The sequence below is a fragment of the Streptomyces sp. NPDC046931 genome (assembly GCF_040644655.1).
Lineage (GTDB): Bacteria > Actinomycetota > Actinomycetes > Streptomycetales > Streptomycetaceae > Streptomyces.
Genome location: NZ_JBEYWX010000035.1, coordinates 1 through 54,594, shown reverse-complemented (window position 1 = coordinate 54,594; position 54,594 = coordinate 1). Strand labels below are relative to the sequence as shown.

58 protein-coding genes and 12 pseudogenes (1 of these 70 only partly in view) are annotated in these 54,594 nt (G+C 67.9%); 38 read left to right on the top strand and 32 right to left on the bottom strand.

The genetic code is table 11. The features are described 5' to 3' along the window. On the top strand, positions 1-88 hold the 3' end of the coding sequence (locus ABZ876_RS35955; RefSeq protein ID WP_361789699.1) for a sigma-70 family RNA polymerase sigma factor. Its footprint begins 494 nt before the window's first position; the window shows 88 of its 582 coding nt (coding positions 495-582); its start codon lies beyond the left edge, outside the window; the stop codon is at positions 86-88. A gap of 420 nt (positions 89-508) precedes the next feature. On the opposite strand, the pseudogene ABZ876_RS35950 reads toward ABZ876_RS35955, so the two are convergent. The 4 genes and pseudogenes from ABZ876_RS35950 to ABZ876_RS35935 all read right to left on the bottom strand — a co-directional run. After that, positions 509-834 (bottom strand): annotated as a pseudogene (locus ABZ876_RS35950) (transposase); the annotation flags it as partial. Between the two features lie 67 nt (positions 835-901). Then, positions 902-1,114, bottom strand: a complete 213-nt coding sequence (locus ABZ876_RS35945) for a WhiB family transcriptional regulator (RefSeq protein ID WP_361789697.1) — start codon at positions 1,112-1,114, stop codon at positions 902-904. Between the two features lie 79 nt (positions 1,115-1,193). Continuing rightward, entirely contained in the window at positions 1,194-2,324 is a 1,131-nt protein-coding gene (gene tal, locus ABZ876_RS35940) for a transaldolase (RefSeq protein ID WP_361789695.1), read from the bottom strand. Positions 2,325-2,481: 157 nt separating this feature from the next. Next, the gene (locus tag ABZ876_RS35935; RefSeq protein WP_361789693.1) at positions 2,482-2,613 is read right to left on the bottom strand and encodes a hypothetical protein; all 132 of its coding nucleotides are present in this window, start codon (positions 2,611-2,613) and stop codon (positions 2,482-2,484) included. A 1,623-nt stretch (positions 2,614-4,236) separates the two neighbouring features. Here ABZ876_RS35935 and ABZ876_RS35930 point away from each other — a divergent pair. The 3 genes from ABZ876_RS35930 (at position 4,237) to ABZ876_RS35920 (ending at position 6,580) form a co-directional block, all read left to right on the top strand. Then, positions 4,237-4,905, top strand: a complete 669-nt coding sequence (locus tag ABZ876_RS35930; RefSeq protein ID WP_361789691.1) for an RraA family protein — start codon at positions 4,237-4,239, stop codon at positions 4,903-4,905. Between the two features lie 582 nt (positions 4,906-5,487). Then, entirely contained in the window at positions 5,488-5,958 is a 471-nt protein-coding gene (msrB, locus tag ABZ876_RS35925) for a peptide-methionine (R)-S-oxide reductase MsrB (protein WP_361789689.1), read from the top strand. 292 nt (positions 5,959-6,250) lie between these two features. After that, positions 6,251-6,580: a hypothetical protein gene (locus tag ABZ876_RS35920; RefSeq protein WP_361789687.1), complete on the top strand. Its 330-nt coding sequence runs from the start codon at positions 6,251-6,253 to the stop codon at positions 6,578-6,580. Between the two features lie 155 nt (positions 6,581-6,735). Here the strand turns inward: ABZ876_RS35920 and ABZ876_RS35915 are convergent, their stop codons facing one another. From ABZ876_RS35915 to ABZ876_RS35900, 4 genes are all read right to left on the bottom strand, one after another. After that, complete coding sequence (locus tag ABZ876_RS35915; protein WP_361789685.1) at positions 6,736-7,047, bottom strand: DUF6510 family protein; 312 nt, start codon at positions 7,045-7,047, stop codon at positions 6,736-6,738. Position 7,048: 1 nt separating this feature from the next. Continuing rightward, positions 7,049-7,804, bottom strand: a complete 756-nt coding sequence (locus ABZ876_RS35910) for a ferredoxin reductase (RefSeq protein WP_361789683.1) — start codon at positions 7,802-7,804, stop codon at positions 7,049-7,051. Then, on the bottom strand, positions 7,774-8,373 hold the full coding sequence (locus tag ABZ876_RS35905; RefSeq protein WP_361789681.1) for a sulfite oxidase-like oxidoreductase: 600 nt from the start codon (positions 8,371-8,373) through the stop codon (positions 7,774-7,776). The genes ABZ876_RS35910 and ABZ876_RS35905 overlap by 31 nt, the downstream gene beginning before the upstream one ends. A 101-nt stretch (positions 8,374-8,474) precedes the next feature. Further along, positions 8,475-8,870, bottom strand: coding sequence for a hypothetical protein (locus tag ABZ876_RS35900; protein ID WP_361789723.1), 396 nt, complete (start codon positions 8,868-8,870; stop codon positions 8,475-8,477). A 63-nt stretch (positions 8,871-8,933) separates the two neighbouring features. Here ABZ876_RS35900 and ABZ876_RS35895 point away from each other — a divergent pair. Further along, a pseudogene (locus ABZ876_RS35895) lies at positions 8,934-9,056 on the top strand (transposase); the annotation flags it as partial. Positions 9,057-9,194: 138 nt separating this feature from the next. On the opposite strand, the gene ABZ876_RS35890 reads toward ABZ876_RS35895, so the two are convergent. From ABZ876_RS35890 to ABZ876_RS35875, 4 genes and pseudogenes are all read right to left on the bottom strand, one after another. Next, a complete protein-coding gene (locus tag ABZ876_RS35890; protein WP_361789679.1) occupies positions 9,195-9,872 on the bottom strand; it encodes a TetR family transcriptional regulator C-terminal domain-containing protein in 678 nt (225 codons plus the stop codon). A 48-nt stretch (positions 9,873-9,920) separates the two neighbouring features. Further along, positions 9,921-10,130: a hypothetical protein gene (locus tag ABZ876_RS35885; RefSeq protein WP_361789677.1), complete on the bottom strand. Its 210-nt coding sequence runs from the start codon at positions 10,128-10,130 to the stop codon at positions 9,921-9,923. 166 nt (positions 10,131-10,296) lie between these two features. After that, positions 10,297-10,757: pseudogene (locus tag ABZ876_RS35880) on the bottom strand (transposase). Between the two features lie 174 nt (positions 10,758-10,931). Then, complete coding sequence (locus ABZ876_RS35875; protein WP_361789675.1) at positions 10,932-12,140, bottom strand: MFS transporter; 1,209 nt, start codon at positions 12,138-12,140, stop codon at positions 10,932-10,934. 183 nt (positions 12,141-12,323) lie between these two features. Here ABZ876_RS35875 and ABZ876_RS35870 point away from each other — a divergent pair, with 183 nt between their 5' ends. After that, entirely contained in the window at positions 12,324-12,812 is a 489-nt protein-coding gene (locus ABZ876_RS35870; protein WP_361789673.1) for a hypothetical protein, read from the top strand. Between the two features lie 610 nt (positions 12,813-13,422). Here the strand turns inward: ABZ876_RS35870 and ABZ876_RS35865 are convergent. Beyond that, positions 13,423-13,704: pseudogene (locus ABZ876_RS35865) on the bottom strand (plasmid pRiA4b ORF-3 family protein); the annotation flags it as partial. A gap of 26 nt (positions 13,705-13,730) precedes the next feature. Further along, positions 13,731-14,033, bottom strand: a pseudogene (locus ABZ876_RS35860) (plasmid pRiA4b ORF-3 family protein); the annotation flags it as partial. 102 nt (positions 14,034-14,135) lie between these two features. On the opposite strand from ABZ876_RS35860, the gene ABZ876_RS35855 reads away from it, so the two are divergent. Continuing rightward, positions 14,136-14,486, top strand: a complete 351-nt coding sequence (locus ABZ876_RS35855; protein ID WP_361789671.1) for a helix-turn-helix domain-containing protein — start codon at positions 14,136-14,138, stop codon at positions 14,484-14,486. Beyond that, the gene (locus tag ABZ876_RS35850) at positions 14,462-15,235 is read left to right on the top strand and encodes an IS630 family transposase (protein WP_361789713.1); all 774 of its coding nucleotides are present in this window, start codon (positions 14,462-14,464) and stop codon (positions 15,233-15,235) included. Before ABZ876_RS35855 ends, ABZ876_RS35850 begins: the two co-directional genes overlap by 25 nt. 52 nt (positions 15,236-15,287) lie before the next feature. On the opposite strand, the gene ABZ876_RS35845 is transcribed toward ABZ876_RS35850, so the two are convergent. From ABZ876_RS35845 to ABZ876_RS35835, 3 genes are all read right to left on the bottom strand, one after another. After that, complete coding sequence (locus ABZ876_RS35845) at positions 15,288-15,683, bottom strand: MmcQ/YjbR family DNA-binding protein (protein ID WP_361789669.1); 396 nt, start codon at positions 15,681-15,683, stop codon at positions 15,288-15,290. A gap of 123 nt (positions 15,684-15,806) precedes the next feature. Then, positions 15,807-16,457 carry a nitroreductase family protein gene (locus ABZ876_RS35840; protein WP_361789667.1) on the bottom strand — a complete coding sequence of 217 codons (651 nt, stop codon included), beginning with the start codon at positions 16,455-16,457 and terminating at the stop codon, positions 15,807-15,809. 137 nt (positions 16,458-16,594) lie between these two features. After that, entirely contained in the window at positions 16,595-17,128 is a 534-nt protein-coding gene (locus ABZ876_RS35835) for a carboxymuconolactone decarboxylase family protein (protein WP_361789665.1), read from the bottom strand. A gap of 135 nt (positions 17,129-17,263) precedes the next feature. Here ABZ876_RS35835 and ABZ876_RS35830 point away from each other — a divergent pair, with 135 nt between their 5' ends. Beyond that, positions 17,264-17,494 carry a hypothetical protein gene (locus ABZ876_RS35830; protein ID WP_361789663.1) on the top strand — a complete coding sequence of 77 codons (231 nt, stop codon included), beginning with the start codon at positions 17,264-17,266 and terminating at the stop codon, positions 17,492-17,494. Between the two features lie 15 nt (positions 17,495-17,509). Beyond that, a complete protein-coding gene (locus ABZ876_RS35825; protein ID WP_361789661.1) occupies positions 17,510-17,695 on the top strand; it encodes a hypothetical protein in 186 nt (61 codons plus the stop codon). Between the two features lie 86 nt (positions 17,696-17,781). Here ABZ876_RS35825 and ABZ876_RS35820 read toward each other — a convergent pair. After that, positions 17,782-18,000: pseudogene (locus tag ABZ876_RS35820) on the bottom strand (transposase); the annotation flags it as partial. A 44-nt stretch (positions 18,001-18,044) separates the two neighbouring features. On the opposite strand from ABZ876_RS35820, the gene ABZ876_RS35815 reads away from it, so the two are divergent. The 5 genes from ABZ876_RS35815 (at position 18,045) to ABZ876_RS35795 (ending at position 22,585) form a co-directional block, all read left to right on the top strand. Next, entirely contained in the window at positions 18,045-18,353 is a 309-nt protein-coding gene (locus ABZ876_RS35815; RefSeq protein WP_361789659.1) for a hypothetical protein, read from the top strand. A gap of 1,083 nt (positions 18,354-19,436) precedes the next feature. After that, complete coding sequence (locus ABZ876_RS35810) at positions 19,437-20,354, top strand: NADP-dependent oxidoreductase (protein ID WP_361789657.1); 918 nt, start codon at positions 19,437-19,439, stop codon at positions 20,352-20,354. Between the two features lie 47 nt (positions 20,355-20,401). Beyond that, positions 20,402-20,872 carry a GNAT family N-acetyltransferase gene (locus tag ABZ876_RS35805; RefSeq protein ID WP_361789655.1) on the top strand — a complete coding sequence of 157 codons (471 nt, stop codon included), beginning with the start codon at positions 20,402-20,404 and terminating at the stop codon, positions 20,870-20,872. A 26-nt stretch (positions 20,873-20,898) separates the two neighbouring features. Continuing rightward, the gene (locus ABZ876_RS35800; protein ID WP_361789653.1) at positions 20,899-21,405 is read left to right on the top strand and encodes a GNAT family N-acetyltransferase; all 507 of its coding nucleotides are present in this window, start codon (positions 20,899-20,901) and stop codon (positions 21,403-21,405) included. Positions 21,406-21,640: 235 nt separating this feature from the next. Beyond that, complete coding sequence (locus ABZ876_RS35795) at positions 21,641-22,585, top strand: NADP-dependent oxidoreductase (RefSeq protein ID WP_361789651.1); 945 nt, start codon at positions 21,641-21,643, stop codon at positions 22,583-22,585. Between the two features lie 435 nt (positions 22,586-23,020). On the opposite strand, the gene ABZ876_RS35790 is transcribed toward ABZ876_RS35795, so the two are convergent. From ABZ876_RS35790 to ABZ876_RS35780, 3 genes are all read right to left on the bottom strand, one after another. Beyond that, a complete protein-coding gene (locus ABZ876_RS35790; RefSeq protein ID WP_361789649.1) occupies positions 23,021-25,474 on the bottom strand; it encodes a SpoIIE family protein phosphatase in 2,454 nt (817 codons plus the stop codon). A gap of 269 nt (positions 25,475-25,743) precedes the next feature. Then, a complete protein-coding gene (locus ABZ876_RS35785; RefSeq protein WP_361789647.1) occupies positions 25,744-26,031 on the bottom strand; it encodes a hypothetical protein in 288 nt (95 codons plus the stop codon). Between the two features lie 245 nt (positions 26,032-26,276). After that, positions 26,277-26,930 (bottom strand): TetR family transcriptional regulator C-terminal domain-containing protein, encoded by a 654-nt coding sequence (locus tag ABZ876_RS35780; RefSeq protein ID WP_361789645.1) that lies wholly within the window; start codon positions 26,928-26,930, stop codon positions 26,277-26,279. A gap of 142 nt (positions 26,931-27,072) precedes the next feature. On the opposite strand from ABZ876_RS35780, the gene ABZ876_RS35775 reads away from it, so the two are divergent. From ABZ876_RS35775 to ABZ876_RS35740, 8 genes and pseudogenes are all read left to right on the top strand, one after another. Next, on the top strand, positions 27,073-27,621 hold the full coding sequence (locus ABZ876_RS35775; protein ID WP_361789643.1) for a carboxymuconolactone decarboxylase family protein: 549 nt from the start codon (positions 27,073-27,075) through the stop codon (positions 27,619-27,621). Positions 27,622-27,696: 75 nt separating this feature from the next. Beyond that, positions 27,697-28,605: an NADP-dependent oxidoreductase gene (locus ABZ876_RS35770; RefSeq protein WP_361789641.1), complete on the top strand. Its 909-nt coding sequence runs from the start codon at positions 27,697-27,699 to the stop codon at positions 28,603-28,605. Positions 28,606-28,885: 280 nt separating this feature from the next. Further along, positions 28,886-29,350 (top strand): pyridoxamine 5'-phosphate oxidase family protein, encoded by a 465-nt coding sequence (locus ABZ876_RS35765; RefSeq protein ID WP_361789639.1) that lies wholly within the window; start codon positions 28,886-28,888, stop codon positions 29,348-29,350. An 88-nt stretch (positions 29,351-29,438) separates the two neighbouring features. Continuing rightward, a pseudogene (locus ABZ876_RS35760) lies at positions 29,439-29,609 on the top strand (IS21 family transposase); the annotation flags it as partial. A 159-nt stretch (positions 29,610-29,768) separates the two neighbouring features. After that, positions 29,769-30,008, top strand: a complete 240-nt coding sequence (locus ABZ876_RS35755) for a hypothetical protein (protein ID WP_361789637.1) — start codon at positions 29,769-29,771, stop codon at positions 30,006-30,008. Between the two features lie 118 nt (positions 30,009-30,126). Continuing rightward, positions 30,127-31,590 carry an NAD(P)/FAD-dependent oxidoreductase gene (locus tag ABZ876_RS35750; protein ID WP_361789635.1) on the top strand — a complete coding sequence of 488 codons (1,464 nt, stop codon included), beginning with the start codon at positions 30,127-30,129 and terminating at the stop codon, positions 31,588-31,590. Positions 31,591-32,003: 413 nt separating this feature from the next. Continuing rightward, positions 32,004-32,303, top strand: coding sequence for a transposase (locus ABZ876_RS35745; protein WP_361789633.1), 300 nt, complete (start codon positions 32,004-32,006; stop codon positions 32,301-32,303). Between the two features lie 736 nt (positions 32,304-33,039). Then, positions 33,040-33,432, top strand: a complete 393-nt coding sequence (locus ABZ876_RS35740; RefSeq protein WP_361789711.1) for a transposase — start codon at positions 33,040-33,042, stop codon at positions 33,430-33,432. Between the two features lie 48 nt (positions 33,433-33,480). On the opposite strand, the gene ABZ876_RS35735 is transcribed toward ABZ876_RS35740, so the two are convergent. Next, on the bottom strand, positions 33,481-34,059 hold the full coding sequence (locus ABZ876_RS35735; RefSeq protein ID WP_361789631.1) for a helix-turn-helix domain-containing protein: 579 nt from the start codon (positions 34,057-34,059) through the stop codon (positions 33,481-33,483). Between the two features lie 88 nt (positions 34,060-34,147). Between ABZ876_RS35735 and ABZ876_RS35730 the strand changes: the two genes are divergently transcribed. Then, entirely contained in the window at positions 34,148-35,029 is an 882-nt protein-coding gene (locus ABZ876_RS35730) for an SDR family oxidoreductase (RefSeq protein ID WP_361789629.1), read from the top strand. A 218-nt stretch (positions 35,030-35,247) separates the two neighbouring features. On the opposite strand, the gene ABZ876_RS35725 is transcribed toward ABZ876_RS35730, so the two are convergent. Continuing rightward, positions 35,248-36,462, bottom strand: coding sequence for a transposase (locus ABZ876_RS35725; protein WP_361789627.1), 1,215 nt, complete (start codon positions 36,460-36,462; stop codon positions 35,248-35,250). On the opposite strand from ABZ876_RS35725, the pseudogene tnpA reads away from it, so the two are divergent. The 3 genes and pseudogenes from tnpA to ABZ876_RS35710 all read left to right on the top strand — a co-directional run bounded on the left by tnpA (position 36,437) and on the right by ABZ876_RS35710 (position 37,706). Beyond that, a pseudogene (tnpA, locus tag ABZ876_RS35720) lies at positions 36,437-36,952 on the top strand (IS200/IS605 family transposase). The gene ABZ876_RS35725 and the pseudogene tnpA sit on opposite strands and share 26 nt — an antisense overlap. Before the next feature lie 29 nt (positions 36,953-36,981). Then, positions 36,982-37,482, top strand: a pseudogene (locus tag ABZ876_RS35715) (NAD(P)H-binding protein); the annotation flags it as partial. 32 nt (positions 37,483-37,514) lie between these two features. After that, positions 37,515-37,706 carry a hypothetical protein gene (locus tag ABZ876_RS35710; RefSeq protein ID WP_361789721.1) on the top strand — a complete coding sequence of 64 codons (192 nt, stop codon included), beginning with the start codon at positions 37,515-37,517 and terminating at the stop codon, positions 37,704-37,706. 214 nt (positions 37,707-37,920) lie between these two features. On the opposite strand, the gene ABZ876_RS35705 is transcribed toward ABZ876_RS35710, so the two are convergent. Continuing rightward, entirely contained in the window at positions 37,921-38,130 is a 210-nt protein-coding gene (locus ABZ876_RS35705) for a hypothetical protein (RefSeq protein ID WP_361789719.1), read from the bottom strand. A gap of 421 nt (positions 38,131-38,551) precedes the next feature. Between ABZ876_RS35705 and ABZ876_RS35700 the strand changes: the two genes are divergently transcribed. Further along, a complete protein-coding gene (locus ABZ876_RS35700) occupies positions 38,552-38,848 on the top strand; it encodes a hypothetical protein (protein ID WP_361789625.1) in 297 nt (98 codons plus the stop codon). 798 nt (positions 38,849-39,646) lie between these two features. Here the strand turns inward: ABZ876_RS35700 and ABZ876_RS35695 are convergent. Beyond that, the gene (locus ABZ876_RS35695; protein ID WP_361665998.1) at positions 39,647-39,880 is read right to left on the bottom strand and encodes a hypothetical protein; all 234 of its coding nucleotides are present in this window, start codon (positions 39,878-39,880) and stop codon (positions 39,647-39,649) included. Between the two features lie 303 nt (positions 39,881-40,183). Here ABZ876_RS35695 and ABZ876_RS35690 point away from each other — a divergent pair, with 303 nt between their 5' ends. The 7 genes and pseudogenes from ABZ876_RS35690 to ABZ876_RS35660 all read left to right on the top strand — a co-directional run bounded on the left by ABZ876_RS35690 (position 40,184) and on the right by ABZ876_RS35660 (position 44,439). Then, complete coding sequence (locus tag ABZ876_RS35690; protein ID WP_361789623.1) at positions 40,184-40,912, top strand: transposase; 729 nt, start codon at positions 40,184-40,186, stop codon at positions 40,910-40,912. Between the two features lie 73 nt (positions 40,913-40,985). Continuing rightward, positions 40,986-41,699 carry a VOC family protein gene (locus tag ABZ876_RS35685; protein ID WP_361789621.1) on the top strand — a complete coding sequence of 238 codons (714 nt, stop codon included), beginning with the start codon at positions 40,986-40,988 and terminating at the stop codon, positions 41,697-41,699. 155 nt (positions 41,700-41,854) lie between these two features. Beyond that, positions 41,855-42,046 (top strand): hypothetical protein, encoded by a 192-nt coding sequence (locus ABZ876_RS35680; RefSeq protein ID WP_361789619.1) that lies wholly within the window; start codon positions 41,855-41,857, stop codon positions 42,044-42,046. A gap of 81 nt (positions 42,047-42,127) precedes the next feature. Continuing rightward, positions 42,128-42,327 (top strand): annotated as a pseudogene (locus ABZ876_RS35675) (SDR family oxidoreductase); the annotation flags it as partial. 67 nt (positions 42,328-42,394) lie between these two features. Further along, entirely contained in the window at positions 42,395-43,312 is a 918-nt protein-coding gene (locus ABZ876_RS35670; protein WP_361789709.1) for a DUF2510 domain-containing protein, read from the top strand. Between the two features lie 137 nt (positions 43,313-43,449). Beyond that, a pseudogene (locus ABZ876_RS35665) lies at positions 43,450-43,821 on the top strand (IS701 family transposase); the annotation flags it as partial. Positions 43,822-44,235: 414 nt separating this feature from the next. Then, entirely contained in the window at positions 44,236-44,439 is a 204-nt protein-coding gene (locus ABZ876_RS35660; protein ID WP_037751662.1) for a cold-shock protein, read from the top strand. A 447-nt stretch (positions 44,440-44,886) separates the two neighbouring features. Here the strand turns inward: ABZ876_RS35660 and ABZ876_RS35655 are convergent, their stop codons facing one another. Next, positions 44,887-45,144 (bottom strand): transposase, encoded by a 258-nt coding sequence (locus ABZ876_RS35655; protein WP_361789617.1) that lies wholly within the window; start codon positions 45,142-45,144, stop codon positions 44,887-44,889. Positions 45,145-45,318: 174 nt separating this feature from the next. On the opposite strand from ABZ876_RS35655, the gene ABZ876_RS35650 reads away from it, so the two are divergent. Further along, positions 45,319-46,014: a glycerophosphodiester phosphodiesterase family protein gene (locus ABZ876_RS35650; RefSeq protein WP_361789615.1), complete on the top strand. Its 696-nt coding sequence runs from the start codon at positions 45,319-45,321 to the stop codon at positions 46,012-46,014. Between the two features lie 111 nt (positions 46,015-46,125). Here ABZ876_RS35650 and ABZ876_RS35645 read toward each other — a convergent pair whose 3' ends face one another. Further along, entirely contained in the window at positions 46,126-46,401 is a 276-nt protein-coding gene (locus ABZ876_RS35645) for a hypothetical protein (RefSeq protein WP_361789614.1), read from the bottom strand. 227 nt (positions 46,402-46,628) lie between these two features. Between ABZ876_RS35645 and ABZ876_RS35640 the strand changes: the two genes are divergently transcribed. Together ABZ876_RS35640 and ABZ876_RS35635 are read left to right on the top strand one after the other, a co-directional pair. Beyond that, positions 46,629-46,952: an ESX-1 secretion-associated protein gene (locus ABZ876_RS35640; RefSeq protein ID WP_361789612.1), complete on the top strand. Its 324-nt coding sequence runs from the start codon at positions 46,629-46,631 to the stop codon at positions 46,950-46,952. Positions 46,953-46,978: 26 nt separating this feature from the next. Further along, complete coding sequence (locus ABZ876_RS35635) at positions 46,979-48,127, top strand: IS630 family transposase (protein ID WP_361789610.1); 1,149 nt, start codon at positions 46,979-46,981, stop codon at positions 48,125-48,127. Here the strand turns inward: ABZ876_RS35635 and ABZ876_RS35630 are convergent. From ABZ876_RS35630 to ABZ876_RS35610, 5 genes and pseudogenes are all read right to left on the bottom strand, one after another. Further along, complete coding sequence (locus ABZ876_RS35630) at positions 48,108-48,611, bottom strand: ATP-binding protein (protein WP_361789609.1); 504 nt, start codon at positions 48,609-48,611, stop codon at positions 48,108-48,110. The two genes, ABZ876_RS35635 and ABZ876_RS35630, sit on opposite strands and share 20 nt — an antisense overlap. 568 nt (positions 48,612-49,179) lie before the next feature. Further along, a complete protein-coding gene (locus tag ABZ876_RS35625) occupies positions 49,180-49,656 on the bottom strand; it encodes a transposase domain-containing protein (RefSeq protein WP_361789607.1) in 477 nt (158 codons plus the stop codon). Positions 49,657-49,731: 75 nt separating this feature from the next. Continuing rightward, the gene (locus tag ABZ876_RS35620; protein ID WP_361789605.1) at positions 49,732-51,399 is read right to left on the bottom strand and encodes a hypothetical protein; all 1,668 of its coding nucleotides are present in this window, start codon (positions 51,397-51,399) and stop codon (positions 49,732-49,734) included. Positions 51,400-52,723: 1,324 nt separating this feature from the next. Further along, positions 52,724-53,638: a LysR family transcriptional regulator gene (locus tag ABZ876_RS35615; RefSeq protein ID WP_361789603.1), complete on the bottom strand. Its 915-nt coding sequence runs from the start codon at positions 53,636-53,638 to the stop codon at positions 52,724-52,726. Between the two features lie 64 nt (positions 53,639-53,702). Then, positions 53,703-54,594, bottom strand: a pseudogene (locus ABZ876_RS35610) (transposase); the annotation flags it as partial.

Genomic DNA, 54,594 nt, shown 5'->3' with positions numbered 1-54,594 from the left:
CAACGCGCTCTACAAGACGATGTTCGACGCTCGTAAGAAACTGCGAGCTCAGCTGATAGCCAGTGGACATCTCAGCGCCGCGGGCTGATGCTGCGGCGACTACGTCGGCTCGGGCAGCTCTGACCAGGCGGTTCGCACCGCGGCGCCACACGCCCCGGGGGCCTGGCAGTCGTCCTCCTGGACGGACGAGAAAGACTGCGCCCCCAGGTACTAACCTTCCCGAGGCGCCGGAGGTGTGAAATCGCTCCGCTCGGGCGCTCACCTTCAAAGGGGCCCGCAGGGGCCACCCCGGACTATAGCTTGATCTTTAACGTCTGGCGTCGAATGGTGTGTCGAACTTGATCACTCGGTTCGGTATCTGCCGGACATGAAGGCGGCCTTCGCCTGAACATGTGCTCCGACCAAGGAACACACATCCACCCGCCAGAAGTTCGACGAAGCGGTCGCCTTCGCCCCGTCACTGCCAACGCGCGCAACAGCTACTTGACCCCATAGCTGCATGGGGTGTCTTGTCGGCACGAACCTTGTCCGGGCGGGTGCGTGGCCGGCCGGGCCCGAGCCTGGGCACCCCGATACGTCCCAGGACCACCTGGAACTGCGGGGAGTCACCGCGCTGTCCGGCCGTGATCACCAGTGACGTCGGCTTCTGGGCCTGCTCGACTGCCAGGTGGAGCTTGGTGGTCAGCCCGCCCCGGGAGCGTCCGAGCCCGTGATCGTCGGGCTCGGCGAAGACGCCACCGGGCGGCTCGATCTGCAGATCCCCTTTTTGCGGGCACCCGCCGCATGCTGGTGGGCGCGGGCGATGGTGGAGTCCACCGAGATGTCCCAGGTGATCAGTCCTTCGGCGTCGGGAGGCGTTGTCTCCTGCGGTCAGGACCAATTCTTCCTCGTCCATTCCGCCTCAGATCCCGTACTGCTGTGCTGTGGTGACGGCCCAACTGGCGCACTGTCGGCGGACAGGGCACGGCTTGCACACGGCCTGCGCTTCGTCGCCCTGACGCCGGCCGGGGCCCTCCGGGCCTACGGGGAAGAACAGTTCGGTGTCGAGATCCCGGCAGGCCGCGCTTTCGAGCCATGTCGGAATGCTGCTGCCGTCTCCATGGACGCGGTTCACCCCGCTCTCCCGGGAGGAGGGAACAGCATGCGGGAGGTGGTCAGCGACCGGGGATCGGGGTGTTCCGGAGGGGCGTTTCTCATTGCCGCGTGTGCAGCCTGTGTGTGCCGGTTTGGAGCTGGGCCGAGGTTGCTGTGAGAAGGCTGTCCCAAGACTCCTGGAACTTTGCCACGCCCTCGTCCTCCAACTGCTGGACGACTTCGGTGTAGGGGATCCCCAGGCGCTCGATCGCTTCGAGGTCGGCCCGGGCCTCGTCGTATGTGCTGCGGACGTCGCTCCCTGCGGCCAGCCCCTGTGCCTCGACGGCGAGCAGCGTTGCCTCGGGCATGGTGTTCACCGTGCCGGGGGCGATCAGCCCGGCGACGTACTTGGTGGCCTCGTACGCGCTGTCCTTGACGCCTGTGGAGGCCCACAGCGGGCGCTGTTTGTTCGCCCGCGAACGGTGCAGGCGGTTCCAGCGCTCACCAGCGAAGGCCTCCTCGAAGGCTTCGTAGGCCAGGCGGGCGTTGGCGACGGCGGCCCTGCCCCGGAGGGCTCTGGCCTCCGGAGTGCCGAGGGCGTCGAGGCGCCTGTCGACCTCCGTGTCCATGCGGGAGACGAAGAACGATGCGACCGAGGAAATCTGCGACAGGTCGCGCCCAGCGGCGCGGGCTTTCTCGAGGCCCGTCAAATAGGCGTCAGCAACCTGCCGGTAGCGTGCCAGCGAGAAGATCAGGGTCACGTTGACACTGATGCCCTGGGCGATGGTCTCGGCGATGGCGGGCAGGCCCGCCTTGGTTGCAGGGATCTTGATGTATGTGTTCGGGCGGTCTACGAGCCAGGCCAAGTGACGTGCCTCGGCGATCGTCGCCGTGGTGTCGTGAGCCATGTGCGGGTCGACCTCGATGGAGACGCGGCCGTCCTGGCCGGCGTAGGACGCGAGGAAAGCGGGGCGAAGGATGTCGGTGGCATCGCGTACATCCGACGCGATGATGGTGCGGACCGCCTCCTCGGCTGACACTCCGCGAACCGCGAGCTCGGACATTTGGGCCCCGTATTCCGCTCCGTGCGATATTGCGTCCCTGAAGATCGTCGGGTTGGTCGTGACGCCCACCACGTGGCGGCTGCTGATCAGCTCCGCCAGGCTGCCCGAGATGATCCGCTCGCGCGACAGGGTGTCCAGCCACACGGACACACCAGCGTCGGAGAGGTCCTTCAACGCGCTTGTCATGTTTCCCGCACCTTCCAGGGGTGGTGAGGCGGGCCGTGCAGGCCGCCTGAGCGTGCCTACGTCTGGCTGGGAGCCTTGACAGGCTATGGTCGTCGGTTTCTGCTCAGCGACTCCGCGGCGGTGATCAGGGAAGCACCCGGCAGCACCACGTCCTTGATCAGAAATTGGCCGGGCGGCGAGAGCTTCGGCTCTCGGCCCCGCTGGTGCCGAGCGTGACGGTGAACATGCCGGCCGCGAGCAGGCTGTCGGCTGCCGAGACTCTGGGCGCCCACCGTCCGGTGGAGATCATCCCGGCGATCGTGATCTCAGTGATCCCGATGGCTCTGGCCAGTCTTGTCTCTCCGAGCTCTCTCAGCGGCCGTCGCAGCAGTGGACTCGAGACGGCCACAGGGCGAATGTTCTCCACCTCGTAATTCTCGAACTTGAGCCGTCCGATGCTGGCGGGGTTCAGTGCGAGTCCGAATCGGCTCGCCGTGATCCCTGCGGAGTGCAACCTGGCGATGGCGGTGTGCGCGGCCGTGGATTCTTCTGTCTTCGCACAGGGGCTGCCCTCGACGGCCGGTCCGTGGTGACGTCTGCGCTTCCCGGCGCAGCCGCAGGCCCGAGGCGGACTCTGCCCGAGTGTCGTGTGTGCACCGGCCTCAACCCGTGCCCCTCGACTCGGCCGAGCGGGAGGGACGCTTTCTTGGCACTTCTCCCATCATGTCAAGGCACTGCGCCGCCGGCATCCCAGGGTCGGCCGGCGCGGCTACAGCGCATCACGCTTACTCGTGGGCAGGACGTCAGCCCCAGCGTCCCAGCGCCAGCTTCGCCCGGGGCGCGGTCGCGCCGACGTGCCTGGGCTGTGGTCTCCAAACACAGAACACGGTGAGGCACCCGACTGCGTCAAAGGGCAGCTTCGTGGCACGGTGGCCGGCTTCGGCTCGTGTCCGCGCGGCAATGGTGTGGTGACCGAATGGAGTTGGCGGACGCGCTCCAAGCAAGCGCTCGCCCATTACCTTGCGCGCGTCAGGCGGAGGCACTGCGCCTGAGCGTCGACTTGTCGGTGTGCAGGCGGGGGTCTGAGAGGACCCGGAAGCGGGCTCCGCCGCTGGTTTCCGAGAGGCGGAGGCTGTGGACTTGCCGCTCCCGCACCATCCAAGGGGGGCGTAGGAGGCCCCGCGGTCGGAGGGCCTGGAGGAGCAGAAGCGGTCGTGGTTGTCGGCGTCGACCGACCGGGTGTCCCTTGTCTGGAGTCGCTCCCGGTGCTGAGGGTGCTTCTGTCGGCGCTGCAGCCCTGCGTGGCGCGGCCGCTGTGGAGGAGGCTTCCTGCGATGAGCGCGGCTGGTACCTGTTCGCCTTGCGCTGCCGGGGCGTTTGCAGCGGATAGGCGCGACGGCCCTGGGCCACATCGCCTCGCCCGCACCCGCATCGCGATCACTCAGGCCCACTCCCATCCCGATGCCCGCGCCTACCTTCAGCGACGCAAGGAAGCGGGCAACACCAGCACCGAAGCCATACGCGCACTGCGACGGCGACTCTCCGACGCGTCTACCGCGCCCTCCTCAACGACGCCCACATCGGCACTCACCAGGACTCCCTTCGGCAAGAAGCCTGATTGACATAGGAGCATGAGGACGCAACGCGGCCCCGACAGGACGCCGGGGCGAGAACGGTGGCCAAGATGCCCTGCAAGGCTGTGAACGCGACACTGAAAGGGTGAGTGACAGTAAGAACCCTCACACGCTAGGCGCAGTTCTCTGGCATACCTATTCGTCACTGGCCACCGCGGAGGAGTGCCGGCGGTTCGGGTCCCGGCCCGGCGGACGGAGGCTCTGGCACACAGCATGCAGAAAGCCGGGCACTCGCAGCCTTCATGCGGCTCTGACCCAGCCGAGGTACCTGACGGCGCCCCGGCGATACGCCGGAGCCCATGGCCATTGGAGAGAGGAAGCTGATGGAGGACGAGACACCGGCTCAGAAGGCAGCCCGCCTGGGGTGCGCCACGCTCGTCGACGCCATGAACCGGGTCCACGGCCACCGAGCGCACATACCCGCCATGTCGAGTCCCGACCCTCTCCGCTATCTCTTCGGGCCTGCAGCCACCATCTCCTATCTCCCCTACCGCGAGGACCTGGTAGCAGAGGGCCATGACTTCCGGTACTACTTCTACGGAGCACTTGGGAACCCGCTGGGGGCGGGCCAGGTGCTCGTGCTCTCCAGCGGAGGGCACGCCGACGTGTCCCACGGCGGGGGCACAAAGCTAGCCAGGGCAGACAGCACCGGGCTGGCCGGCGTCCTCGCCGACGGCCGGCTACGTGACTTCGGCCAGTTGCGTGGCTACAGCTTCGCTACCTGGTGCAGGGGGGAGGCGGTCCGATGGGGCGGCGACACGGTGATGCCCTACGCCTGCGCTGTGGCTGTTGAGATTTCCGGTGTCTGCGTGAGTCCCGGTGACTACATCTACATGGACAGCGCCGGTGGCGTCGTGATGCCCTCCGCCAGCCTGCGGCGGGTGCTTGCCATCGCCGAGGACATCTCAGCCGAGGAAGCGGAGGCCGCGAAGGGCATCAGAGGTGAACAGGTGCAGCCAGGTGAGTAACGATGCAGACCCGCGGTAAGTGGCGGCTGCTGTAGGCCCCCTTCCCGTCGTGCCCAACGCATATCAGCACCCTGCCGAGCTGGACGCCCTCTCCTGGACCCGGTGCGTCCCGTTGGCGCTGCACGAGGTCCCACGCGGTGTCGACGACGGTGATGTCACTCGCGAAAGCCCAGACCGCCAGGTGGTCGGGACCCAGCGTCACGGTGCACGCGACGACCAGTCGGCCGTCGCCGGACGTGACGGCGCCAGGACGATCCTTGCCGCCTGGAAGCACGCGTCCACATCCGTGCCCGGCCTGTCGCGGGCGACCTGCAACGCAGCGTCGCCGCTACGGGCCGGGCACGAGCGATGGGGCAGCTTGGGCAACCCTTCCTCGTCCTCCCGTCCCGGTCGTGAGGGGAGGCAGCCGGGCTCGCGACGGGCGGCCGCTTCTGACCACCACTTCAACGGTCCGCCCGCGGATCGCGCCCTGGGCAGGCCCTCACCCCCGGCCCCTGCACCCCTGCGACACGGTAAGAGTCGGGGCGATGCATGGCGCGAATAGGGCAGAAGAGACACTCCAGCACCGTCTGGGAGGTAGGCATGCCGGAGTACAGCAAGAGCCCACAGCGCATCTCACAGCTCACCGACCAGCAGTACCGTGTGACCCAGCGAGACGAGACGGAGCTCCCGTTCTCCAACGCCTACTGGGACAACAAGGCACCCGGTATCTATGTGGACATCGTGTCCGGGGAGCCCCTCTTCGCCTCGGTCGACAAGTACGACAGCAGGACCGGCTGGCCCAGCTTCACGAGGCCTCTGGAGTCCGGCCACGTCGTCGAGAGGCCCGATACCAGCCACGGCATGGTCCGCATCGAAGTACGGTCGGCTCAAGGGGACAGCCACCTCGGGCACCTGTTCCCGGACGGGCCCAGCGACCGCGGAGGACTGCGGTACTGCATCAACTCCGCCTCGCTGCGCTTCGTCTCCCTGGAGGATCTGGAGCAGGAGGGCTACGGCCAGTACCTGAGCGTCTTCGAGACGACGGAGGACGACGCCGCCGAGAGCCGATGACCGGCAATCAGGGCAGGGCCCCGGAGCTGGAACGGCATGGCGGCTCGACGCCCCGTCTTGCGGCTCCGGGCCCAGCAGGGCCCCAGCCGATACCCGTGTACAGCAGGACGGAAAGCGCTCATGTGCTGCGGCGCCCAAGGGGTCGAGTCCCCTCCACGGATCGGAGGCGCCCAAGATAATAGAGCAGACCCCCTCCAATGGGATCATCTTCGCCGCGCTGAGCCAGAAGACGCCCGCCGGACCTCACGAGCAACGGAACCGTGGGGGCCGGGAGAAGGGGAAGGATCGCACAGTGACCAGGAACATCGACAACCTGCACCCGGAAGACGGCGCCATCGTGCCGCCTGAGCAGATCCCCACAGCTGTCACCGCAGGCCGCCTGGCCTACGGCGATGGCACGACCCAGACCTTCCAACCCGACGGTAGCACCTCCTACTTCGAGGCAGGACGCCAGACGGAGGGCACCTGGTCCGTCGATGAGAATGGGCGCTTCTGCTCCTTCTGGCCGCCCTCCTACCAAGCGTCCTACGATCTGCGCTGGGTGGTGGAAGGGGGAGCAGTAGTCGGCCTTCGGTTCTCCGACCTGAGGAGCGGTACCTGCTTCGACGGCCGTTTCCAGTAGCCCCAAGTTCCGCTTGAGGGGCAAACCCGAGCGGTGGCCCACCAGCTTCCAGCGGCCCCGCCTTCCGGTCGTGGCGGGCACCACCGAGCGGAAGGGATGGCCGTTCTTGCCGCCCCGACGACGACGGCCCATCCGCAGGGGAGGCCGTGGGTGGCTCAGTCGGCGCCGACGTGGATCGACAGTACTGTGATGCCGCTCATGTCCAGCCAGACCGTCTCCGGTGCGCGCACCAGACGTAGCATGACTTGTCCACACTGCTGGCAGCGGGCTACCAGTCCCGGTGCCTGGCGGTATAGGTGCAGGAGCGCGACGGGCCCTGTGTTGCTGCAGTGCGCGCACTGGCTGGTCGCTGCTGTCAGGTCGACCGTGAAGAGTTCGGCCAGAGGGCCGGCCAGCGCGTTGCCGTCGATGTAGCCGCCCTCTGCGTCGCGTGGGATGCCGGTGTCTGCCGGTGTGCCTGCCGTCATCTCAGTCTTCTCCTCCGCCGAAGCGCTCTGTGCGGACTCGCTTGGGGTCGTGTCCGAGGAGCACCAGGTAGGCAGCTGCCTTCTCGACGAACGCCGTAGGTCCGCAGACGTAGCAGGTGGGCGCGAAGTCCGGTGGCCATCCGTGGCGTGCCAGGTCGTCGGGTGTGATGCGGCCCGGGGGGCGCGCGGACTGCTGTGGCGCTTCCCGGGTGTAGATGCGTGTGACGTCGACCCCTGGTGTTCCTTGGCGGATTTCTGGCCCGTACAGCAGCTCGGCCGGCGATCGCAGGGAGTACAGCGCCCGGAAGGGAACCCGGCTGCCGGCTGCCCGCCGCGAGCGGATCATGCACATCAGCGGCACCAGCCCGGAGCCTCCGGCCACGAGCAGGACCGGTTCTTGCTGCTCCGGCTGCCAGACGAACCAGCCGCCGACCGGTCCCCGCAGTTCCAGCTGGTCGCCGGGCCTGAGCTCGTCGACAAGGTACGGAGAGACCTCGCCCCCAACGACGCGCTGCACTGTCAGTTCCAGGCGCGTTCCGTCCGGGGCCGAGGCGATGGAGTAACTGCGTTGTGTGCTGTAGCCGTCTTCCGCGGTCAGCCGGATGTCCACATGCTGGCCTGCCAGATGGCCGGGCCATTCCGGCACCTCCAGCACCAGCGTGACGGCCGTCGCGGACTCAGCGCGACGTTCTGTCACCTCGGCGACCCTCCATCGGAGCCGGTCGCCTAGTCTCCGCGATACCGCTGTTCTTGCCACGGGTCTCCGTAATTGTGGTAGCCGGCGCTCTCCCAGAACCCCGGGATGTCGTTCTCCCGCAACTCCAGTCCGTGCACCCACTTCGCGGACTTCCAGAGGTAGAGGTGCGGGACGAGCAGTCGGGCCGGACCGCCATGCTCGGGGGCGAGCGGCCGGCCGTCGTAGCCGTACGCGATCCAGGCCTTGCCGTCCAGAAGATCCTCCAGCGGGAGGTTCGTGGTGTAGCCCCCGTAGGAGGAGACGAGGACGTACTCGGCAGCCGTCTCGACATCGGCGAGCAGGACGTCCAAAGACACCCCCTGCCACCGGGTGCCGAACTTCGACCACTTGGTCACGCAGTGGAGGTCTGCCGTCGGGGTTTCCGACGGCAGCTTCGTGAGGGCGGCCCAGTCCCAGTTGTGCCGCCTCCCGGTCTCCGTGGTGACGGACAGCTCCCACTTGTCTGTGCTAATCCACGGCGTGGGCCCGGCCGAGAGGACCGGAAAGCCCGTGGTCTCGTACTGTCCGGGTGGCAGCTTCCTGCCCGCGGGCGGCCGACGGCCGTGGAAACCGCGCGAGATGATCGCCATGCTGGCCGTCCAATCGGCTCGTCGTAAGCAGGGCTAGCGCCCCTAAAAAATATCAGCGACGGGGAACACACGCCTCTTATCTTCCTCCTCTCCCACAGCCCTCAGCCCACCTCCGGCCTTCGGCGCGACGTCGGTCCAGGCATTGCGCAGTCAGTCGAAGTGCTCGGCGGCCGCCAATTGAGCGCGCAGCTTCCTGCAGCGCCCGGATGTTCAAACTTGCCAAGGACTCCGCGGTCAAGGCTCGCACCCAGGCGATCAATCAGCTCAAAGCTGTCCTGGTCATCGCCGACCCGTCCCTGCGGGAGCGGCTGTCCAGTCTGGGCAACCGCGAGCTGTTCCGCACCTGCGTGCGCCTCCCGCGCGATGGCGAAGGCGACGAGGACGCCGTGGGCCAAGCCACCCGCGTCAACCTGAGCCTGCTGGCCCAGCGCATCGAGCAGCTCACCGGGGAGATCGAGGAGCTGAATCAGCGTCTGACCCGGCTCGTCGAACACCACGCCCCGCAGCTGCTCACGCCGGTGGGTATCGGCCCGGACAGCGCCGTCACTCTCCTGATCACCATGGGAGACAACCCCGAGCGGCTGAACACCGAGGCATCCGTTGCCGCTCTGTGCGGAGTCAGCCCCGTCGAGTGCTCCTCTGGCCGTCCGACCTCGCGCCGACTCAACCATGGCGGCGACCGGCAAGCCAACGCCGCCCTGCACCGCATCGTGTTCACCCGACTGCGCCACGACCCGCGCACCCATCCACGACCGTGCCGCCTGCCCCGACCGCCGCCGCACCACCGGCTACGACTACATCCACGCTTCAGATCAAGGCACCTAGCGGGCCGACTCCCCATCTTCCAGGCTTCGGCCGCTGCGGTCCTCGGGAACTGCCGCGAATGTCCTGACGTGGGCGATCGCCATGTCGAGTGCGACTCGCATCGGGTGTACGTCCCGAGCGGTCTGGGATAGGAGGTACCCGCCCTGCAGGGCGGCCATGAGGCCTGTGGCGAGCGCCTGAGTGTCAGCGTCCGGCCGTAGCACCCCGGAGTCTCTCATCCTGACCAGCCCCGCCTCGATGAGGCCCTGCCAGACGCTGAAGTGCCGGTCGATCGCCTTGCGGGCCTCCTCGTCCTGGTCGGCCAGCTCGCTCGCCAGGGATCCAAGCGGGCAGCCGTAGGCCCCGTTGTGCAGGGCGTTCCGTTCGACGACTGCGTCCCTCCAGCGCTCCAGCCCACGGATGGAGTTGAGGCGCTGCAGGTGTCGTTGATGCCGTTCCAGCACTTCGGCGGCCTGCAGCGCGACGACGTCACGCATCAACGCTTCCTTGTCGGGGTAGTGGCGGTACAGCTGCGACTTACTCGTTCCGCTGGCCGCCCTGACGTCGTCGAGGGTGGTCATGGCGACTCCCCTGACGTGCATCATTTCGGCAGCGGCCCTCAGGATGCGCTCGCGGGTTGCCCGCCCTCGCTCAGTCAGCCGGGAGCCACTCTTCTCGCGCGCCTGTTCCGCCACGTCGGCCAGGTTACCTGCCCGGACGGTAGCAGGACCAAAGAAAGGACCTCAAGGTCCTCTTTCCTGGCTCCCTCGGTCCGGTGCCCCCGCCGCCGCGGGGCCAGGGCTGTCGAGGGTCAGATAGGCGACGTCCAGGATGCCCGCGTCGTCCGCGTCCCGGGCCAGTCGCGCGTGCAGCCCCTTCATGAGCGGGCTGCTGGGCACGGCTGTCCTGTCGCAGAGGTTGCGGATGCCGTCCGCCGCCGCTCTGTGCGCCACTGCCCAGGGCGGACAGGAACGTCTCGGACCAGGCCTCCTATGCATCCCGCCGACTTGCCACAGCCAGGACCACCCGGTACACGGTGGGCCCCTGGTCCGCCACAACGTGTTCGAACGGCGGCTTGCTCACGACGGGTGGACGCTCCGGACGCCTGGAATACGGGGGTCACTGGGGCGCGCGGTCATGTCCCGCACCGCGGGCGGGCCCGCGCCGGTCAGCAGGCCTCGAAGGCGTCGGCGCCCTCTCCTGAGGCAGGAACAGCCGCCACTGCAGCAGGCATGAGGCGATGTCGGTCGCGGCGTGGACGCTGACCGCGACCTGGCAGTTGGCGCGTTTGCCCAGGGACCGCAGTACTGCGGGGCCACGACCGACATTCTTCCGTCCCTGGGCACCGACACATCGTCGATCACCCAGGCCGTCGGGGCGATAAGCGGCAGCATGCGTTCGCAGATCCGACGCTGTACCGGCACGGGATCCCAGGCGGACTGGTTTATGAACCGCTGGAGGTTCTGCTCGTTGCCGTCCGGCAGTCGAGCGGCCATGGCCTGGATCGGCTTGCGGCGGCCGTCCAGCATCAGTCCCCGCAGGTAGCAGTCGCTCTTGGCCCGGTGGTCCTTGCGTGGCACCGAGACGAACACATCGGCCACATATAACGCCAACCTGGCCCGTACACGCTTCACTTCGTGTGCATCCACACATCCAACGTGCCCAGGAACGGCCCGAACCGGAAGACCTAACGGAGTCCTACTTCGCACGGCACGTCGGCAATGCTCTGACGGTGAGGTTCGTCATGTGATTACTCACCGTTGACTGGTCGGGTCCGTATGCGGGTTGCGTGCGGCGAGGACCGTGAACAGGGTGGCGATAACGGCAAGGGCGCCGTATCCGAGCGCGATCTGCGGTAGTGAATAGGCGTTCGAGAGCTGGCCGAAGATGAGGCTGATCAAGGCGGCGCCGCTGTAGCAGAGGAGGTAGACCGCGCTGAAGATCGGCGCCCGGTCGGCCAGGGCGCTGCCGTGCAGCAGGCCGCGGGTGGCGGCGCTGACGGCGATGCCCTGACCGACGCCGGTGACGATGGTTGCAGCGATGAACAACGGCAGTGTGCCGATGGCGATGGCTGTAATGATGCCGATCCATCCGATCAGGACGATGATCATGCCGATGCGTTGGGCTGCCGCTGGTGTGAACCGGCCGCCGATGGGAGCGCCGAGAACGCTGGGGGCCATGTAGCAGGCAAACACCAGTCCGAGGATGAGCGGGCTGCGGGTATGGAGTTGATCTTCGACCAGTGCGGGCATGAAGGACTGGTAGAAAGCCCCGGTCGCATAGGCGGTCACGAACACCACGGCCGCGACAGGGAGCAGACGCCTGACCCGAGCCGGTACGCGGACCCGGGGCCGCAGTGATCGCCAAGCGCCCGGCGTCGGCTTCGCGGTCTCCGGGCTGACGACGATGAGTGCGGCAGACAGTACGAGGAGACCGGCGCAAACCAGGTAGATGAGCTCGCGTGGCCAGGGGGCGAACTGGACCAGGGCGCCGGCGGCGATGGCGCCGAGGGTGAGGCCGAGCATGGGTCCCTGGCTGGATGCGACGGAGGCCAACCATGCCGGCCTGGTGGGCGCGGCGTCGACGATGTAGGAGGTGAGGCTGCTGCTGGCCAACCCCGTACCGACGCCCATCAGGAGCCGACCGGCCAGCAGAGTGCCGATGTCGTGCACGTTCAGCAGCAGCAGACAGCCCAGCAGGAGCAGGCCGAGGCTGGCGATCGCGGTGCGCCGTCGGCCCAGATGATTGGACAGCCGTCCCAGCACCAACAGTGCGGCGATGATGCCGACGGAGTAGGTGACGAAGGCCAGCGAGATGCCGGCGTTGGTGAACCCGTCCTCGGCCCGGTAGGTGTTGAACAGGGGGATCGGTGCGGCCGACGCGGCAAACGAGGCCACCAGGGAGACGATCCCAGATGAGAATGCCAGCCGGAGCGTTGTGCCCTGGCGAGGCCGGTTGATCACTGGTGACACATCTGCGTCGTCGAGAGGGGGCGCATTCAGTCGCGACATAACGGATCAACCTCCGGTAGCTGTGTTGCCGAGCCCAGGCCAGGCCGAGCATTTTTGGGCTTGGCGACCCAGTTCTCAGAGGTAACACCATCCAAGACTGGGCTGTCAAGCCCAGTCTGCGCTGTCGTGTGACGTATGGAAGCCACGACGGGAACACGGGTTCCTCGCAAGCTCACGGACAAGGATCAGGCGACGCGCGTCCCGGTCCTGGAGCATGCCGCGGTACTCATCTACACGAAGGGTGTCCACGCGACGAACAACGAGCAGCCCCGTCGCGCGGCCGGCATCAGCGGGTCGCAGCTGAACCACTACTTCCCGACGAAGGAGAGTCCGGTCCTGGCCGTGATCGCCCGGCAGGTCGATCGCGTCCTCGCATTCCACCGCGGTGAGCGATTCGCCTCCTTCGACGAACTCGACGCGTTTCGGGAGTGGGCGGATTTCTACGTCGGCTACGAGCACGCCTACCAGGAAGGCTGCAGCCTCGGCTCCCTGGTCAGCGAGATCAACACGACCGACCTTGACGTTCACGATGAGCTCGTGAGTGCGTTCGATCGGTGGCGGGACGTCTTCCGTGACCAAAAGTCCCGTACCCTGTCTGACCAGGGCTTTCGCTGTCTGTCGTGATCTTATTCAGCTGGCGTTGCGGTACTCGTGGATGAGTCCGCCCAGGACGTCGTGGCGCTGGATCCGTTGGGGCGAAGGGGATGACGTCCGGGCCGTCGGCTGCTGTGCGAAGGTGCAGCGCGCGGTGGGGGCGTGCGGTGTTGTAGGGCTCGGCGTACTCGGTGAGGGCGTGCCGCAGGTGCTACTCGTTGTAGACGAGCATCCGGTCGGTGCACTCAGCCCTGTTGGTGCCGATAATGCTGTCACCTAGGCTGAGCTGCTGCGACTTGAGGGCCACGGTCTGATCACATCGAAAGCGCTCGTGAGCCCGTCGGCGCACGCTTGGGAATCGTGACGTTCCGGCCGGCCTACCGATTCGGCTGCCTCCTGCTCGGCTGGCTGCGCCTGCTGACGCGTCAGTGCTGAAGCTGCTGGGCACTCCGCATACCGTGCTGCGCTGGCATGCGAGGTAGCTCCGCTGAGGAACTGCGCGCGGCAGATGCCCACACCGTGATCCCCGACCTAACAGACGGAAGGCCTCTTGAAACCAGTGCAGCGCCGCATTGATCTTGCGGGGGTAGGTGCCCGCCGTCAGCGGTAACGCGGGCTGCTGACGTCGGGCGGTGATGCGTCAGTACTCGATGAGCACGGTCGCGAGAGGGGATAACGCGGAGTTGACCTGGGCTGCGTCGAAGGCTGCGGGGTCGAACTGGTCGACAGAGTCGAGGCCCAGCCATTCCAGGCGGTCTTTGTGTTCTTCGTGGCGGGAGTCGGCGAGGATCTCGATGAGGTAGTCGTATCCCCAGATGCCGCCGCAGTCCTCGGGCGGGCAGGAGCGGCGGCCGGCGAGGCATCGGGGGTAGGCGGTGCCAGCCTCCGGGGCGGTGACGTCCTCGATGAGGATGTCGTGTTCCCAGTCGTCGCCGAGTCGTAGGTATAGCGGAGTTGGTTGCCGGTGTGGGGTGCCACCTGGCCGAGCCGCTTGGAAGCGGCGCTGCCGATGCCCAGGTGGCGGTCAGCGACGCCGTATCGGTCCCGGCCGCTTTCGAAGGCCCACATGTGGTAGTCCTCCCAGCTGAAGGCGGCCTGGATGACGTCGTGCAGCTCTCGCAAGGTGATGCCTGACGGCACCTCCAGTCGGCGCCAGATCGGAGGCCGGGAGTCCCGCAAGGTGATCTTGATTTTGTGCACGGTCTTGCCCGGCGCCGTACGCGGGGCCTTTGCGCTCCTGCTGCTCGCCATGGCGGCCATCCTGCCACCCGTATTCGACCTGCCCCCGTGGAACGTCTCCCGCCGACCACAGCAATGATCAACGCGATACATGGATTCGAAGGGGTGGGGCGCGTGCCGGCGGCAAGTCCGTTCCAGGTGGCCTGGGACGGTGAACAGCGCAAAGTTCTGGAGGAGTTAGCGCGGTCACGGACCGCGCCGTTGCGCCGGGTGCAGCGGGCCCGGGCCGCACTGGCCTGTGCGGACGGTGGAGCGAACGCGGCCATCGCCAACGCCCTTGGCGTGCATGTGGACACCGTGCGGCGCTGGCGCAAGCGGTTCGCCGCCGACGGTCTGGCCGCGCTGGAGGACCGGCCTGGTCGCTCCCGCCGTTACGGCCCCGACGTGCACCTGGCCATCGTCGCCACCGTCACCTCCGCCCGGCCCGGCACCAACAGCCACTGGACTCGCCGCGCCATCGCCTGAACGCCATCGGGATCTCGGCGTCCCAGGTCGGACGGATCCTGGCCGGCCTCGACCTCAAACCGCACCTGGTACGTGGCTGGCTCACTTGCCCGGACGATCCGAACTTCTACACCAAGGCCGCCGAGGTCTGCGCCCTCTATCCGCACTGCCCGCCCCACTCCGTCGTGCTCAGCGTGGATGAGAAGCTCGCGATGCAGGCTTGCTCCCGCCGCCATCCGACCCGCCCGGTGAAGCGCGGCCAGATCGAGCGGCGCGAGTTCGAGTACCGACGCCACGGCACCGCCTCCATCATCGCGACCCTGGACGTGCACACCGGTCAGGTCCTGGTCGAAGACATCGTCCGCAACGACTCGGCCACCTTCATCAGCTTCCTGCGGATGCTCGACCAGTCCATCGACCCGAAGCTCACGATCCACCTGGTCCTCGACAACGGGTCGTCCCATGTCCCGAAGGCGACCCGGGCCTGGCTGGCAGCACACCCGAGGTTCGCCGTCCACCACACACCCGAACACGCCTCGTGGCTCAACCAAGTCGAGATCTTCTTCTCGATCCTGGCCCGCCGACTGCCGCGGCGCGGTGAGTTCACCTCGCGCCAGGACCTCATCGACCAGATCCGCGAGTTCACTCTCGCCTACGACGATGAGGCCCGACCGTTCCGCTGGACCTACGACGGAACCCCGCTCAGAGCCGCATGGCCCTCGCAAGATCAATGCGCTGCTGCACTAGCCGCCAGCGGCCTCACGCCATGATCCCCACCGGATCGGCGAAGAGCCGGTTTTGTTTTGCCTGGCGCCGCGTCGGTCAGTCGGCGGACGGCAGGAAGCTGAAAGTGTCGGGGTCGACCGGGCGGCTCTGTCTGGGAAGGCCCGCGACGACGAGCAGGTACGACTCGGTCACGAGGTCGTCCACCAACGCCTGCTCGATATCCGCACCAGGTCTGACGGTGATCCAGTGCTTCTTGTCCATGTGGTAGCCGCGAGAAATGCTCGTGTGCGACGCGCGGAGCGTCTCCGCATCCGAGGGATCGGCCTTGAGGATCACGACCGGCTCCCCAGGCATCGATGTCTGCAGCATGAACACCTTGCCACCGACTTTCCACACCTCCCAGTCGCCGGTGAACTGGTGCGTGTGCTCTGAACCCGGGAGCTCTGCGGCGCACGCGGCCGCGCGGTTCTGAACTGTCCTGTCTGCGTCCATCTTGGCCTCCTCGAGGTCGGTAGGGGTCGACTGCCCGGCGTCCGTCAAGGAGAGGTGCGGGCGCCGGACAGTCGAATTGCGCAGAACCGAGCAGACGCGCCGATCGCGCACCCGCTCAGTTCGTCACATGTGGGTGAAGATCTTCTCGGCGTCGAAGCGCGAGACGGGCTGGCGAGAGACGCGCGTCTCGTCCGGGTACCCGAGCACGACGAGCAGCGTCGTGGTGAAGTCGGTGTCGGTGAGGCCGAACGCTTCGTCGATCGTCGCGCGGTCGAACCCTTCCAGCGGGGTGGCGTCGACTCCGAGAGAAGCGGCGGCCATCATGGTCGCGCCGACCACGAGGTACGTGTTCTTCTCCAGCCAGTGGAGCACGTCGCCGCCATAGTTCTCCGACTGGATCTTCACGAAGCCGGACGCTCCAGCCTCCCATCCCGCCTGGGTCTCCGGGTCCGCGAAGCGACCGTCCGCGCGCTCCTTCGCGAAGATCTCCTGCAAGTGCTCGTCGGGAATCGTCTTGCGGGTCGTGAACACGATCGCGTGCGACGCGTTCCGCACCTTCTCCGCGTTGTCCTCGAAGCGGCCGACGAGAGCGTCCGCAAGCTTGTCCTTGCCGGCCTGCGACTCCAGCACATGGAAGTGGTTCGGCTGGATGTTGATCGTCGTCGGCGAGGTGCGTAGGTAGCGCAACAGGAGCTGGAAGGTCTCCTCCGGGATCTTCTTGTTCGGGTCGAAGTAGCGGGTGAGGTGCTTGGTGATCAGATTGTCGAGATCCATGGTTGGCTTTCGTTTCGTTGTCGGAGAGATCGGGTCAGGAGGTGGTTTCCGGGCGTCGGAGTCACGTCAGTACGTGGTGAACGTCGCTCTCATCGGGGCGACCTCCGTGCCGGTCGACGCGGGTTCGACGTCGCTGGTTACGCGCCCGCACCGGGGATGTCGACGACGGTGTCGTTGACGTTGTTGAGGTAGTTCGTGAGCAGCGTGACGACCACGACGGTGACGATCGCCTGGATCTCGGGGTCCGTGTACCCGGCCTCGCGGACCGCGGCGATGTCCTCGTCGCCCACCTGACCGCGGGTCTCGATCACCTGCTGGGAGAAGCGAGCGACGGCGGCACGCTTGGGATCGGTGGAGCCGCCGGTGCGGGCCAGCTCGATCTCCTCGGTGGACATGCCTCCGAGGTTCGCGGAGATGTATCCGTGCAGCGCCGAGCAGTAGTCGCAGTTGTTGGAGTGGGACGTGGCCAGCGCGATCGTGTGGCGGGTCCTCGCGTCGAGGAGCTTGGCGATGCCGCCCTGCAGGCCCATCACGATCTCGAGGACGGTCGGGTTGGCGGCGAGCGTGGTGAACATGCCCGGAGCGAAGCCGAACTGCTTGGCGATGGCGTCGAGCGTGCCCTGCGTCTTGGCGTCGATGTCGGTGAGCTCGGGCGTGCTGAGACGAGACATGGTGGCGGTCCTCGGGTCGGTATCAGTCTGGGCTGTCTGGCCCACTTGCAGTGAACACGGCACAGATTGGGCTGTCAAGCCCAATCCGCATCCGCGTTGGGCTGCTGGGCCCAATCTGTGGGGTAGGGTGGTGACATGCAGATGAACGATGGATCGCGTGATCTTCGCGGGCGCACGGGCAAGGGGCTGGCGACGCGAGGCACGATCGAGGCGTACCAGGAGGGGGCGGACTTCTTCGTCGTCTCCGGTCGCCCGTTCGAGAACGGCTGCAGCCTCGGATCCCTCGCGAGCGAGATCGTCAAGACCGATCTGGATGTCCGAGACGACCTCACCCGCGTCTTCGCCGAATGGCGGGACATCTTCTGAGCGGGACTCGAGCGGATGCAATATGACGGACGAATCGACGCGTCGGCGGATCCGGCGCAACTCGCACACATGCTGATCGCCGCCTACCAGGGAGGCAGCCTGCTCGCGCAGATCGCCCGCGACCTAGCGCCATTGCGTGACGCGCTGCATGCCACGGTCGAGCATCTTCGCGCGTACACAACGTCAGACGACGTCGTGTGAACCTGATACGAGCCCGGGCCTCTTGTTCCAGGGGTCTATCAGGAATCTGGCTTTGGCTCGTAGTCGGTGGTGACCCTGGGTGTCAGTCAGGGCAGGAGGATGCGGTGGCGGAGGAGGTCGAATTCGGCGCGTCCGCGCATCTGTCTCATGATTCTCTTGGTACGGGTGTTGGCGCCTTCGGTGCGGCCGTTGTGGTAGGGCAATGTGAGGCCGGCATCTACGGCGGGCCGGTCGATTTTGAGGCCGTTGGTAAGGCTGCGCAGGTGGGGCAGGTCCACGGCGCGGGCGGTGCTGATCCACTCGGTAAACCACGGCCCGGGCCGGCGAACTACGCGACCAGATTGACCACTTGACCGCCGCCCTGGCCGAGACCGAAGCGCGACTTGCAGACCTGGCCACCACCCGAAAGGTCATCGCCGAACGCGTCCCGCCCGGGACCAAGCCCGATCCGCCCGAGACGAACACCGCTTACCAGGCCATCGTGAACGCCTTCAACCAGCACCCCGGCCGGGCATTCCGAGCCCGCGAGCTGCACGCACTCCTCGGCATGCCCACCGACGAGGCGACCGTCAACGTCACCCGCAGCCGCCTCGGACGCCTCGCCCGACAAGGCTTTCTCACCCAACCCGGACGAGTCCGCTACCAGAAACGGACTTAACGTCCACTAAAGCACGGCCTACTGTATCCGTAGATCCGTAGCAGGGCCCCCGTACCGGGCTCGGGCGGGTGTCCACCAGGGCGGGCGCATGTCGGGCACACAGTATGGGCCGTCTCCCACGGGTCGCGACGTGGACCCGAGGCCTGACGAGGTCAGACAACGACCCGGGCTTCTGGGACCGGAGCGCCTATTCTGGGAATACAACGGGGTACAGCCTCTACGGAGATCTCTCGCAAGAAGAGCGCGAGGGTAGGCCTCGTCCCGGGAATCAGGCTAACTCGGAGGTACCGTCCCTCGAACGTCCCTCCGCGATTCACCGCTGGCGACATCGCCATCGGCACCTGTGATCCACGAGACGTCGTAGGTGGCACGGTAGGTGGGTGGCCAGAAAGACCAAAACCGCCCTTGATCGTCTACTCCCCCCTCTCCGGACGATTGGCTCCCTTTCTCGACGTAGGTGGTGCGCCCGTCGTGAATGAACACCTGTGTTGCCCCGTCGGTGTAGGTGAATGGTGCCCTCGTCGCCGCTTCCGCGATGTCGGCTGCATCGATGCGGTCGCCGTGGCCTACCGCAGGCCTCTCGGTCCTAGACATGACACGCTCCGATCGGGAGGTGTGTCGCCCAGGCGCGGGCCCGTTGACCACGTCAGACCCAGGGCTTCGCGCTGCTCGCACTGTCGAACCCTGCCGACCAGCGCCGCAGCACGGGATCACTGCTGATGCTTTTCGAACGGTGCTCCGCCCTCCTGATGTGGACGTAACCGTCCTGTTCAGTCGCCCCAAGTAGTGGCGCACCCATCGGGGCCACCGGGTGGAGCGCGCGGCGGCGAGCAGCGGTTGCAGGACACGAATGAGAAGCAAGAAGTCCAAGCCTGTACAGGACTTCCCCGTCATGGACAGGGTTGGGCCGGTGTCGCGCGCCGATGTATCGGGGCTGGGGCCGGGCAAGTCTCTAACGGCGATCAAGCCCGCCGCCCCGACCTGCCGGGCGATGTCGCTCCGTACTATTGTGGACTTGAAGGTCCAGTTACGACCGGACCGTGCATGCCGCGCAGGCAAAGACTGGATGCAGGGAGGTGCCGAATGAAGGCGATTGTGGTGACGGACCAGGCCGCGGGAACGGCCGGGATGATGCTGGAAGAGCGCCCGGAGCCGGAGGCTGGCGGGAACGACGTTCTCGTTGAAGTTCACGCGTCGGGATTCACCCCCGGTGAGCTGACGTGGCCCGGGACCTGGACCGATCGGCTCGGCCGTGACCGGACGCCGTCGATCCCTGGGCACGAGGCTGCAGGGGTGGTCAGCGCTCTTGGCTATGGCACGAGGGGCCTGTCGGTGGGACAGCGGGTGTTCGGGCTCGCGGACTGGACTCGCGACGGCACCCTGGCGGAGTACGTGGCCGTCGAGGCGCGTAACCTCGCGCCGCTGCCGGGGGATGTCGACTTCACCGTGGGCGCGAGCCTGCCGATCTCGGGTCTGACCGCGTGGCAGGGGCTGTTCGTACACGGCCGCTTCGAGGCGGGGCAGAGCGTCCTCGTGCACGGCGCGGCCGGTGGCGTCGGCTCGATGGTGACGCAGCTCGCCCGTGAGGCCGGTGCCTACGTCATCGGCGCCGGACGTGCTGCCGACCGGGAGACCACACTCGACTTCGGCGCGAAGGAATTCGTCGATCTCGACAGCGAGGCACTGGAAGACATCGGCGAAGTCGATCTGGTCTTCGACGTGATCGGCGGCGACATCGGCAAGCGGTCAGCCGGCCTGGTCCGAGCCGGAGGGATGCTGGTGACGATCGCCGGCCCACCCGAGGTCCAGCCGAAGGAAGGCCTGGCGGTCGATTTCGTCGTCGAGGCCGATCGAACACAGTTGGATGAGGTCGTCCAGCGCGTCCGGGACGGTCGGTTGCAGACGAACATCGCCCAGGTCGCGGACCTCGAGGAGGCCGTTGCCGCTTTCAACCCCACCGAGCGGGTCAAGGGGAAGACGATCATCCGTGTTCGCCCGTAAGCATGACGGCGTACCCCCGAACCGGCAAGCAACGAAGGACCACGCCCATGACCGAGCCAACCGAACGGACCCGCTACGCCATCGAGTACCCCGACGAGGCCGGACACCCCGACGGGAAAGGGACCCTCGGTCAGGACGGGGTCGTCCTCCTCGAGGAGGTGATCGATCATCCCCACGTCCCCGCGTTCGACTTCTACGTCGTCAACGACGAGAAAACCGGCATCTACGAGGCCATCGTGGGCGACACCGAGATCGCCGGCCTGCCCTACAACGTCGCCGGCGACGACCGACTGGTGCTCATGGCCACCTCAGTGCTCCCCGAGTACCGCAGACAGGGCGTCGCCACCGAGCTGATCCGACGGGTCCTCGACGACGTGCGCTCGCGAGGAATGACGATCACCATCACGTGTCCGATCGTGCGCACCTTCATCGAACACAACCCCGAGTATGCGGACCTCATCGACCCGAGCACCCAGGGGCGACCACAAGGTCGCACCAGTTCTGAACCAACATGCTGAGCTCCGCCGACAGAAGGTGTTCGACAGTGACGACCAACATCGAGGCCGAGGCGGCCTTTCGTGAACAGAACAACGCGGCCCTCATCGCTGCTCTGGACGAGACCGGTCTCCGTGAGGCCGAGTCCGCCTGGGAGCTCGATATCGCCAACGACGCGGAGCGCGGTCGCTGGACCGCGTCCCTCGGTCCCGAAGCGATCGCAGAAATCCAATATCGGTTCGTCGGCGGCCGCGTCGTACTGTTGACGACCTGGGTTGACCCCGCCTACCGCCACAAGCGGGTAGCCGCGGAGCTCATCGCTCGCGTGCTGAACGAGATTCGCGAGAGCGGAAAGAAGATCACCATCATCTGCCCGGTTGTGGGCGAGTTTATTGCCCGCCACCCGCAATACCTCGATCTCATCGACAAGGTTCATCCGGGCTCCGGCGCCCACCCAGGGCACGAACCCGCAGACGGGCCAGACCACCAGCACGGTCCCGCGGGCGGGCCGGACGACGAGAGGCAGATCGCCGCGCTCGAGCACGACTGGATGTAGCCGTCCATCTTTCAAACGTGCTTCGAGTCGTCCAGCGAGTCCGGAGATGGCGGGCGCGGACGAGCATCGTCAGCGCCCCGAGCCCGCCGATGCCGTCGGCGCCTTCAACGCGACCGAACGGGATGAGGGAAAAGACAAGCATCCGGGTTCGTCCGCCTGGACGCGGAGAGAACAGAGATCCCCCGTTATCTCGTGCAGGAGGTAAACGAGGGCTGTTACGGAGAGAGGTATTGAGATGAAAGCGATCGTGGTGACCGACCGTGCCGCGGGAACGGCAGGGATGAAGCTAGTGGAGCGACCCGATCCGGACACGGCGTGGCTCGCTAGTCTTGAAGGCGCGAACTACGGCGATGTCGTCGTTGAAGTTCATGCATCAGGATTCACTGGGGATGAGCTGGAGTGGCCCTCGACCTGGATCGATCGCCTCGGCCGTGACCGCACGCCGTCAATACCGGGCCACGAGGTGGCCGGTGTAGTCACCGCCCTCAGCTATGGAACGGCGGGGCTGTCGGTCGGACAGCGGGTTTTCGGCCTCACCGACTGGACCCGCGACGGGACCCTGGCAGAGTTTGTCGTCGTCGAGGCGCGCAACCTTGCGCCGTTGCCTGGCGACGTTGACTTCACGGTAGGGGCGGGCGTCGCGATGACTGGCCTGACCGCGTGGCAGGGGCTGTTCGAGCACGGCCACCTCGGGGTGGGGCAGAGCGTCCTTGTGCACGGTGCGGCCGGCGCGGTCGGCTCGATGGCGACGCAGCTCGCACGTGAGGCCGGCGCCTACGTCATCGGTACCGGACGCGCTGCCCATCGTCAGCTGGCGCTCGACTTCGGCGCACAGGAGTTCGTCGACCTTGAGAACGACGCGCTGGAAGATGTCGGCGGCGTCGATCTGGTATTCGATGTCTTCGGCGGTGCCATCGGGAAGCGGTCCGCAGGTCTGGTTCGAGCCGAGGGAATGCTGGTGACCGTCGCCGGGCCGCCCGAGGCGCGGCCGGCCAACGGTCGGGCGATCGACTTCGTTGTCGTGTCCGATCGCGCGCAACTGAGTGAGATCGCGCGGCGCGTGAGGAACGGACAGCTACGGACGAACATCGGCCAAGTCGCAACCCTCGACGATGCTGTGGCCGCCTTCAACCCTACCGAGCGGATCAACGGGAAGACGATCATCCGCGTTCGTCGGTAAGGAGGGCCCAGAGGCAGCGACCGTCCTTCCTCAGGTATGGCGCTTCGGCGATCTCCCCTACGTGCCCGCTCGTAGGGGAGATCGCGTACGTACTCGCTGCGGGGCGTGGCGCAGGACGGGAGCGCGCGGCAGCGCCGCAGGGCCGACCACCTCGGCTACGAGGCTGGCGACAGGTGTGGTTCCCGGCCCTGGTGTCGAAGATCACCGATGCGGCGGCCGATGAGATAGCTGGCTGGCAGAACCGGCCCGTTGACGGGGTACTCCAACCGGAACCGACATGACGATCGGTTCGTGTGCTCGGTACGCAGCACCAAGGCCGGGATCAGCTTGCGCCCCTTGACGAGTTTCACGGCACCAGCCCAGGGGTGGGATCTCCGCGGCGGCATTGGTGTGCCAGCGTGGGGACCGGGAGGGAAGCCCTCATCGATCCCCTCTTTACAGCGTGGACGGGAGCTCTTGGTCGGCCCAGACGAGCTTGCCGCCCGTTGCGGAGCGGAAGCCCCACCTGCTGGACAACTGGGCAACCAGGAACAGTCCCCGGCCGTTTTCGTCGACGATGCGGGCATGGCGCAGGCGCGGGTAACACTTTCCGCTGTCAAAGACTTCGCAGGTCAGGGCTTGGTGCTGGATGAGCCGTAGCCGGATCGGGCCGGCGCCGTGGTGGATAGCGTTGGTGACCAGTTCGCTGATGATCAGCTCCGTGGTGGGCACGAGCTGCTCCAGTCCCCATTCGCTGAGTTGATGGGCGGCCAGGTGCCGGGCGGCGCTGACGACGGCCGGCTCGGTTGGCAGGTCCCAGGAGGCAATGTGGGCCGACTTGAGTGTGTGGATCCGGGCAAGGAGCAAGGCGACGTCGTCAGATGTTGCCTGAGTCGGCACGGTTTCCATCACTGAGGAGCACAAGTCTTCCAAGGACTGTTCGGGTTGTGCCAGGGCGGTGCCGAGGCGGTGCATGCCGACCTCGATGTCGTCGTCACGGGATTCGACCAGGCCGTCGGTGTAGAACGCGAGCAGGCTTCCTTCGGGCAGTTCCACTTCCACGGCGTCGAAGGGGACCAGCCCGAGGCCGAGGCCGAGTGGGGCTCCGGTGGGCAGGTCGGGGAAGGTGACCTGGCCTTGTGCGTCGACTATCGCGGGCGGGGGGTGCCCGGCCCGTGCCATCGTGCACTGCCGGGTGGCCGGGTCGTAGACGGCGTACACACAGGTCGCGCCCATAATCGCGGGGATCTGATCAGGGGCGTCGTCATCTTCCCCGGTCAGCCGCCGGACGCTGTCATCGAGGTGGCTCAGCAGTTCGTCGGGGGGCAGGTCCAGGTCCGCGAGCGTGCGGACGGCGGTGCGGAGCCTGCCCATGGTCACCGCGGCGTTGATGCCGTGTCCGACCACATCACCGACGACGAGGGCCACCCGGGCGCAAGGCAGCGGGATCACATCAAACCAGTCGCCTCCGACACCGGCGTCCGTGTCGGCCGGCAAGTAGCGCCCGGCCGCCTCGACGGCGACGCCGCCCCTCAGGCGGTGCGGGAGCAGGTTGCGCTGGAGGGCGAGGGCCGTGCTGCGTTCGCGAGTGTACTGGCGGGCGTTGTCCAAGGACAGCGCGGCCCGGGTGACCAGTTCCTCAGCCAGGAGTAGGTCATCCTGCTGGAATGGCATCGGGTCCTCGGTGCGCGCGAACAAGGCGACGCCCAACACGGAGTGCCGGGCACGGATGGGCACGATCATCAGGGAGTGCACCCCGTTGTCACGGATCTTTTGCGCCCGTGCCGGGTCGTGGTCGATCCATGTGCCAGGGGTGGTGTCCAGTACCGGTTCCAGGTGGGACCTTCCCGTGCGTAGTGCGCTGGCGAGCGGCGAGTTCGGGGGGACGGAAATTGCCTCCCCTCGCGCAAACGTCGACTCTGGTATCCCTGGGTGGATCGAGGCCAAACCGGCACGTCGGAACACGCGGGGGCGACCGCACGTGGTGTCGTTCTGGGCAGGAGGCTCTTTGCCGAATGGAACCGACTCTGCCAGGTCGACGGTGACGTAGTCGGCCAACAGGGGCACGGCCAGGCTGGCCAGTTCCTGTCCGGTTTGCATGACGTCCAGGGTGCTCCCGATGCGGGTGCTGGCCTGGCTGAGGACGGCAAGGCGCTCGCGCACCCGCTGGTTGCTGGTGACATCCACGGTCAAGGAGCAGACCCCCAGTGCCTGGCCGTCCGCGTCCTGGAGGCAGAAGAACGCGGCTGCGAATGCGTGCTCTCGGCGCGGATCTTCCGGCGGCCATGCCCGGTACTCGTGGACCGCGGAATTGCCGCTCGCCAGCACCTGTCGCATCACCGCTTCAAGAGCCTCGGCCTCGAAGCCGGGCAGTGAATCCTTCAGGCGGCGTCCGAACCTTCGGTCACGGGAAATGCCGTCATGCTCCATCGTGTCGTTCATCCAGGTACAACGTAGCTGTGGGTCACGAATGGCGATGCCGACCGGCGCGCGGGCAAGCAGCGACTCCCGGACCGATCCGTTGATCATCCCCGAGGAGAACGAGCCTGTGTCGGTCAGGGATACCACCCACCGGTGGGCTGCGTCCTGTCCCCACAGCAGCCAGAGGCGCAGGCTCAGCTTGAGCGTGCGGCCGTCGCGGTGGCGGACCGCCGCGGTGCCGGACCAGCCGCCTTGGGCATGGCACTGCTCGGCGAACGCTGATACCCCCAGCGCCTCCTCGGATGACGGCAGCAGGAGTGTGGCGGATCGGCCGACCACGTCCTCAGCGCAGTACCCAACAAGGTGCTGAGCGGCTTGCGTCCACGCGACAACCGTCCCTTGCTCGTCGATCACCGCTATCGCTGCGCCGGATATCTCGCGGAGCCCCAGCGGCTCCAGAAGTGCGGTCTGGTCAGTGCTCATCATCATGGTTCCCATCAGATGCGTCGCGACCCGACCGTATGCGCGCGTCTGCCCACACGTGCGGACCATTCTCTGAGCAAAAGACCGGACCACTTCGCGCCGAACGGCCAGGCGGGCCCCTGGGCGCCGCCTGGCGGACCGGTTGCACTGCGAAGCGCCACGTCGCATGTTCGGGGCGCCACGCTCGGGAGCGGGTCAGCCTCGATTCTCGGTGCGGAAATTTGATTGAGGTCTGCTCTGCTCGGTTCAGCGTGGAGGGAAGCGGAAGCGCAGGGTTAGGTCGTTCGGCCAGGGGACGGGGATCTCCAGGTCGGGGAGGTCACGGTGTGCGCGCCGACGTGCAGGATTCCGGTGGCGTCGAGGAAGTGTCGCCAGATGTTGTCGGGTGTGGCGGTCTCGTAGCGGGGCAGTTTACGGGCGAGCATCCGGTAGAGGATCCCGGCGACGACGGTCAGTGTGGTGTCCAGGTCGACGTTGAGTGGGACTCCGGGGGACAGGCTGATTCGATCATGGTCGGCGTTCAGAAAGACCCCTTGAACTTCGGCGGAGCGCAGCCGTGACATGCCTGTTTACCGACATCGAACCGCATCAAAGGAACGGGAGACGCGCCGTACCCGCATCGCGGGACGTCGCCACGGATGGGGCCGCGACCTTGCTGAACGACAAGCCACACAACCGCGGAGATCTGCACGCGCCACGACGGTCTCGCGCGTCCGCCTCATGAGTCGGATGCTCGACTGCCGCATGGGCCCGCCGTGGAGGATACGACCCTTCTCACGTTCGATGGCCCGTCTCAGACCGTCGCCGGCTAGCGAACCTGCAGTACGTCGACTTCGGGAGACCTCACGAAGGTCTGCACGTAGTCGATGGCTGCCTGCAACGCGTCCTTCAGCGGGGTGATGTCCCGAGCGACCTGAGCGAGGAGGCTGCCGCCTTGGAATGCGGAGAGAAGTAGATTGGCCAGCTGCGTCGGATCCGCGTCAGTGCTGATGCGGCCGAGTTGCTGCATGTGCTGGAGCCCGTCGCGGAAGATGTCCCGCCACTGATCGAACGCACTCGCGAGCTCATCGTGAACGTCAAGGTCAGTCTTGATGATCTCGCTCGCGAGGGAGCCGAGGCTGCAGCCTTCCTGGTAGGCGCGCTCGTAGCCGACGTAGAAATCCGCCCACTCCCGAAAAGCGTCGAGATCGTTGAAGGAGGCGAATCGCTCACTGCGATGGAATGCGAGGACGCGATCGGCCTGCCAGGCGATGACTGCCAGGACGAGACTCTCCTTGGTCGGGAAGTAGTGGTTGAGCTGTGACCCGCTGACGCCGGCTGCGCGACGGAGCTGCTCGTTGTTCGTCGCGTGGACACCCTTCGTGTAGATGAGTTCCGCGGCATGCTCCAGGATCCGGGTGCGCGTCGCCTCGCCCTTGTCCGTGAGCTTGCGAGGCACCCGAGCTCGTGTCGTGGCTTCCATACGGCGCACGATACCGCAAGGTGGGCTTGACAGCCCAGTCTGGGGCAGTGTTAGCTCTGAGAAATGGGCTGCCAAGCCCAAAAATGCCCGGCCTGACCTGAGCTCGGCGACTACTCGCATGCCTACCGGAGGTTGATTCGCTATGGCACGACTGAACGTTCCCTCTTCCGACGATGTCCCCGCGGGAGCGCAAGGCATCCTCGACAACATCGGCGCACAGCTCGGCTTCGTCCCGAACATGTTCAAGACCATCGCGTCGAACCCGACCGTTCTTGACGCCGTCGTGACGCTGCAGAGCACCATGAGCCGCGTTCTGGACGCGAAGACGCGGCACACCATCGCGCTCGCGGTCTCGGAGGCCAACGGTTGCGCTTACTGCCTGGCGATTCACACGTACGTGTCGTCCGAACTCAGCGGAATGTCGAGCGACGACATCGACCTGGCTCGCGCCGGGAGCTCGGTGGACCCCAAGCGCGCCGCAGCCGCTCGCTTCGCTCAACGGGTGGTCGAGAGCCGCGGCCGAGTCAGCGACGCAGACCTCGCGGCTGTGCGCGGCGCCGGCTACACCGACCCGCAGATCTTGGCGCTCGTCACGTTCGCAGTGCAGGCCCTGCTGACCAATTTTCTCAACAACGTCAACCAGACCGACATCGACGTCCCCTCCGTCGGCTCGGTCGGGACGCCCGGTTGAGCGCCGAACCCCAGGCTGAAGATATGGCGGCCGGCCTGTACCTACCGTCGGCCGGACCGAGTGAAGGGATCAATCATGAAGGCAAGTGGAGTGTCCGGACCCGATGCGGACGTCGTCCTCCTGGAGGTGCCTGAGCCGCCGGCTCCTGGTGCTGGTCAGCTTCTGCTGGAGGTGGAGGCGGCCGGTGTCGGTCCGTGGGATCGGTTGCTGAACGGTGCGGGCTGGGATGTGGGGCTGCGTCCGCCGGCGGCGCTGGGTGTGGAGGGCGTGGGCCGGGTTGTGGCTGTGGGTCCTGATGTCGAGGGCTTCGCTGTCGGTGACCGGGTGCTTGCGCATGAGGCCCCGTTGCCCGGTGGCAGCGGCTTCTGGGCTGAGCGGGTGCTGATCACTGCGGCCAGTGCTGCGATCTGCCCGGCGGGGCTGGATCCGGTGCAGGCGGGAGCGTTGCCGGTTGCCGGGCTCACGGCGTACCAGTCGCTGGAGGCACTGGGGCTGAGCCGGGGGGAGCGGCTTCTGATCACCAATGGTGGTGGGGCGACCGGTGTGCTGGCGTTGCAGATTGCTGCTGATCGGGGGATCGAGGTGACGGTGACGGCGTCCGCTTCGGCTGCTGAGCGCCTGCGTGGTCTGGGTGCGTTGGCGGTCGTCGACTACCACGACCCGGATTGGGCGGGTCGGGTTAGTGGTGGGTTCGATGGTGTGTTGATTGCTGCTGGTGGTACAGCGCGGGAAGCGGTGTCGCTGGTGCGGGACGGTGGGCGTCTGGTGTCGCTGACCTCGGACGCGCCGGCGGGGGAGCGTGGTATCACCAGTACGGATCTCTACGTCCGGCCTGATGCCGCTCAGCTTGCCCATCTGGCGGAGGCGGTCGTGGAGGGAAAGCTGAGGCAGAACGTGGAAGCGCTCCCTTTGAATGAGGGGCCGGCCGCTTTCGCCCGGGTGTCCGCCGGGCAGGCCGGTGGCAAGAAGATCGTGCTGACCTGAGCACGTCCATGGCGGGGTGCCGCCCGGTCCTGACAGCGACTCATGGCACCCGCCGGACACGGTACGGCCGCGTGCGCGGCCGTACCCACCAGGCGCGGCGCACATCAGGCGGTCGGGCCGGGGGCGTCCAACGCGATCGGGAAGCCCGCGCAACAGCGCAGAGCGAGCGCCGGGGCATCGGCGGACCAGGCCATCGGCATGTTGTGGCACTCGAAAAGGGCTGCGTCGTGGCCGCCAGGAGGGCGGAGCACACAGACGTGGCAGGAAAGGCTGACGAGCGATGGGAATAATCACTGAGGACATGCGGCAGATCGTCACCAGCGCCAAGCTGGCGTTCGTTGCGACGGTCTGCGAGGACGGCTCTCCCAACCTCTCCCCGAAGGGGTCCGTGCGCGTCTACGGCGACGATCACCTGGTATTCATGAACATGGCCTCGCCCAATACGGTGGAGAACCTGCGGCACAATCCGCGGGTTGAGGTCAACGTGATCGACTTCCTGCTCCGGCGGGGGTACCGCTTCAAGGGAACAGCCGAGATCCGCGGGAAAGGTGACCCGGTGTACGACTGGTCCCGCCAGTGGGTACTGAACACCCACGGCGATCCCATCTACCCGTGCCACGAGGCCGTACTGATCAGGGTGGACCGGGTGCTGCGGGTGGACTCTCCCGCGTACACATTCGGGCACGCGAACGAGGATGACCTGAAGCATGAGTGGGCCGCCAACTACGGTGTGGCATACCTTTGATGTGACATCGGACCACCTGTCCCGCAGGGCCGGCCGCAGACCGTGGTCTGCGGCCGGCCGGCCGCCGAAGTGCGAGCGCCCGCTGAAGGGCTCGGCTGTGGACGCGGTCAGGGTGCAGATCCGCAAGCTTTTGCGGGAGACGCCGACGATGCCGGCGACGGTGATTGTGGAGCGGATCGGCTGGCAGCGGGGGAGGACGATCCTCAAGGAACGTGTTGTGCGTGAGCTCGGACCGGCGTGTTTGCCGGTGGACCCCGCGAGGACGCTGCCCGCGGCGGACCGAGAACCCTGATCCCGGCCCCGGTCGGGGAACGGCTGGAGATCGCCACCGCGGAGTACAACAATTGCACCTACTGCCCCTCCGCCCACACCTACATAGGGGCGCGCGTCGCCAAGGTCGGCGCCGGGGGACCGGAGCGTGCCCGCCACGCGGAGTCCGCCGCCGCACGCCGCCGCAGTGCCGGACCTGTCCCACGCCATTGCCCGCGGCCACATCCGTGAGACGCAGCTCAGGGCTGCCCGGGCCGTGGGCGTCACCGACGCCGAGATGGCCGAGGTCGCGGGCAATCCGGCGTTGAACATCCTCACGAACTACTTCAACGTACTCGCCGATACCGACATCGAATGGCCGGTCGTCACCCCGCACACCGACGCCTGACCGAGGCGCCCTGGCCTGGTCGGGGAGCCCCCGCCCAGGCCCGACCCACCAGGCTCGACGGGCAGCGTCACCACCGCCTCGACCGTCGTCAGGCACTGCCAGGAATGCGAGGAAGAACATGAGCGAATCGCACGAAACCCAGACAGGAGTGCCTTACGACGTGGTCGTACTGGGCGCAGGCCCGGCCGGTGCGAACGTCGCCGATCGCGCCCGTGCCGCCGCCCTCTCCGTAGCGGTCGTGGAACGGGAACTGGTCGGCGGTGACTGCGCGTACTGGGCGTGCGTGCCCAGTAAGGCGCTGCTGCGGCCGGTCATCGCGCTCGCCGACGCGCGGCGCGTGGACGGTGCCCGGCAGGCTGTCACCGGTCGGGTCGACGCCGATGGCGTCTTCACCCGTCGCAACCGCTCTGTCTCCGACTGGGATGACACCAGACAGGCTCTGTTCCTCAAGTCCATCGGAGCCGACCTCTTCCGTGGCCACGGCCGTCTCGACGGGCCCCGACGCGTCAGCGTCACCCGTGACGACGGCGCCCGGCAGACCCTCACTGCCCGGCACGCAGTGGCCATCGCAACCGGCAGCCGACCGGCGCTGCCCGACATCCCGGGCATCAAGGAGGCCCGTCCCTGGACGAGCCGGCAGGGCACCGAATCCAGCACCGTGCCCACTCGCCTCGCCATCATCGGCGGCGGCGGAGTCGGCATCGAGATGGCCACCCTCTGGCAGGGCCTCGGCTCCCAGGTCACCCTGCTCGCCCGGCGCCGCCTGATCCCCCGCATGGAACCCTTCGCCGGCGAACTGGTCGCCCAGGGATTGAGAGAGTCGGGCGCGGATGTGCGGATCGGCGTCCAGGTGACCGCCCTGCGCCGCCCGGACCCGCAGGGGCCGGTCACCCTCACCCTCGACGACGGCGGCGAGCTGGAGGCCGACGAGGTCCTGTGCGCCACCGGCCGCACCCCCGCCACCGACGACATCGGCCTGGACACCGTCGGCCTCACCCCCGGCTCCTGGCTCGATGTGGACACCACCTGCCTGGTACAGGGAGCCGACGGCGACTGGCTGTACGCCCTCGGCGACGTCAACCACCGTGCCCTGCTCACCCACCAGGGCAAATACCAAGCCCGGACCGCAGGCGACGCCATCGGCGCCCGCGCCGCCGGCCGCCCGCTCGACGACACGCCCTGGGGCGACCACGCCACCACCGCCGACCAGCACGCCGTACCCCAGGTGTTCTTCAGCGACCCCGAGGCGGCCGCGGTGGGCCTGAGCGCCGAACAGGCGGAACGCTCCGGGTACCGCATCAAGACCGTCGACCTCGACTTCAACGCCGCCCAGGGCGCCAACCTCTACGCCGACGGCTACCAGGGCCACGCCCGGCTGGTCGTCGACCTCGACCGGGAAATCCTCCTCGGAGTGACCTTCGTCGGCCCAGGCGTCAGCGAGCTCCTGCACTCGGCAACCATCGCGGTCGCCGGTGAGATCCCGCTCAAACGGCTTAGGCACGCGATCGCCCCCTTCCCCACCGTCAGCGAGATCTGGCTCTTCCTCCTCGCCGCGTACCAGCACGATCAGGAGACGCCGTAGACCACCGCCACCCGGCACCGAAGGGTGAGGAATCGGGCGCGCCGGCCCTGTCACCGCAGGGCCCGAGGGGCCGACGTGCGCCGCCGTGCTTCCGCCGGCGCACGCTGGACTAGGATGCCGGCCACGACGCGGACGCGGTGATGGCCGAGACTGTCCCGAGCGACAGCAGGCGAGCACGTGGCCGCGCCGAGGGCAGCCTGTCCGTGCCAGGCGATCGGGACAGCGGCTCCCATCGATGCGTCGAAGCTGGCAGTGGCGCAGAAGCAGGCGCCGGGACTGTGATCAGGTCGTGACTGATGCCTGCCGGTCCAGGAGGTGGTGCATCACGTGCTCCGGGATGGCCGGGTTAGCGGCTGCGGATATGGCGGTGATGGCGTTGTGGAGCAGGCTGGTCAGCGCGCGCGTGGTCAGGCGTGGGTCGGACGCTGCCGGTTTGCGCCTTCGCCGAGTTGACGAACAACCGGCAGGGCCAGCACCTCGGCCAGTGGATCGATCGCGTCCAGGCCGACGACCTGCCCGCCGTGCACACCTTCGCCGCCGGCCTCGGGCAAGACCTCGACGCCGTCATCGCCAGCCTGAGCATGCGCTATAGCTCTGGCGCGGTCGAAGGCCACAACAACAAGATCAAGATGTTGAAGCGGCAGATGTTCGGCCGAGCCCACTTCGACCTGCTCCGCAAGAGGGTCCTCCTCACGGTGCGAGGCCGTTCATGATCGCGGTCGTGGTGACCCGGCTTGGCTCCGGGAACTGGCCGGGAAGCCGGACCCCGTTGCACGGCTGGCGCAGGAGACGATGGGGTCGGCCACTTCCTACGCGCCCATGTCCCATCAGGCCTCTGGCCATGCCCCCACGCAGGAGGAGACGCGCGAGGGATCACCGGCCGAGCGGGCGCGACAGCACCGGAACCGCGCGGAAGATGACGTACGACTGGTGCAAGAAGGGCCTGGGCAGCGACAAGAAGTTCTACGTGAAGTCGCGGTTCGCCGTGTGCGACGAGGCCTCGTTCGTGCAGGAGTGGCTGCAAACGGCCGCCTAACCGGTGCGAGCATGTTCAACGTGCGTGTGGTCGGCACCATCGCACGGGTCAGCCGCACGATCGACTTCCAGTACTACTTCACCGACTTCCAAGCGACCTGCGAAACCAGCGCCCTGTCCATGTCGATCAAACGGCCGAAGTCGTATGTCGTATCCGGAGCCGGTGCGTTACGCCTGACCTGCGGTCGGCGGCCGTCACGCGGCAGGCCCCGAACACGGTCAGCCGGGCGCTGGGGAGTCGGGGCCGGGGGCGGGCTGGACGGCGGTGCGGGCGGATGGCTGCACGGTCCCGCACAGGGGCGTCCTGGCCGTGGGGGTCCGTGACCAGGGCGACGGCAGGCCCCCCGGCCACGCCGACCAGCTGCCTGCGTTCTTGTGCGCTCAAGCCACTTCAGATGACATCCCCGGCTATCTATCCTCTTCCCGCGCAAGGCATGCCGGGAATGCGGCGACCGACTGAAGTGCACCGGCAACGTCGACGGCAAAGGACGTCACATCTTCCTGCTGCCGGAAGCCCAGCAGAAGATCCAGACGCAGGTCAGGAAAGACCAGAAGACCAGCAACTGGCAGCGGCGTTATGCCATCTGCGCAGGCTGCGAAGCAACGGTGTCTGAAACGGTCCACGCTCACGGACTGCGTCATTGCCGCTACCGCGGTCTGGCAAAGACGCACGTCCAACATGTGCTCACAGCCGCCGGAACCAACATCATCCGCCTCGGCGAATGCTTCCCTCCAGGCACTGCACCGGGTCCTCCACCACGACCACCGACCCACTTCCAGCGGCTCTGCCAAGGACTGACGGCCTAGAGATCACCAACGGCATCAGTTCCGTGAACGGCCGGCGAGGTTTCCCGGTCAGCCCAGCGAGGCGCTCGCTGCACGTAGTTCGGCCAGGGCCGCCAGGGTGTACCCGGCGAGCTCGTCCTTGCCGTCACGGTCGCCCTCGGACCATTGGGCGAACCCCCGTTTGAAGGCGAGGACGCCCAGCTCGCCCGCCAGAGCCGCGGTCGGATCGGGTATGCCGCGGGCGACCAGAGCGGTCGTCATCGCGGCCGCGAGGCTGACGCTCTTGAGGGCGTCACGCTCCTGAAGTTCGGCGCTGGCGGCGACGGCCGCCTTCAAGCGAGGGGCGAGCTCGCGATTCATGGGGCCCATCGCGCTCGAGGCGCGCTCGAGACCGGCGGCGACCGCCTCGAGGGGGCTGGCGTCACCGGGCGCGTCGGCGATCCCCTCGGTCAGCAGTCGGCTCAGCGTCTCCTGTCCGGCCACCAGCAACTCGCGCTTGTCGGGGAAGTGCCGGAAGAAGGTGCTCTTGGTGACTCCGGCGCGCTCGGCGATCTGCGCGACTGTCGTGGCGTCGTACCCCTGCTCGGCGAACAGGTCGACGGCAGCCACGACGAGGCGTTCGCGTGCGCCTGGTTCCCATCTGCCCATGATCTCCATCATAGGTGATGGGACTCTTGTCCCATGACTGCGGTAGGGTGATGGGACAAGAGTCCCATCACCTGTGGGGGAGTTTTCCATGCGCGTCTTTGTCACAGGCGGCACCGGTCTCATCGGTTCCGCCGTCGTCGCCGAACTGCTTGGCAACGGCCACACCGTCCTCGCGCTCGCCCGCTCCGAAGCGTCCGCGCTGGCCGTAGAGGCGGCCGGCGCCGAGCCGATCCGAGGGGCTCTCGCCGACCTGGACGCCCTTCGCGCCGGCGTCGCCCGGACCGACGGGGTGATCCATCTCGCGTTCGACCACGACTTCAGCAGCCCCGACACCCTCGTGAAGGCGGTCGCCGAGGAGGGTGCCGCCCTCGCGACCCTCGGCGAGCAACTCGTCGGCAGCGACCGCCCCTTCGTCACCGCCTCGGGTACGCCCCATGTACCCGGCCGCGCCTCCACCGAGGCCGACCCGCTGACGACCCAGGGGCCGGTCGGCAGTCGCGGTCGCGCGGTCACGGCGGCCCTGGGCCTGGCCTCGCACGGGGTCCGGAGTACGGCCGTACGCCTGCCGCGCACGGTTCACAACCAGGGCACGGGCGGGTTCGCCGGCCTGCTGACCGACATCGCACGCCGGACCGGAGTGTCCGGTTACCCGGGCGACGGCGCACAGCGCTGGCCGGCCGTGCACGCGCTCGACGCGGCAGTCCTCTTCCGGCTCGCCCTGGAGCAGGCGGAAGCAGGTACCTCCTGGCACGCCGTGGCCGACGAGGGGGACAAGGTTCGCGACATCGCCGCGGTCATCGGCCGACGGCTGGGCCTGCCGGTCGAGTCGGTGCCGGCGGAGACCTACGGCCCCCTCGGTCAGATCTTCGCGAGCGACCAGCCCTCGTCCAGCACCCGCACCCGGCAGTCGCTCGGCTGGCAGCCCAAGCACCCCGGCCTTCTGGAGGACCTGGAGAACGTCCAGCCCTGACCGGGGACCGGGACGATCGGGCAGGCCCACTTCCTACGCTCGCGCCGGCAGCGAAAGATCCTCATCCACGTCCCCCCAGTCTCAATACAGCCTTTTCAGGCAAATCGTCACCAGTCAGGCCACCGGCGGTGTCCAGGATAGGGAAGGGGGGCTCCTTTCACGGCCTGGAGAGCCCGGGGTACGTGACTCCTCCCCCGGCTGAAGCCGGGGGCTTTTCGTTACGCCGGGTTGGCGTTGCGACGGACCAGCCCGGCCCGTAGAACGTTGAGGGCGCCCACGGTGTCAGCGTGCGCGTGGTGGCCGCACGAGACGCAGTGGAACTTTTCCTGTGTGGGCCGGTTCTCCTTCGCGGTGTGCCCGCATTCGGGGCAGGTGCGGGAGGTGTTGCGGGGGTTGACGGCGATCACTTCCCGTCCGGCGCTTTCAGCCTTGGCGTGCAGGATCGTCAGGAACACCCCCCATCCGGCATCGCTGATCGACCTGTTGAGCCCGGCTTTGGCCAAGGCCCCGTTGGGCAGGAAGGTGCCCGGCCGACCGGGATCGGATCTCGGTGCGGGAGCCTTGCCCATAGTGCGGATCTTTAAATCCTCGTGCGCGATGAAGTCGTGCGCGCGGACCAGGCCGAGCGCGGTCTTGTGCGCGTGGTCGAGCCGCTGGCGACGCACCTTCCTGTGAAGCTGGGCGACCTTCTCCACCGCCCGCTGGTGGCCGGCGCTGCGGTCCTTCGCCTTGCGGCGCGGGAACCGGGACAGGGCCTGCTGCGCCGCTTGGAGCTTGCCGGCTGCACGGCGGCCGTGGCGCGGATTGGGCACGAAAGCGCCGTTGGAGTCGGCGAGGAAGTTCGCGATACCCAGGTCGATACCGACCGCGGAGCCGGTCGCGGGCAGCGGTTCGGGCCGGTCCTGCTCGGCGGCCAGCACGACGAACCACTTGCGGCCCTCGCGCTTGACCGACACGGTCTTGATCCTGCCGACCACGGCCCGGTGCCGGTGGACCTTGACGTGCCCCACCCCCTGGAAGCGGACGCGGGTGACCGGGTCGTGCGGGGTGGAGTTCCACCGGCAGCCGTCCCCGTCCCTGCGGAAGTCCACCGTGTCGAACCAGTTCACCGAGCGAAAGCGCGGGTAGCCCGGGGCATCACCGGACCTGACCCGGCGGAAGAACGCGGCGAACGCCTTGTCCAGACGGCGCAAGGTGGCCTGCTGCGAACTGAACGACCAACGGCCCTGCCGCTGCGCATCGAACGCCCGGATCTCCTTGAGCTGCGCGGACTGCATCCCGTACGTGACGGTGCTCTTCGAGACGTGCCGGTAGGCGTCGCGGCGTTCCTGCAACGCCGCGTTGTAGAGCAAGCAGTGGTCGTGCAGCATCCCGGCGAGCGCCTGGCCCTGCCGGACGGTGGGCCGCATGAGGAACTTGTACGCACGGATCATCCCGAAGCCCACCCCCTCCGGTCGAATCGTTCGATCCTACCTCCACGCGCACTTGGGGTTTGTCACGAAGTACCGACGTGAAGTCTTCAACGGCGAGATGCTGACACGCCGCGAGGAGATCATGCGCGACGTGTGCGAGAGCTTCGGCGCAGCTGCGGGAGTTCGACGACGAAGTTGATCACGTCCACCTTCTCGTGCACTACCCGCCAAAGGTCGCCCTGTCCAAACTCGTCAACAGCCTCAAAGGCGTCAGCTCCCGGTACCTGCCCGCGCAGTACACCGGCCGGAACAACCGGATCAACCGGATCGGGACGGGCTCGTGTTCTGGTCCCCGTCCTACTTCGCAGCATGCTGCGGCGGCGCACCGCTGAGCATCGTCAAGGACTACATCGAGAACCAAAAAGCGCCCAGCTGGCCGTCACCACACCAGCGCAGAGACCTCCGGCGCTGCGCGCCTCCGAGTCGAGGATCGCATTCCCGCCCGGCCTGAAGGCCGGGATTCCCTGCGAAGAACAAGGGATGGAGCGGCGTAGAGACCCCGACGGCTCCCGGATCTTCTTCTCCCGGGCCTCCAGCAGGCCAAGCACCGACGGCACCAGCCACCTCCACAAGCGACGCGAGCAGACGAACTGCCCCCTCCCTCCCGTGGCCAGAGGACGTCCATACCCACCCGGCCCGAACCAAGAACCACGTTCGGAAGCGGAGGGCGTCTTAACCGTCGCGCACCACCAAATCAGCGACAGTTCCGGCCAGATGTCCCGCTCGGTCACCGGCTACGTGACATCGTCCGTCGCGGTGGGCAGACTGAATCTTCTGCCGTCGCGCAAACGGCACCAGGTACGTCGGCTCACCGTCGTCAGCTCGAGCGGGGTCGACCCGCACCCGTACTCCGATGGCGGCTTCCTGTTCAACGGAGTGCTTCTGCCCTACGTGACGCAGGTGCTGGGCAAAACGCTGTACGACGACATGCGGCGGATGGAAGCGCTGGTCCGGGCCAGCGATCTGGACTGGACGATCATCCGCCCGGGCGGGCACTACCACCTGCCGTCGGCGTGGCCACCGACTACACCCTCGTCGAGGGCCACGCCGACGGCAGATTCACCGCCCGCGTGGACCTGGCCGGGAGCATGCTGGTCCTGCTCAACGACGACCGCCACCACCGCACCACCGTCAGCGTCATCACCACCGTCGACAACCCCACTCTGCTCCAGTGCATCCGCCGCGAAGCACTGGCCCACAGATGAGCCGATCCGTCCGCACCCGGCCGAGGCAGCAACGCAGCAAGTACGCAAGGCGGCGCCTCCGCGCGTGGAAAGGCATGCCGAGCACCGCACGGTCGGCCCGACCATGGGCCCGGCCAACGTCAGCCCTGCGGGCGGGTTGCCCGATCGGGACCGTTGGCCGGGGCTGCCGGCTGGCGTGCAGTGGGAGTTTCCGGCGCTGCTGGGGGAGTGCTGGTTACTGTGCTTGGGCGAGCTGGATGGCGTCGGGGCCGGCGGGGAAGTGTTGGTGGCCGGTGGTGTCGTGGACGGCTCCCCATACGGTTTCGGCGACGTCGCTTTCCGTGATGAACAGTTCCTGGCCTGTGATGTGGGCCATGGCCTTGTTCGCCCAGAAGGCGTAGGGCGCTGGGACCAGCTCGTCCAGCGAGGTGCCGTCCAAGCTCACCGGCAACAGCAGAGCGCCGGCCCTCCGGCGATCGCGTACGCGGCCGGCGCCAGGCCCGGCGTGTACCCGGGCAGTGTCCGGCTGGCCGGCCCGTATGCGAAGCACAGCATGATCAACGGCATACTCCAATGAGCCCACACCGTCGCCCCGCGCACCCTCCCGATCCGGATCGAACCCTGCATCGCTCTCTCCACCGGCCGACACACGGGCGCAGCCGCAAACGAGCTCCGGCCCGCTTCCATGGTCCGTCCGGCGCCTCGCGATCGAAAGCAGCCCCACGACACCAGGCCGGCGCGGTCCGCAACCGCGCACAGATCCCCCCGCCGCGCCGCGATCGCCGCCGAGGCAGAAGCAGTGCTGTGGACCTACGGTGGTCTGACAGGGACCGACAGGCCGAACCGGCGTTGCGCAGGAGGCTGCGATGGAGGAGCACTTCGTCTGGGTGACGACACGCCGGCTTCAGCCGGGCACCTTGGAGGAGTTCGAGAGGGCGTGGCGTCCCGCCCCCTACCCGCAGGGTCTGCGCCGCGCCTTTGCGTACTGGTCCGAGGACGGACAGGAGATCACCGGGGTGTCGTTCTGGGACTCCCAGGAGACATGCGACTCCTGGCGGAATTCCGAGGCGGAGGCCCGCCGGCGTACGGCCATGGCCCCGTACGTCGTCGAGGAGCGGGAAGGGTTCTACCGCGGCCGTGAACTGGCCATCCCGCCAAAGTAGCCGTCCGCGAGCGGGTGCCACGGCACGCCGCGGCGGTTCCCCTGGCGACGCATCGACGGCGGGGCAGCCGGCGTAGACCGTCAGGTCGTCATCACGGCATCGCAGTCGGGGCAAATCGCGGACGCGTACTCTGCGGGATACCAAGGCGCCTCAGGGTGCTCGGATGGCTTCTGGCAGGCCGTCTCCATAGCGAAGGTGTCCTTGCCGCAAAGAGTCCGCGGTCCCGTCGCGGTGGGCGTCCCCGGGGCGGTGGGCGCCGCATGCACCCGGCGGACGGTCCGTGCCCCACCCGGCGCCCCGCCCGGGGAGGTGTGCGTGCCTACCGGCTTGTCGAGCTCGTACACGACGACGATCGCGCCCATGCCTCTACGGTAGACGGACCCACGGCCGGTTAGCGGTGGGCCGTCGTGCTCCGTTTGGGTCCGAGCGTGGCGGTAACGGCGCTGCAGTGGGTCTTCTCTCAGGGGTGCGAGCGCCGGCTCGGCTGGTGGAAGAACCGGTGGACCCACCGCTACCGCCGCCGGCTCCGACAGAGCCGGCGCCGGCAAGAAGACCCCCGTCACCAGCCCCGGGGCCGGCGGTGCTGGGCCGCCGTGGCGGCGCGGTGCGGGCAGGCCGTGACTGCTCCCCGAGGACATCGCCGAAGGACGCTTCCGTCTGCCCCACGAGTAACTGGATGCGATACGTCGCAGAGAGCCGGGAGCAGGCGGCCGGGCACCTGAACGCACCCGATGCCGGGGGCTGGCCGTGTGCTCGGTCCAGGCGGCGGTCAGGAACGCCAGGTCCGCTCGTGCGGCGTCAGGCGTGGTCGACGAGCTCCACCTTGCCCTGCTGGCGGGCGCAGTGCGCACAGCAGAAGAACTGCCCATCGGCCTGAAGGCCGTGACCGAGGATGCGGCATTGGCAGTTGTCGCAGATCGGCGCCATCTTCTGGGCGGCGCACTCGAGGCTGTCGAAGGTGTGGACCGCTCCCTTGGCGTGCACTTCGAATGACATCTCGTAGTCGTTGCCGCAGACCTCACACACGGCCATGGACGCTCAACTCCTCACGGCTTGCCGGACAGGACCGCTACCGGTAGCTGCAACCGCCGGCGTTCCTCGACGGTAGTGAAGAGACGTCACCGCCCCAGGGCGGCACATTGGCCTGCAGCCCGAGCGGCATACAGGAATCACTCGACCGGGCGCGTACGGTCGTCAGTCGGCAGGCAAGCCCCGCCTTGGACCGGGCAAGTGTGGGCCGGCGGCCCCGTGCTCCCTTCGCACGCTGCAAGGGGCTGCCTCACCTCAGGGCCGGGAGGACGCGCTGCTCGAGGTGTCCTCCCCGCCGACGCGGGGGTGCTCCGGAACCGGACGGCATGGGTCTGCGGTGGCCGGGCAGCCCTAGCCGACGCCGACTACCCGTCCGCCGACCTGATCCATGACGCCAGCCGCCAGGGCATCACCATGGTCACCCCGGCTCTCCTCGACCACTCACCGCAGGCCAAGGCTGACGCCGGGTTCCACAAGAGCGCCTTCCGCATCGACTGGAAGGCCCGCCAGGCCCGCTGCCCGCAGGGCCGCACCAGCACCCGCTGGTTCCCTGTCCGACAGCACGGCCGCGACGCCATCGTCGTCCAATTCGCCCGCACCGACTGCCACGCCTGCCCCGCCCAGGACAAGTGCACCACCTCAGCGCGCGGCATCCGCATCCTCAGCCTCCGCCCCCAGGAACTCCACGAGACCCTGGCCAGTGCCCGGGCCGAGCAGACCACCAAGACCTGGAAGACCAAGTACGCACTTCGCGCCGGCCTCGAGGGCACCATCAACCAGGCCCTCGTCACCGGCCTGCGCAGGGCCCGCTACCGCGGCCTGCCCAAGGTCCGTCTCCAACACGCCTTCTCCGCCACCGCCGTCAACGCCATCCGCCTCGACGCCCACTGGAACCCCGGCCAACCCTCTTTCACGCCCCGGACCAGCAGACTCACCCGCCTCAGCCACCAACTCGCATCCCGAACCCCGAAGGGTGCAGCTCCGGCTCCGGGGCTGCGGAATACTCGGCTGCAACTGAGGCTGGCCCGCTCATAGGATCCTCGTTCAAGGCGCTGACACGGCGCCCTGCCGACCGTTGGCACTCAACGGACCGAGGATGCGTGGCGCAATGAGCAGCCGACTCTTCGCAATCTCCTTCGACGCGCACCAGCCCGAGCGCCTAGCGCATTTCTGGTCCGGCGTCATGGGCTTGAAGAGAGCCGGCGATTCTTACGATGGCGTCGCCCTGCTGTCCGGGAATGACGCCGGCTACCGCCTCGGCTTCCGTCCCTCCCAAACGCAGAAGGCCGCCCAGAACCGGCTGCACTTCGACCTGACGAGCTCCTCCCTGGAGGACCAGCAGGAGACCGTGGCCAGGGCGCTCGCCTTCGGTGCGCAGCACGCTGACGTCGGCCAGGGACCGGACGCGTCCCATGTGGTACTCGCCGACCCCGAGGGCAACGAGTTCTGTGTCATCGAGCCGGACAACAATTTCCTCGCCGGCTGCGGCTTCATCGGAGCGCTCGCCTGCGATGGTTCGCAGGCCGTGGGCTACTTCTGGAGCGAGGCGCTGGGCTGGCCGCTGGTCTGGGACCAGGACGAGGAGACCGCCATCCAGTCACCGAACGGCGGTACGAAGATCACGTGGGGTGGTCCGCCGCCCATGCCGGACCCGGGCAAGGACCTGCACTTCGACCTCGCACCGGACGACGATCAGCAAGCGGAGGTCGAGCGCCTGCTCTCCCTCGGGGCGAAGCGTCTCGACTCCGACCACGGCGGGGACGGCGCAGTGCTGCTGGCCGACCCCGACGGCAACGAGTTCCGCGTGCTCACGCGCCGGTGAAGCGGGAGCCGCGGTAGGCGGTTGCTGCTGCGAGGAGCACAGCAGAGAGTCGGGTAAGCCCCCGTCACCCCAACGAGCAGCTCAACGCGTCCCGCGAGGAGAGAGCCACACCCAACCCGGAACTAAGCAGCAGAGTCGTCGTCCAGCGCAAAGTCGTGGCACCCAACGACTTCACCAACCTCGACCAGGTCCGAGACCGGCTCCGAGCCTTCGAAGACCGCTACAACGCCACAGCACAGCCGTTCCAGTGGAAGTTCACCACCTCCGACCTGGACGATCTGCTGGCCGGGCTCGACCGACAGACCGCCGATCACCCAGAAGAATCCTCCACCGCCCCCGCCACCTGATCAACCCCCGAAGGACTTCGAGCGCCGACCACTGAGTGTCATGCCCCGCGAAGTGGGCGTGCACTTCGCGCAGGAAGGCTCCCCCTCCGGCAGGAGCTGTTCGCCAAGGACCCCGAGCGGGCCGCGCGCCGCCTGGTGCACATCCCGGTCGGCCGGTTCGCGGAGGCCAAGGGATCGCCGTAGCGGCCGCGTTCCTCGCCGGCGACGACGCCTCCTTCGTGAACGCCACCGACTTCCTGATGGAGGGCGGGGTCTCGGGCGCGTACGTGACACCGCTGTGAGGCGGGCGGGACGGTCAACCTCGGTGGCCACACCGTCAGTGCGTGAGGGTAGGGTGCCGCTGTGGACATGGCGACCCCCGGCTGGTACCCGGACCCGTGGCATGAGGGCGGCGGCCCGGCAGGGCATCGGTGGTGGGACGGCACGACCTGGACCGGGCATGTGCAGGCGCCGCAGCCGCCCGGCGGAGGCAAGCGGCGTCGCGGCCTGGTCGTGGGCCTCATCGCCGGCGCCCTCGTGCTGGTCGCCGGGGGTGTCACGGCGGCGGTGCTGACTGGCGGCGACGGCGGCCGCAAGGCACCGTCGGCCCACGGGTCTGCCTCCCCTGACCGGCACGCGCCGAGCCCGTCGGCGTCGCACCGCGCCCAGCCGAGCCCTTCCGGATCCGCGGACGAGGACCGCCACAGTGGCGGGAGCCGGCCCCCGGGGCAGCGCCCGGCCGTCACCGGACACGTCGACGACACGGTCAACGGCCTCCGCGTCCCCGTGCTGCGCGGCTGGCGGGGCGCTCCCACCAAGACCGGCGCGGGCCTCGGGTACGGCACCGTGTACCACTGCCCGGCGGTGCCCGCCGACTTCTGCCTGCCCGGTGGCGCGTACACGCGGGTCATCACCCATCCTGGCGACCTGACCCTCAAGGAACTGGCACAGGCCGAGATCGGCGCGGTCGCGCAGAGCACGTACGGTACCAACACGAGCGGCCGGAAGGACTACGGCGGCATCACCGGACATCGCCGGACCGCCGCGGGGGCTGTGACGGTCGCGGGCCGGGAGGGTTACTTCATCCGCTGGAAGGTCAGCACGGGCAAGGGACCCGGCGCCGTCGTGGAAGCGGTGGTGTTCCCCTCGCCGCGGATCCAGGGCCGCTATCTGCTGCTCGGCTTCGGATTCGACGACAACAGCAGCGGCCCGTCCGTGACGGACATGCAGTGGATCACTGATGGCATCGAGCCCCTCGACGGCGGCAGCAGCGGCACCAGCGCCTGACCATGGCGCCGCCCGGCCGTCACCGGGACGTCTTGCGGCGACGGAGCCAAGGCCCGCGCGTCTGCCACTGGGCCGCCGTCAAGCTCCCCGCGGTCGAGGACTTCGACGCCGACCAGCCCACACATCAATGCTGGGCACTGGCCCGCCGCAGCATCAGTAGACCCGACGAGATCGCCTACCGCCTCGGCCATGCCCCGGCGGACACCAGCGTCGCCCGGCTGGTGCACGTCGCCGGGCGCCGATGGGCGACCGAGGAATGCTTCCAGGCCGCGAAGAACGAATGCGGCTTGGACCAGTACGAAGTCCGCCGCTACGTCGGCTGGATGCGGCACGTCACCCGGGCCATACTCGCGCACGCCTTCCTCGCGACCACGGCGGCCCAGGCAACCGGAAAGGGGGATGCGGAAACGGTTCCACCCTGGTCCCACTCACCGTGGCGGAAGTTCGCCGGCTCCTGGCAACTCGCCCCGCACCCCGGCCCCGCCCGCCACTTCGCATACACGCAGTGAACTGGTCGCAGTGGCGGCGAAGGCGCCAAGCCTTCGCCGCCCGGACCCGCCCTGCGGGCTCTCGTTATCGCCTTCGAGGGCCGACTCTCCATCGGCCGCCGCTGACTCACATCACCCGAGCCACACCGCTTGCTGGACAGACCCGCAAGCCGGGGCCCGGCTGCGCTGTCCCCTCCATCTGTGCCATGACCTGGGGCCGCAGTGCAGCGCCCGGTCCCCAGTTCTCGTCCACCTGATGGCCGTTGTTCTCTGGTGACGGGAGGATTCGCCGTGTAGCGTCGCTGTCAGATGTCGTGGTTCGCAGTACCAGCCCGCGCTGTGGTGCGGGCGTTTTGCTGTGCAGTGCCCGTGAACCAGGACGACCACCTCCGGATTCGCGCGGTGCGGATCCGATATCGACTGAGAGGCACCGGCATGGCCAGCGGAACCGTGAAATGGTTCAACGCCGAAAAGGGCTTCGGCTTCATCGCGCAGGACGGGGGCGGCCCCGACGTCTTCGCGCACTACTCCAACATCAACGCCAGCGGTTTCCGTGAGCTCCAGGAAGGCCAGGCGGTCACCTTCGACATCACCCAGGGCCAGAAGGGCCCGCAGGCGGAGAACATCACCCCTGCCTGATCGTGCAAGGAGGCGGCACCGTGCCTGCGACAGGCACGGTGTTGCGGGAGCCGTGAAGGCTTCGCCACCCTCTGTGCGGCGCGTCAGCCGCGAGAAGTGCTCGATGAGCGCGCAGGACGTCCGAGCCACCGCCGCTTGCGCCGGAGTACGTCACCGGCCTGCCGCCTTATCCGGCGGCAATGATCGCGCACGGCGGGTCTGCAGGGCCTCTACAGTCCCGGGCGCGCCGGTCCACCGTCCGTTGGGGTGCGGTCATTGACGTACCGGCCTTCCTTCATCCGGTTGATGACCGTGATCCGGTGCACGGCCGGGCTCGTCTCGGCGGCCGCGGCGGTCTCTCACGAGCTCGTGCACGGTAGGCAGTGAGGCGTCGACGACGGCGGCGGGTCTCGGTGTTCACGTCTGCTGTGCCGAGGTCAGGTCCGCGGTCTGCTGATGGGACAGCAGTCAGGCGACGGCCTGGACGGTGTGACTCATGTGCTCCCGGTGACCGAGGTGGCGGGTCGGAGCACGCCAGTTCTTCAGGTGGGCGACGCCGTACTGGACCCGGATACGGTGTGAGGAATGTGCTTTGCGCTGCCGCTCGTGCATCTCCTCGTACCAGTCCGGAGCGTTCTTCCTGAACTTGCGGTGCGGAGGTGTCACCACCCGCCCGCCGGTCTGCGCGCCCAGGCCCTGGTAGCCGGCGTCGGCGAGAATCTCCACCGCGGGGCCGTCGGTCCCTCCCAGGCCCGTGACTGGGGCTGGGACGGGCCGAGCGCGCGGCTGAAGGGGTCCATTAGGCTTGGGCGCTCCGACGGGCAGTCGCCCGCCGCCCGGCGGGGGGGTACGGCACTCGTGCGGCTGCCCCGGACCACCACACCCAAGGACGGCAACCGAGTGTCTTTCTTCACCATCGGCCACCGCGGTGTCATGGCCGCCGAGCCGGAGAACACCCTGCGCTCCTTCCTGCGGGCCGAACGCGAGGGGCTGGACGGCATCGAACTGGACCTGCACCTGAGCAAGGACGGCGAGCTGGTCGTCATGCACGACGAGACCTTGGACCGCACGACGAACGGCTCCGGTCCGATCACCGACCAGAAGCTGCGGAAGCTCAAGAAGCTCGACGCTGGCCTCGGCGAGCGCATCCCTACGTTCGGGGAGGTACTGGACGCCGTCGGGCCGACGCTGCCGATCCAGGCGGAGATAAAGGACGTGGCCGCCGCCCGGTCGCTGGCCAAGGTGCTCGTCGACCGCGACCTGCTGGACCGGGTCTCGGTGCTGTCGTTCCACGACGTGGCGCTGATCGAGATCCACAACCTGCTGCCGCAGGCCCGCACCGTGCTGGTGGCAGGCCCCAGCGCGCACCGCGACACCTTCGTCGGCCGCGCTCAGAAGGTCGGTTCCACGCTGGTCAGCGTGGAGCTGCGCCAGCTGAACCGGGCCATCGTGGAGAAGTGCGGTGCCGCTGGCATCGACGTGATGGCCTGGACCGTCAACGACGAGCGCGACCTGGCGCTGGCCCGGACGCTCGGCCTGGTGGGCTGCGTGACCGACCAGCCCGGCATGAAGCGACTGGTCGAGGCCACGTCCTGACCTCAGGGGCCCGGGACCGAACCGGCCGCCCGTACGGTCGGTCGAAAGCATGAACGCCGTGGTCGCAGTCCTCCGCGCGGGAGAACCGGAACCGCGGCGCGTTCGCCGGCGTCAGGCTGGCTGCTTGAATAGCCCGGACGTCCCCCGGCGCGTACTTGTCCCATGCTTAGCGGCACCAGCTCGCTGCTGCCGTCCTGCGCCGCGCGCCTGGGATGGTCCCGCCGCGGTGTAGTCGGCATCGAATGCCTGCTGCTGCTCCCCATGCTCGCGGGGATGCCCTTCGAGGGCGGCCAGGATGCCCGCGCTCTGGCCGCGGTCCCAGCGCAGCACGCCGCCCACCGAGCGCACACCGCAGAGCCTGGCGCAGGCCACCAGTGCGAGCAGCATCGGGCAGGCATGCGTGACCAGGTGCGGGGTCTGCGGGTCGGGTACCGAGCGGACCGCCTCCAGCGGCGACGGCAGACGCTGGGGGTGCACAACTCCACGTGTTGACTTGGCCAGAGGCGCTCAAACTGTGTGTCAGTGTCTGGCTCCGAGTACGTAAAAGATCCTTTCTGGAGGAACGCTCCCCGGGACATGCTGGCGGCTGACCAGGCAGTCGACCGAGGAGCGGGATGAGCGGGCAGTTCGGGGTGGACCCCGACACACTGACGGAGCTGGCGGGCAAGTTCGACAGGGAAGCCACGGGACTCGCCGGGCCGATCGAGGGCTTCTCGGCGGGCGCGTCCGAGATCGGTCAGGCGTTCGGCCTGCTCGGTGTCTGCGACGGCACGGCGGAGAAGTACGGGCAGCTGCTGAGCCACACGGTCAAGGCGCTGGGCTACCTTCCCGACGTACTCAACGGCGACGGAGACCGGCTGCGGGTCAACGCGGCCAACTACTGCTCTGACCACATACGTTGGCCGGGTCGGTGGTCGAGGCAGTTGGATGTCCGGTGACGTCCGATCCGACCGCTGGGGGTGTGGTGGCCGAGCCTGTCCGTGTGCGCAGGTTGACCGACCAAGAGGGGCAGAAGCTGCAGCAGATCGTGCGCCGGGGCAGCACCACTTCGGTGCGCTTCCGGCGGGCGATGATGCTACTGGCCTCAGCCGGCGGGAACCGGGTCCCGGTGATCGCGAAGCTGGTGCAGGCCAACGAGGACACCGTCCGGGACGTGATCCACCGGTTCAACGAGATCGGCCTGGCCTGCCTGGACCCTCAATGGGCGGGAGGCCGTCCCCGCCTTCTCAGCCCTGGCGACGAGGACTTCGTCGTCCAGACGGCCACCACCCGCCCGACCAAGCTCGGCCAGCCGTTCACCCGCTGGTCGATCCGTAAACTCGCCGCCTACCTGCGGAAAGTCCACGGCCGCGTGATCCGGATCGGCCGCGAGGCGTTACGGTGCCTGCTCGCCCGCCGCGGCATCACCTTCCAGCGCACCAAGACCTGGAAGGACTCACCGGCCCCTGAGCGCGACGCCAAGCTCGACCGCATCGAGCACGTCCTGGAACGCTTCCCCGACCGCGTCTTCGCATTCGACGAGTTCGGCCCGCTCGGCATCCGCCCCACCGCCGGCTCCGGCTGGGCCCGCTCCGGTCACCCCGAGCGGCACCCCGCGACCTACCACCGCACCCACGGCGTCCGCTACTTCCACGGCTGCTACTCGATCGGCGGCGACACCCTGTGGGGCGTCAACCGCCGCAAGAAGGGAGCCGCGAACACCCTGGCCGCGCTCAGGTCGATCCGCGCGGCTCGCCCGGACGGCGCCACGATCTATGTCATCTTGGACAACCTGTCCGCCCACAAGGGCGAGACCATCCGGCGCTGGGCGAAGAGACACCGGGTCGGGCTGTGCTTCACCCCGACCTACGCGTCCTGGGCCAACCCGATCGAGGCCCACTTCGGACCGCTGCGTCAGTTCACGATCGCCAACTCCAACCACCGCAACCACATCGCGCAGACCCGAGCGTTTCACTCGTACCTGCGCTGGCGCAACACAAACGCCCGCCACCCCGACGTCCTGGCCGCACAACGTCGCGAGCGCGCCCGCATCCGCTGCGAGAAGGGCATCCGCTGGGGAGGGCGTCCCCTCTCCGCTGAACGGCTTCAGGTCCTCAGGCCGAGGGCTGCATGACGACCTGCTCACCCTCTCCGTCCGGTGCCTCGAAGTTGGTCAAGTAGCGGCTGAACAGCGTCTCGTCCACTGTGACGGAGTTGGGGCCTTCCTCGCCGTTCCGTGCTTCAAGGCGACGTTCCAGGGTCGTCCGATCGGCCTTGAGGTGGATCAGTTCCCATCGGCCGCCGTGCTTCTCGATCAGCGCCTTGTAATCATCACGGGCGGCACGACTCCAGAAGCTGTAATCCACCACCACATTGCGCCCGGCCAGGATCAGCTCGACCAGTTCCTGACGCTGCTCGCGGCGGACCTCTTCCTTGAGCTGGTCGAATGCCTCCGCTTCCAGCACCAGGCCGGCGTCACGCTGCCCGAGTCGCTGCCAGACCACCTCATCGATCGACAGGCGAACGTAACCGCGTCGCACCAGATCCATCGCGTAGGTGGTCTTGCCCGCTCCCGGAAGACCACACATCAGCATCACCGTGCTCAATCGCTGCGTCACGGAGCCAGGTTAATCCCGAGGACGCGCCATCCTCCGTGGCCAGGAGCGCACCCGCTGAAGCCCAACCCGGCGAACTTATGTGGTCAGAGCACTACACGGACTCCGACCAGACCGCCGTCGGCTATGTCAGCGCCGCCGTCCGGCGCCCGGGAGGCCCGGCATGAGCGTCAACAGCTGGATCGACGGCAAGGTCCTGGAGGTCCTCGAGGCGTTCGGTGTGGAACTCCCGGGCGGCGACGGCCCCACGCTGCGCTCCGTCGCCCGCCACTGGGACACCATGGGCTCAGAGCTGAGCGATCTCGTACGAGCCGTCGACGCTGCGATTGCGGGCGTCGACAAGGAGGGCTGGCACGGCGAGGCGCGTGACGCCTTCGAGAAGCATTGGCGGAAGCGGCGGCGTATCGTCCTGGAGACCGCGGGCAACTTCCATCACGTGGCCGACGGGCTTCGGGCGTATGCCACGGAGACCGACGGGATCAACGAGGAGATCATCGACATCTGCGTCGAGATCGCCGAGATGGAGATCGCCGGCGCCGCGCTGTCCGTGATCGAGTCATGGCCACCGGCCCTATCTGTGCCGGGCTGGACAGGGTGGGCCTGCCCGGTTCGCGCCGGTCTCGGTGAAGACGTTGGTCCCCGGCACGTCCTGCCCGAGCCGAGCGCGAGCCCGACATGGCGACGACCGGTTCACCCGCGCGAGCGCCCGGCTGCCCGGGACGCTGCTGGAAAGCACCCGCAGGACCTCTTCGCACGACTCCCGGGCGAACAGACACAGGGTCAGGACGAAGTACACGACCAGCCAAGCCGACAGGAGGCGACGGCGCTCGGGGATGGGCCCGCGGAGTCCACGTCGGCCGGGGCTCCTTTGAGTGCTCCCCACCGCGTGGTACGACGAGTTCCACTGGCTCCAGGTAAGTAGCTGTGTCAGATCCGTTGATCTGTGACGGCCTGTGATGGGTGGAAGGCGTGGCCACCTTTTTCGACGGTCTCCCGTTCCCGGCGAGCAGGGCTGTTCGTTGGGGGATCCCCTCACGAACAGGCCCATTGGTCGCCCTGCCGGTCGAAACACTGAGGCGGGGCCCACTTCATCCTCATGGGCCCCACCTCAGTGTTCATACCGTCACCCGCGCCGGTGGTGGTGTTGCCCGCACCGCTTGTCGCGGTTGATGTTGGTGGGGTCGGTGGCGGTTTCGGTGGTGGGGTCGCCGCCCCCGGTGACCATGGCAGTGTTGGTCACCTGACGGTCGCGGCCGTCGCCTCCCATGACAGCGGCGGTTTCCCGGTACTTGGTACGGCAGGAGACGTTGACCGTCAGCGTGATGTCCGGGTAGTTCTGGTCGGCGGGCAAGGCGTCGCTGCGGGTACAAGTCAGTGTCCTCAGCGTGCAGGTCCAGCCGGTTCCGCTGATGCTTGCCGCGGTCAGCCCGGACGGCAGGATGTCGTGCATGGTCACCGTGGTGCCGTCGGTCGGCCCGTTCCCGTTGTTCCCCACGATGATCGTGTACGTGCCCTGCCGGCCCTGGACGAAGTCCCCGGTGTGAGTCTTGGAGATCGTCAGCGACGGCGGTGCGGACTCGATCTCGGTGGGATCGGTAGCCGTCTGCGTCGTGGTGTCGCCGCCTCCGGTGACGGTGGCGGTGTTGGTGACCTGCGCGGGGGCGGTGGGTGAGACGTCGACCGTCAGCGTGATGTCCGGGTAGTTCTGGCCGCCGGGCAGGACATCGCTGCGCGTGCACGTCAGGGTGTTCAGGGCGCAGGTCCAGCCGGTGCCGCTGATGCTGGTCGCGGTCAGCCCGGATGGCAGGGTGTCGTTCACGGTCACCGTGGTGCCGTCGGTCGGCACGGCCCCGGGGGAGTTGCCCACCGTGATCGTGTACACGCCCTGCTGGCCCTGGACGAAGAATCCGGTGTGGCTTTTGTCGATCGCCAGGGATGGGACACCGGGTGGAGTGATGGCGGTGGGGTCGGTGGCGGTGTGGGTGGTGGTGTCGCCGCCTCCGGTGATGGTGGCGGTGTTGGTGACCTGCGCGGGGGCGGTGGGTGAGACGTTGACCGTCAGCGTGATGTCCGGGTAGTTCTGGCCGCCGGGCAGGACATCGCTGCGCGTGCACGTCAGGGTGTTCAGGGCGCAGGTCCAGCCGGTGCCGCTGATGCTGGTCGCGGTCAGCCCGGTCGGCAGGGTGTCGTTCACGGTCACTGTGGTGCCGTCGGTCGGCGCGGCCCCGGGGGAGTTGCCCACGGTGATCGTGTATACGCCTTGCTGGCCCCGGATGAAGTTCCCGTCGTGGCTTTTGTCGATCGCCAGGGTGGTGGGTCCGGTGTTGGTCAGTGCGAAGGACGCCGGGGGGATGGAGAGGTCGTCGGCCAGGCTCGCCGTGACGGTGTAGGAGCCGACCTTGCCGTTGGCGAAGAAGGTGGGCGCGGTCGCCACACCGTTCGCGTTGGTGAACACGATGACCGAGGTATCGAGAAGATCGAAGGTCCCGGACGGGCCGGTGAGCGGCGGTGCGGTGAAGGTCACCGGCACTCCCGGCACGGGGTCGCCGACGGTGTCGGTGACGGTGGCCTGGAAGCGAACGAGGAAGAATCTGTTGATCGGGGTCGACTGGGGGGTTCCGGCGGTGGCAGTGATGGCGGAGACCACGCTGTAGGAGATGGTCACCCTGCCGTCGTGGTTGGCCGTGCCGACGGGCGACGCGCCGTAGCTGGTGCCGGAGCCCGATGGCGTGGCGAAGCTACTGCCGCCCCCGCCGCCGCCCCCGCTGGCGTGCAATACAATCCCGCCCACGGTCATGGCGGAAGCCCCACCGCCGCCGCCGCCGAAGTATCCGCCGCCGCCGCCCCCGCCGCCTGCTCCCCCGCCACACGCGTCAGGTACGACCGACGCGCCTTTGCCCCCTGCCCCGCCGGCACCCACCCCGGCACCGGAGAAGCTGCTTCCTCCCAGGCCGTTCCCGCCGATGCACAAACTTGGGATGGCTGGACCGCCTGTTCCTCCCGTGCCGGGGGAGTGGTTGGGGGTGCTGCCGCCTTTTCCGCCTTCTCCCGCCTTGGCAGTGAGGAATGCGTCGCCCGTGGCGCCGTCGCCGGCGTTCAGCCCTGCGTCACCACCACGTCCCCCGGACAAAAAGGGAGGGACGATAGTACGACCCGCGAGACCGCCGGCACCACCGCCTCCGCCCGCCACGACCAGCAGCGTGCCACTCGCGCTGATACTGGATGCCCCGCCTCCACCCGCGCCGGTGTCGTCGACAGCGGGATCCCCGTTTGCTCCGCCCTGGCCACCGCCGTTGTACCCGCCTGCGGCACCGGTGCCGCAGTCCTTGCCGCCGGCGCTCGCGACATTGATCGTGTAGGTGGTCGCCGCGGTGGTGGCCAGTGTGGTGACCACCCGGCTCCCGGTCCCCCCGGGCTGGTCGTAGGGAAAGTGACCGATTACATCCGGACAGGCCGTCAGATCACCGCCCCCAGCGCCGTCCGCGACGATTCGCACCAGTGCCCCGGCCGGGACAGTAAGGAACTCCGGGTGGCCGGTGTAGTTGAAGGTCTGACTCACCGGTGCCGCCACCCGCGCCCCACGTGTGCGGGCAGCAACCGGAGCGGTGCCGCGGGGCCCGGCCACCCCTCCAGGCCGGCCCGAGCCGTGATCACCCTTCACGAACGCCGAACCAGGCGATGCCGCCGCCGACGGCATCGCTGTCACCTGCCCGAACCCCGCCACCCCCACCAGCCCGGCGAGCACCATGCCGGTAACCCGCCACGAGCCAACCCTCCTGCGACCCAGACGCGGCCCAGACACCGCACCCGCCATCCACCTCTGTGAGCTGCCCATCAGAGCCTTTCCAGACGCCGCTAACATGATGGGCAGTCACTTATCGTGAATGAACGGACACTCCAGCTCCGGCCCCTCAACGCCTCGGCAAACACCACCCGGACGGCGGCGATGAACAGCCCGGATTACCGGGGGACGGGAGCGAGTAGTTGCGGTACAGGATGTAGCGTAGGTATTGATCACGGTCGGGGTGCGGTGATGCGCAGCCGCTCGGCGGTGCGTTTGAAGCACCGTTCCTCCGCGGGTACCAGGCGAGTCCCGAAACCGCGCAGTTCCGTGGTCATTCGCTCTGTGGTCGTTCGCCGTCCTCCGCGTCGGTTGTCCCGCGGAGCAGGTCGACGAAGGCCAGGACGGCGGATGAGGGCCCGGTGCTGGGCCACAGCACGCCGTAGTCGAGACTCGGGCCGTCATGGAAGGGCACGAACGCGACGCCGGGCCTGTCGTGGTAGCGCGCGGCGCGCGCGGCCACGACCGACACGCCGAGACCGGCGGCGACCAGAGCGGGGACCTCGGACCAGAAGGTGTACGCGGGTCCGCGGGGAATGAGCCGTCCCGAAGGCGTATGGGTGGGCAGGTGAGTGTCCAGGACGGCTTTGGGGATGTTCCCCCGCGGGGTGATCAGCTGGGCGTCGGCCAGATCCTGCAACGACACGCTGCCAAGCTGGGCCAGAGCGTGGCCGGCTGGGACCATCAGCGCCCGGGGCTCGCGGAACAGCACCGGGCCGGTGGTGATGCCGATCTCGTGCACGGGCAGCTCACTCACCTGCAGGTCCAGCTCACCGCGCCGCAGCAGGCCGAGCGGGTCGTCGAACTGGATCTCGTAGGTCTGGACGGTGCACCCGACGTGCCGGTCACGCAAAGCCTTGGCCGCGCGGTGGACCAGGTCGGCGCACCAGGGGGTGGAGTAGCCGACGCCCAGTTGACCGGTGACGCCGCGCGCCTCGACAACGGCCCGATCGAGGGCTTGCTGGAACTGCCGGCGCGCGGGCAGTAGGTCGTCGCGCAGCTGTTTACCGAGCGGGGTGAGACGGACCGTGCGGGAGGTGCGTTCGAACAACGGCGCGCCTATACGCCGCTCTTGCTTCTTGATCGCGTGGCTGACCCGGGACGCGGTGATGTGCAGCCGATCGGCGGTGCGTCCGAAGTGCAGTTCCTCAGCGAGCGCCAGGAAGATCTCAATATCGCGTAGGTCCATGCCCCCTCCTGCCGTGAAGCTAATAGTCGTGACTCCTCCCCCGGCTGGAGCCGGAGGCTTTTCGTTACGCCGGGTTGGCGTTGCGATGGACCAGCCCGGCCCGTAGAACGTTGAGTGCGCCCACGGTGTCAGCGTGCGTGTGGTGGCCGCACGAGACGCGGTGGAACTTTTCCTGTGTGGGCCGGTTCTCCTGCGCGGTGTGCCCGCATTCGGGGCAGGTGCGGGAGGTGTTGCGGGGGTTGACGGCGATCACTTCCCGTCCGGCGCTTTCAGCCTTGGCGTGCAGGATCGTCAGGAACGCCCCCCATCCGGCATCGCTGATCGACCTGTTGAGCCCGGCTTTGACTAGGGCCCCGTTGGGCAGGAAGGTGCCCGGCCGGCCGGCCGGGATCGGGTCTGGGTGCGGGGGCCTTGCCCATGGTGCGGATCTTTAAATCCTCGTGCGCGATGAAGTCGTGCGCGCGGACCAGGCCGAGCGCGGTCTTGTGCGCGTGGTCGAGCCGCTGGCGACGCACCTTGCTGTGAAGCTGGGCGACCTTCTCCACCGCCCGCTGGTGGCCGGCGCTGCGGTCCTTCGCCTTGCGGCGCGGGAACCGGGACAGGGCCTGCTGCGCCGCTTGGAGCTTGCCGGCTGCACGGCGGCCGTGGCGCGGATTGGGCACGAAAGCGCCGTTGGAGTCGGCGAGGAAGTTCGCGATACCCAGGTCGATACCGACCGCGGAGCCGGTCGCGGGCAGCGGTTCGGGCCGGTCCTGCTCGGCGCTCAGCACGACGAACCACGTGCGGCCCTCGCGCTTGACCGACACGGTCTTGATCCTGCCGACCACGGCCCGGTGCCGGTGGACCTTGACGTGGCCCACGCCCTGGAAGCGGACGCGGGTGACGGGGTCGTGCGGGGTGGAGTTCCACCGGCAGCCGTCCCCGTCCCTGGGGAAGTCCACCGTGTCGAACCAGTT

Excerpts from the sequence above, each read along its gene's own strand:
- tal (WP_361789695.1), bottom strand. The coding sequence starts at position 2,324 with ATGACAAGCGCGTTGAAGGACCTCTCCGACGCTGGTGTGTCCGTGTGG.
- ABZ876_RS35935 (WP_361789693.1), bottom strand. The coding sequence starts at position 2,613 with ATGATCTCCACCGGACGGTGGGCGCCCAGAGTCTCGGCAGCCGACAGC.
- ABZ876_RS35930 (WP_361789691.1), top strand. The coding sequence starts at position 4,237 with ATGGCCATTGGAGAGAGGAAGCTGATGGAGGACGAGACACCGGCTCAG.
- msrB (WP_361789689.1), top strand. The coding sequence starts at position 5,488 with ATGCCGGAGTACAGCAAGAGCCCACAGCGCATCTCACAGCTCACCGAC.
- ABZ876_RS35915 (WP_361789685.1), bottom strand. The coding sequence starts at position 7,047 with ATGACGGCAGGCACACCGGCAGACACCGGCATCCCACGCGACGCAGAG.
- ABZ876_RS35905 (WP_361789681.1), bottom strand. The coding sequence starts at position 8,373 with ATGGCGATCATCTCGCGCGGTTTCCACGGCCGTCGGCCGCCCGCGGGC.
- ABZ876_RS35870 (WP_361789673.1), top strand. The coding sequence starts at position 12,324 with ATGGAAGCCACGACGGGAACACGGGTTCCTCGCAAGCTCACGGACAAG.
- ABZ876_RS35845 (WP_361789669.1), bottom strand. The coding sequence starts at position 15,683 with ATGGACGCAGACAGGACAGTTCAGAACCGCGCGGCCGCGTGCGCCGCA.
- ABZ876_RS35840 (WP_361789667.1), bottom strand. The coding sequence starts at position 16,457 with ATGGATCTCGACAATCTGATCACCAAGCACCTCACCCGCTACTTCGAC.
- ABZ876_RS35835 (WP_361789665.1), bottom strand. The coding sequence starts at position 17,128 with ATGTCTCGTCTCAGCACGCCCGAGCTCACCGACATCGACGCCAAGACG.
- ABZ876_RS35830 (WP_361789663.1), top strand. The coding sequence starts at position 17,264 with ATGCAGATGAACGATGGATCGCGTGATCTTCGCGGGCGCACGGGCAAG.
- ABZ876_RS35825 (WP_361789661.1), top strand. The coding sequence starts at position 17,510 with ATGCAATATGACGGACGAATCGACGCGTCGGCGGATCCGGCGCAACTC.
- ABZ876_RS35810 (WP_361789657.1), top strand. The coding sequence starts at position 19,437 with ATGAAGGCGATTGTGGTGACGGACCAGGCCGCGGGAACGGCCGGGATG.
- ABZ876_RS35805 (WP_361789655.1), top strand. The coding sequence starts at position 20,402 with ATGACCGAGCCAACCGAACGGACCCGCTACGCCATCGAGTACCCCGAC.
- ABZ876_RS35795 (WP_361789651.1), top strand. The coding sequence starts at position 21,641 with ATGAAAGCGATCGTGGTGACCGACCGTGCCGCGGGAACGGCAGGGATG.
- ABZ876_RS35790 (WP_361789649.1), bottom strand. The coding sequence starts at position 25,474 with ATGATGATGAGCACTGACCAGACCGCACTTCTGGAGCCGCTGGGGCTC.
- ABZ876_RS35785 (WP_361789647.1), bottom strand. The coding sequence starts at position 26,031 with ATGTCACGGCTGCGCTCCGCCGAAGTTCAAGGGGTCTTTCTGAACGCC.
- ABZ876_RS35780 (WP_361789645.1), bottom strand. The coding sequence starts at position 26,930 with ATGGAAGCCACGACACGAGCTCGGGTGCCTCGCAAGCTCACGGACAAG.
- ABZ876_RS35775 (WP_361789643.1), top strand. The coding sequence starts at position 27,073 with ATGGCACGACTGAACGTTCCCTCTTCCGACGATGTCCCCGCGGGAGCG.
- ABZ876_RS35770 (WP_361789641.1), top strand. The coding sequence starts at position 27,697 with ATGAAGGCAAGTGGAGTGTCCGGACCCGATGCGGACGTCGTCCTCCTG.
- ABZ876_RS35765 (WP_361789639.1), top strand. The coding sequence starts at position 28,886 with ATGGGAATAATCACTGAGGACATGCGGCAGATCGTCACCAGCGCCAAG.
- ABZ876_RS35750 (WP_361789635.1), top strand. The coding sequence starts at position 30,127 with ATGAGCGAATCGCACGAAACCCAGACAGGAGTGCCTTACGACGTGGTC.
- ABZ876_RS35735 (WP_361789631.1), bottom strand. The coding sequence starts at position 34,059 with ATGGGCAGATGGGAACCAGGCGCACGCGAACGCCTCGTCGTGGCTGCC.
- ABZ876_RS35730 (WP_361789629.1), top strand. The coding sequence starts at position 34,148 with ATGCGCGTCTTTGTCACAGGCGGCACCGGTCTCATCGGTTCCGCCGTC.
- ABZ876_RS35725 (WP_361789627.1), bottom strand. The coding sequence starts at position 36,462 with ATGATCCGTGCGTACAAGTTCCTCATGCGGCCCACCGTCCGGCAGGGC.
- ABZ876_RS35700 (WP_361789625.1), top strand. The coding sequence starts at position 38,552 with ATGGAGGAGCACTTCGTCTGGGTGACGACACGCCGGCTTCAGCCGGGC.
- ABZ876_RS35695 (WP_361665998.1), bottom strand. The coding sequence starts at position 39,880 with ATGGCCGTGTGTGAGGTCTGCGGCAACGACTACGAGATGTCATTCGAA.
- ABZ876_RS35685 (WP_361789621.1), top strand. The coding sequence starts at position 40,986 with ATGAGCAGCCGACTCTTCGCAATCTCCTTCGACGCGCACCAGCCCGAG.
- ABZ876_RS35670 (WP_361789709.1), top strand. The coding sequence starts at position 42,395 with ATGGCGACCCCCGGCTGGTACCCGGACCCGTGGCATGAGGGCGGCGGC.
- ABZ876_RS35660 (WP_037751662.1), top strand. The coding sequence starts at position 44,236 with ATGGCCAGCGGAACCGTGAAATGGTTCAACGCCGAAAAGGGCTTCGGC.
- ABZ876_RS35645 (WP_361789614.1), bottom strand. The coding sequence starts at position 46,401 with ATGCTGCTCGCACTGGTGGCCTGCGCCAGGCTCTGCGGTGTGCGCTCG.
- ABZ876_RS35640 (WP_361789612.1), top strand. The coding sequence starts at position 46,629 with ATGAGCGGGCAGTTCGGGGTGGACCCCGACACACTGACGGAGCTGGCG.
- ABZ876_RS35625 (WP_361789607.1), bottom strand. The coding sequence starts at position 49,656 with ATGGGCCTGTTCGTGAGGGGATCCCCCAACGAACAGCCCTGCTCGCCG.
- ABZ876_RS35615 (WP_361789603.1), bottom strand. The coding sequence starts at position 53,638 with ATGGACCTACGCGATATTGAGATCTTCCTGGCGCTCGCTGAGGAACTG.